The 57671-nt window shown below is 33.1% G+C and carries 55 protein-coding genes and 1 tRNA gene (2 of these 56 running past the window's edge); 44 read left to right on the top strand and 12 right to left on the bottom strand.

Annotation, left to right across the window (positions count from 1 at the left end; genetic code table 11):
* The 8 genes from AC37UB_RS03740 to AC37UB_RS03705 form a co-directional block, all read left to right on the top strand.
* Window positions 1–79, top strand: partial view of a response regulator transcription factor gene (locus AC37UB_RS03740; RefSeq protein WP_490685377.1) — the final stretch only. 1391 nt of this gene lie to the left of the window's left edge; 79 of the gene's 1470 nt are visible here — the last part of the coding sequence; its start codon lies off the left edge, out of view; its stop codon occupies window positions 77–79.
* Between the two features lie 51 nt (window positions 80–130).
* Window positions 131–1639: an AcpB/EbpR/MafR family transcriptional regulator gene (locus tag AC37UB_RS03735; protein WP_117973084.1), complete on the top strand. Its 1509-nt coding sequence runs from the start codon at window positions 131–133 to the stop codon at window positions 1637–1639.
* Between the two features lie 209 nt (window positions 1640–1848).
* Window positions 1849–3690, top strand: coding sequence for an asparagine synthase (glutamine-hydrolyzing) (asnB, locus tag AC37UB_RS03730; RefSeq protein WP_117973083.1), 1842 nt, complete (start codon window positions 1849–1851; stop codon window positions 3688–3690).
* Window positions 3691–3710: 20 nt separating this feature from the next.
* Complete coding sequence (locus AC37UB_RS03725) at window positions 3711–4952, top strand: carboxylate--amine ligase (protein ID WP_370448235.1); 1242 nt, start codon at window positions 3711–3713, stop codon at window positions 4950–4952.
* Between the two features lie 11 nt (window positions 4953–4963).
* Window positions 4964–5674, top strand: coding sequence for an aspartate/glutamate racemase family protein (locus AC37UB_RS03720; RefSeq protein WP_117973081.1), 711 nt, complete (start codon window positions 4964–4966; stop codon window positions 5672–5674).
* A gap of 106 nt (window positions 5675–5780) precedes the next feature.
* On the top strand, window positions 5781–7739 hold the full coding sequence (locus AC37UB_RS03715) for an alpha/beta hydrolase family protein (RefSeq protein ID WP_490685342.1): 1959 nt from the start codon (window positions 5781–5783) through the stop codon (window positions 7737–7739).
* Window positions 7736–8707 carry a biotin--[acetyl-CoA-carboxylase] ligase gene (locus AC37UB_RS03710; RefSeq protein WP_241699177.1) on the top strand — a complete coding sequence of 324 codons (972 nt, stop codon included), beginning with the start codon at window positions 7736–7738 and terminating at the stop codon, window positions 8705–8707. Before AC37UB_RS03715 ends, AC37UB_RS03710 begins: the two co-directional genes overlap by 4 nt.
* Before the next feature lie 76 nt (window positions 8708–8783).
* Window positions 8784–9320 carry a biotin transporter BioY gene (locus AC37UB_RS03705; RefSeq protein WP_241699176.1) on the top strand — a complete coding sequence of 179 codons (537 nt, stop codon included), beginning with the start codon at window positions 8784–8786 and terminating at the stop codon, window positions 9318–9320.
* 140 nt (window positions 9321–9460) lie between these two features.
* Here AC37UB_RS03705 and AC37UB_RS03700 read toward each other — a convergent pair whose 3' ends face one another.
* Entirely contained in the window at window positions 9461–10348 is an 888-nt protein-coding gene (locus AC37UB_RS03700) for a polysaccharide deacetylase family protein (RefSeq protein ID WP_117973077.1), read from the bottom strand.
* Window positions 10349–10486: 138 nt separating this feature from the next.
* Between AC37UB_RS03700 and recJ the strand changes: the two genes are divergently transcribed.
* Complete coding sequence (gene recJ, locus AC37UB_RS03695) at window positions 10487–12796, top strand: single-stranded-DNA-specific exonuclease RecJ (RefSeq protein WP_147340779.1); 2310 nt, start codon at window positions 10487–10489, stop codon at window positions 12794–12796.
* A complete protein-coding gene (locus AC37UB_RS03690; RefSeq protein WP_117973076.1) occupies window positions 12793–13305 on the top strand; it encodes an adenine phosphoribosyltransferase in 513 nt (170 codons plus the stop codon). Before recJ ends, AC37UB_RS03690 begins: the two co-directional genes overlap by 4 nt.
* A 24-nt stretch (window positions 13306–13329) precedes the next feature.
* On the opposite strand, the gene AC37UB_RS03685 is transcribed toward AC37UB_RS03690, so the two are convergent.
* Window positions 13330–13857, bottom strand: coding sequence for a P-loop NTPase family protein (locus tag AC37UB_RS03685; protein ID WP_490685341.1), 528 nt, complete (start codon window positions 13855–13857; stop codon window positions 13330–13332).
* A gap of 171 nt (window positions 13858–14028) precedes the next feature.
* Between AC37UB_RS03685 and AC37UB_RS03680 the strand changes: the two genes are divergently transcribed.
* Window positions 14029–14101: transfer RNA gene (locus tag AC37UB_RS03680), tRNA-Thr, on the top strand.
* Between the two features lie 44 nt (window positions 14102–14145).
* On the opposite strand, the gene AC37UB_RS03675 is transcribed toward AC37UB_RS03680, so the two are convergent.
* The gene (locus tag AC37UB_RS03675) at window positions 14146–14478 is read right to left on the bottom strand and encodes a zinc ribbon domain-containing protein YjdM (RefSeq protein ID WP_117973074.1); all 333 of its coding nucleotides are present in this window, start codon (window positions 14476–14478) and stop codon (window positions 14146–14148) included.
* A 251-nt stretch (window positions 14479–14729) separates the two neighbouring features.
* Here AC37UB_RS03675 and mltG point away from each other — a divergent pair, with 251 nt between their 5' ends.
* The 8 genes from mltG (at window position 14730) to relB (ending at window position 20539) form a co-directional block, all read left to right on the top strand.
* A complete protein-coding gene (gene mltG / locus AC37UB_RS03670; protein ID WP_490685376.1) occupies window positions 14730–15935 on the top strand; it encodes an endolytic transglycosylase MltG in 1206 nt (401 codons plus the stop codon).
* A gap of 171 nt (window positions 15936–16106) precedes the next feature.
* Window positions 16107–16580, top strand: a complete 474-nt coding sequence (gene greA / locus AC37UB_RS03665; RefSeq protein WP_117973073.1) for a transcription elongation factor GreA — start codon at window positions 16107–16109, stop codon at window positions 16578–16580.
* A gap of 137 nt (window positions 16581–16717) precedes the next feature.
* The gene (gene liaF, locus AC37UB_RS03660) at window positions 16718–17449 is read left to right on the top strand and encodes a cell wall-active antibiotics response protein LiaF (RefSeq protein ID WP_117973072.1); all 732 of its coding nucleotides are present in this window, start codon (window positions 16718–16720) and stop codon (window positions 17447–17449) included.
* Complete coding sequence (locus AC37UB_RS03655) at window positions 17446–18522, top strand: sensor histidine kinase (RefSeq protein WP_117973071.1); 1077 nt, start codon at window positions 17446–17448, stop codon at window positions 18520–18522. The genes liaF and AC37UB_RS03655 overlap by 4 nt, the downstream gene beginning before the upstream one ends.
* A complete protein-coding gene (locus AC37UB_RS03650; RefSeq protein ID WP_117973070.1) occupies window positions 18515–19147 on the top strand; it encodes a response regulator transcription factor in 633 nt (210 codons plus the stop codon). The genes AC37UB_RS03655 and AC37UB_RS03650 overlap by 8 nt, the downstream gene beginning before the upstream one ends.
* Window positions 19148–19172: 25 nt before the next feature.
* The gene (locus AC37UB_RS03645; RefSeq protein ID WP_117973069.1) at window positions 19173–19835 is read left to right on the top strand and encodes a potassium channel family protein; all 663 of its coding nucleotides are present in this window, start codon (window positions 19173–19175) and stop codon (window positions 19833–19835) included.
* 78 nt (window positions 19836–19913) lie between these two features.
* A complete protein-coding gene (locus AC37UB_RS03640) occupies window positions 19914–20201 on the top strand; it encodes a HesB/YadR/YfhF family protein (RefSeq protein WP_117973068.1) in 288 nt (95 codons plus the stop codon).
* 113 nt (window positions 20202–20314) lie between these two features.
* Window positions 20315–20539, top strand: a complete 225-nt coding sequence (gene relB, locus AC37UB_RS03635) for a type II toxin-antitoxin system RelB family antitoxin (protein WP_117973067.1) — start codon at window positions 20315–20317, stop codon at window positions 20537–20539.
* 98 nt (window positions 20540–20637) lie between these two features.
* On the opposite strand, the gene AC37UB_RS03630 is transcribed toward relB, so the two are convergent.
* Window positions 20638–21435 (bottom strand): DUF1189 domain-containing protein, encoded by a 798-nt coding sequence (locus tag AC37UB_RS03630; protein WP_117973066.1) that lies wholly within the window; start codon window positions 21433–21435, stop codon window positions 20638–20640.
* 172 nt (window positions 21436–21607) lie between these two features.
* On the opposite strand from AC37UB_RS03630, the gene AC37UB_RS03625 reads away from it, so the two are divergent.
* From AC37UB_RS03625 to holA, 14 genes are all read left to right on the top strand, one after another.
* A complete protein-coding gene (locus AC37UB_RS03625; protein ID WP_241699175.1) occupies window positions 21608–22219 on the top strand; it encodes a superoxide dismutase in 612 nt (203 codons plus the stop codon).
* A 130-nt stretch (window positions 22220–22349) separates the two neighbouring features.
* Window positions 22350–22637 (top strand): DUF1507 family protein, encoded by a 288-nt coding sequence (locus AC37UB_RS03620; protein ID WP_125956165.1) that lies wholly within the window; start codon window positions 22350–22352, stop codon window positions 22635–22637.
* A 23-nt stretch (window positions 22638–22660) separates the two neighbouring features.
* Window positions 22661–23860 (top strand): FtsW/RodA/SpoVE family cell cycle protein, encoded by a 1200-nt coding sequence (locus AC37UB_RS03615; protein ID WP_241699174.1) that lies wholly within the window; start codon window positions 22661–22663, stop codon window positions 23858–23860.
* Window positions 23861–23883: 23 nt separating this feature from the next.
* Window positions 23884–27312 carry a pyruvate carboxylase gene (locus tag AC37UB_RS03610; RefSeq protein ID WP_490685340.1) on the top strand — a complete coding sequence of 1143 codons (3429 nt, stop codon included), beginning with the start codon at window positions 23884–23886 and terminating at the stop codon, window positions 27310–27312.
* 25 nt (window positions 27313–27337) lie between these two features.
* Window positions 27338–28483 (top strand): CAP-associated domain-containing protein, encoded by a 1146-nt coding sequence (locus AC37UB_RS03605; protein WP_490685339.1) that lies wholly within the window; start codon window positions 27338–27340, stop codon window positions 28481–28483.
* Entirely contained in the window at window positions 28480–28911 is a 432-nt protein-coding gene (locus AC37UB_RS03600; RefSeq protein ID WP_490685338.1) for a YlbF/YmcA family competence regulator, read from the top strand. The genes AC37UB_RS03605 and AC37UB_RS03600 overlap by 4 nt, the downstream gene beginning before the upstream one ends.
* Window positions 28898–29230 carry a YlbG family protein gene (locus AC37UB_RS03595; RefSeq protein WP_117973059.1) on the top strand — a complete coding sequence of 111 codons (333 nt, stop codon included), beginning with the start codon at window positions 28898–28900 and terminating at the stop codon, window positions 29228–29230. Before AC37UB_RS03600 ends, AC37UB_RS03595 begins: the two co-directional genes overlap by 14 nt.
* 67 nt (window positions 29231–29297) lie before the next feature.
* On the top strand, window positions 29298–29864 hold the full coding sequence (gene rsmD / locus AC37UB_RS03590) for a 16S rRNA (guanine(966)-N(2))-methyltransferase RsmD (protein ID WP_117973058.1): 567 nt from the start codon (window positions 29298–29300) through the stop codon (window positions 29862–29864).
* Window positions 29857–30345: a pantetheine-phosphate adenylyltransferase gene (gene coaD / locus AC37UB_RS03585; protein ID WP_490685337.1), complete on the top strand. Its 489-nt coding sequence runs from the start codon at window positions 29857–29859 to the stop codon at window positions 30343–30345. The genes rsmD and coaD overlap by 8 nt, the downstream gene beginning before the upstream one ends.
* 16 nt (window positions 30346–30361) lie before the next feature.
* Window positions 30362–31387 (top strand): SepM family pheromone-processing serine protease, encoded by a 1026-nt coding sequence (locus AC37UB_RS03580; protein WP_117973056.1) that lies wholly within the window; start codon window positions 30362–30364, stop codon window positions 31385–31387.
* 48 nt (window positions 31388–31435) lie between these two features.
* The gene (locus AC37UB_RS03575; RefSeq protein ID WP_117973055.1) at window positions 31436–32065 is read left to right on the top strand and encodes a helix-hairpin-helix domain-containing protein; all 630 of its coding nucleotides are present in this window, start codon (window positions 31436–31438) and stop codon (window positions 32063–32065) included.
* A 106-nt stretch (window positions 32066–32171) separates the two neighbouring features.
* Complete coding sequence (locus AC37UB_RS03570; protein WP_117973054.1) at window positions 32172–32648, top strand: ComE operon protein 2; 477 nt, start codon at window positions 32172–32174, stop codon at window positions 32646–32648.
* A gap of 49 nt (window positions 32649–32697) precedes the next feature.
* Complete coding sequence (locus AC37UB_RS03565; protein ID WP_490685336.1) at window positions 32698–34944, top strand: DNA internalization-related competence protein ComEC/Rec2; 2247 nt, start codon at window positions 32698–32700, stop codon at window positions 34942–34944.
* 49 nt (window positions 34945–34993) lie between these two features.
* Window positions 34994–36013, top strand: coding sequence for a DNA polymerase III subunit delta (holA, locus tag AC37UB_RS03560; RefSeq protein ID WP_117973052.1), 1020 nt, complete (start codon window positions 34994–34996; stop codon window positions 36011–36013).
* A 51-nt stretch (window positions 36014–36064) separates the two neighbouring features.
* Here the strand turns inward: holA and rpsT are convergent, their stop codons facing one another.
* The 6 genes from rpsT to AC37UB_RS03530 form a co-directional block, all read right to left on the bottom strand.
* Entirely contained in the window at window positions 36065–36319 is a 255-nt protein-coding gene (gene rpsT / locus AC37UB_RS03555; protein ID WP_117973051.1) for a 30S ribosomal protein S20, read from the bottom strand.
* Between the two features lie 107 nt (window positions 36320–36426).
* Window positions 36427–37281: a DegV family protein gene (locus tag AC37UB_RS03550; RefSeq protein ID WP_117973050.1), complete on the bottom strand. Its 855-nt coding sequence runs from the start codon at window positions 37279–37281 to the stop codon at window positions 36427–36429.
* Window positions 37274–37816, bottom strand: coding sequence for a DUF1836 domain-containing protein (locus AC37UB_RS03545; protein WP_117973049.1), 543 nt, complete (start codon window positions 37814–37816; stop codon window positions 37274–37276). The genes AC37UB_RS03550 and AC37UB_RS03545 overlap by 8 nt, the downstream gene beginning before the upstream one ends.
* Before the next feature lie 90 nt (window positions 37817–37906).
* A complete protein-coding gene (locus AC37UB_RS03540) occupies window positions 37907–39820 on the bottom strand; it encodes a heavy metal translocating P-type ATPase (RefSeq protein WP_490685335.1) in 1914 nt (637 codons plus the stop codon).
* 146 nt (window positions 39821–39966) lie between these two features.
* Window positions 39967–40800 (bottom strand): undecaprenyl-diphosphate phosphatase, encoded by an 834-nt coding sequence (locus tag AC37UB_RS03535; protein WP_117973047.1) that lies wholly within the window; start codon window positions 40798–40800, stop codon window positions 39967–39969.
* 124 nt (window positions 40801–40924) lie between these two features.
* The gene (locus AC37UB_RS03530; protein ID WP_490685334.1) at window positions 40925–41554 is read right to left on the bottom strand and encodes an MBL fold metallo-hydrolase; all 630 of its coding nucleotides are present in this window, start codon (window positions 41552–41554) and stop codon (window positions 40925–40927) included.
* A gap of 130 nt (window positions 41555–41684) precedes the next feature.
* Between AC37UB_RS03530 and AC37UB_RS03525 the strand changes: the two genes are divergently transcribed.
* A complete protein-coding gene (locus AC37UB_RS03525) occupies window positions 41685–43019 on the top strand; it encodes a hypothetical protein (protein WP_490685333.1) in 1335 nt (444 codons plus the stop codon).
* 4 nt (window positions 43020–43023) lie between these two features.
* On the opposite strand, the gene AC37UB_RS03520 is transcribed toward AC37UB_RS03525, so the two are convergent.
* Window positions 43024–43593 (bottom strand): DUF308 domain-containing protein, encoded by a 570-nt coding sequence (locus tag AC37UB_RS03520; RefSeq protein WP_117973044.1) that lies wholly within the window; start codon window positions 43591–43593, stop codon window positions 43024–43026.
* A 74-nt stretch (window positions 43594–43667) separates the two neighbouring features.
* Window positions 43668–44288, bottom strand: coding sequence for a histidine phosphatase family protein (locus AC37UB_RS03515; protein ID WP_117973043.1), 621 nt, complete (start codon window positions 44286–44288; stop codon window positions 43668–43670).
* Between the two features lie 275 nt (window positions 44289–44563).
* On the opposite strand from AC37UB_RS03515, the gene rpsB reads away from it, so the two are divergent.
* The 10 genes from rpsB to galE form a co-directional block, all read left to right on the top strand.
* Complete coding sequence (rpsB, locus tag AC37UB_RS03510; RefSeq protein WP_117973042.1) at window positions 44564–45349, top strand: 30S ribosomal protein S2; 786 nt, start codon at window positions 44564–44566, stop codon at window positions 45347–45349.
* A 123-nt stretch (window positions 45350–45472) separates the two neighbouring features.
* Window positions 45473–46354: a translation elongation factor Ts gene (gene tsf / locus AC37UB_RS03505; RefSeq protein ID WP_117973041.1), complete on the top strand. Its 882-nt coding sequence runs from the start codon at window positions 45473–45475 to the stop codon at window positions 46352–46354.
* Window positions 46355–46472: 118 nt separating this feature from the next.
* The gene (pyrH, locus tag AC37UB_RS03500) at window positions 46473–47195 is read left to right on the top strand and encodes a UMP kinase (protein ID WP_117973040.1); all 723 of its coding nucleotides are present in this window, start codon (window positions 46473–46475) and stop codon (window positions 47193–47195) included.
* Between the two features lie 3 nt (window positions 47196–47198).
* Entirely contained in the window at window positions 47199–47756 is a 558-nt protein-coding gene (frr, locus tag AC37UB_RS03495) for a ribosome recycling factor (RefSeq protein ID WP_117973039.1), read from the top strand.
* 158 nt (window positions 47757–47914) lie between these two features.
* A complete protein-coding gene (gene uppS, locus AC37UB_RS03490; protein WP_242093657.1) occupies window positions 47915–48718 on the top strand; it encodes an undecaprenyl pyrophosphate synthase in 804 nt (267 codons plus the stop codon).
* Window positions 48715–49503 carry a phosphatidate cytidylyltransferase gene (locus AC37UB_RS03485; protein WP_242093655.1) on the top strand — a complete coding sequence of 263 codons (789 nt, stop codon included), beginning with the start codon at window positions 48715–48717 and terminating at the stop codon, window positions 49501–49503. The genes uppS and AC37UB_RS03485 overlap by 4 nt, the downstream gene beginning before the upstream one ends.
* Window positions 49504–49537: 34 nt before the next feature.
* Window positions 49538–50818: an RIP metalloprotease RseP gene (rseP, locus tag AC37UB_RS03480; RefSeq protein WP_117973036.1), complete on the top strand. Its 1281-nt coding sequence runs from the start codon at window positions 49538–49540 to the stop codon at window positions 50816–50818.
* 24 nt (window positions 50819–50842) lie between these two features.
* Entirely contained in the window at window positions 50843–52543 is a 1701-nt protein-coding gene (locus AC37UB_RS03475; protein ID WP_490685332.1) for a proline--tRNA ligase, read from the top strand.
* Window positions 52544–52621: 78 nt separating this feature from the next.
* Complete coding sequence (locus AC37UB_RS03470) at window positions 52622–56953, top strand: PolC-type DNA polymerase III (RefSeq protein WP_490685331.1); 4332 nt, start codon at window positions 52622–52624, stop codon at window positions 56951–56953.
* 23 nt (window positions 56954–56976) lie between these two features.
* Window positions 56977–57671: the 5' portion of a UDP-glucose 4-epimerase GalE gene (galE, locus tag AC37UB_RS03465; RefSeq protein ID WP_241699161.1), read on the top strand. Its footprint extends 298 nt past the window's final position; the window shows 695 of its 993 coding nt (coding positions 1–695); it begins with the start codon at window positions 56977–56979; its stop codon lies off the right edge, out of view.

Here is a 57671-nt window from a genome sequence, read left to right as displayed (position 1 = left end):
TATGACGTATTTTTTAAAAATGTTTCGTAAATTAAATGGTATGACGCCAAAAGAATTTAGAGAAAAATATAAAAAATAACACATAATAAAAGTAGAATTAAGAAAATAGTACACGAAAAGTGGTGAGCTGATGGAAAAGCAAATGTTTCGATTACTAAATTCGACAAACCAACAATTATTAACTATATTGGAACTGATTTCTGAAAATAAACGATGGTATACAACAAAAGAGATTGGATTACATATCAATGTTACTGAAAGAACAGCTCAAAGGTATATACACCAAATACGTGAATTGACGGTAGCATTTAATGATTACTCAACAAAAAATGTTATGATTTATTTTGAAAAATATCGTGGCATTTATCTAGAGAGTGAGTCTGGATACATTGAATTAAAGAATTATATTTTTGAGCAGGACGAGACCATTCAACTTTTAAAGCACCTTATTGTAGAAGATGGTGTAATCATTGATCAATACGTAGTAGACCATTATATTAGCGTTAATTCTGTTAAATCATCGCTTAAAAAAATTAAAGTTTTGTTTGAATTGTATGACTTGACTCTGTCTAGACAAACATACGCTATTATTGGCAATGAAAAACAAATCAGATTAATTATTTATATTATGATGTGGACATTATATAAAGGAATGAAGTGGCCATTTGAAACAATTAATGAGCATATTATGTATCAAACGGTTGATTTGTTTTCTGAAACGAATCACTTAACTTTTTCTGTTATTCAGAGAAAACAATTAGCTTACGTGCTATCAACAAATTTAATTCGTCTTAGAAAAAAACATTTTATAGAGATGGAAGAAGATTGGCGAAATTATGTTAATATGGATGTTTTACTTGAAAAATTATCCTTTTTGAAAAATTTAATGCAAGAATTTAATATTTATTCTGAGTCAGAAGTTTATTTTTATGCTGTTGTCTCACAAATTAAAACCAAATTTTACGAGTCTTCCATTTTTAAAGAGGAAATATTGTCTTATCATAAACGTCAACAATCAGACGTTTATTTGGCTACACAACAATTTATGGAATTGTTTCAAAAAACGTTTAGTAAGATACCAACTGATTTACTAGATCGTTTTTTTATTACCAGTTTTTGTGCACACATGTTTTCACGGTTATTTAAACGAGTTCATGTTGACGTGGATGGTCATTATGTTATTAATGAAATAAATGATCGGTATCCAGTTTTAAAACGTAAGATGTTAGAGATGATTCATCAGTTATATAAAGACACAGGAAATGATTTATTTCTGATGAAAGACTTTTTGTTACAAAAATATATTTTACTTTTTTCATCAGTTAAGCCATTAACATATTATGAATCAGAAATTACAATTTATCTCGATACAGATTTGCCCTATTTTGTAATACGAGATATAGAAGAAAGAATTATGCATCGTTATAAGTATGATTATCATATAGTATTCAAGACACTTAATGAAACAAAACGAATAGATTTGGTTTTAACTAATATTCCAAATACTTTAGAAGAAATGAATCGCTATTCTCCACATGTCCAATTATTTGATTATCCAATTAAAGAACGTGATTTAATAGACATTGGAAAAAAATTACAACTTTTGGTACAAGAGAAAAGTGACATGATTCGGCTTTAAGAAATATACGTTTCTTAAAGCCTTTTTTATCGCTTTGTTGTTGTATTCTTAATAAAATATTAAGAGATTTGTAGGGTTATCTTATTTTAATTTGAAACTATCTATTATATACTTTAATTTACAGGTGATTTGAAGTATACTTGATAGTTGAAGAATCATGAGTTACTTGTGATTAAAAGTTTTATTTATAAAAATTGGAGGACGAAAACATGTGTGGATTTGTCGGATATATGAACCAACCAGGTATTGATCCAACAGTCATCAAAAAAATGGCGGATCGTATTGTACATAGAGGACCAGATGATGAAGGATTTTACCAAGATGACGTTATCTCAATGGGATTTAGACGCCTATCAATTATTGATTTAAATCATGGACAACAACCAATGACTAACCAAACCAATACAAAAGTATTAACGTTTAATGGTGAAATATATAATTACGTAGAATTAAGAGAAGAATTACAAGAATTAGGTTACGAATTTAAAACAGAAGTGGATTCTGAAGTATTGATTCATGGCTATGATGCTTGGCAAGAGGGATTATTAGACCGTATTCGTGGAATGTACGCGTTTGTTATTTATGATTCTGAAAACGGTGAAGTCTTTGGAGCACGTGATCACTTTGGTATTAAACCTCTTTACTACTTTAAAAATGAGGATACCTTTATGTGGGGATCAGAAATAAAAGCCTTTTTAGATCACCCATCATTCGTTAAAGAATTAAATGAGGAATTATTACCAATTCATCTAAGTTTTGAATACATTCCAAGTGACGAAACATTATTCAAAAATGTTTATAAAGTTAATCCAGGTCATTATTTCAAATTTAAAAATAACGATTTAGAAGTGAATGAATACTATCACTTCACATTTGAAGAAGAACAAAAAATGACCATGGATGAAGCAAAACGTGACATTATCGATACAGTAGACGAATCAGTGAAAAAACACATGATTGCAGACGTTGAAGTGGGAAGTTTCTTATCAAGTGGGATTGATTCAAGCTACATTTTAAATGAAGCATCACAAGATAGAGATATCCAATCATTTTCATTAGGATTTGACGATAAAAACATCAGTGAATTAGAATGGGCACAAGAATTTGCAAAAGAAATTGACCAAAAAAATACAGCTATCATGATTAATGATGAAGATTTCTTTGGTATTATTCCTAAGGCAATGTATCACATGGATGAGCCTTTATCTAACCCTTCTGCGATTCAATTGTATTTCTTATCAAAAGAAACAAGTAAGCATGTAAAAGTGGCTTTGTCTGGAGAAGGAGCCGATGAATTTTTCGGTGGCTATAATACCTATTTAGAAGCAGGAACATTTAAAAAATATGAAAAGTTTACGACACGAAATATGCGTCAATTGTTCGCTCAAACAGCGAAACGTTTGCCACATTTTCATGGTCGCCGTTTCTTAATTCGTGGGGCACAAGATATCAGTGAACGTTATTATCGTGTGAATTATGTGTTTAACGAAGCAGAAAGAAATGACTTGCTAAAAGATACGCGTTTTAACAAATCTTCATCGTTATATGTAAAAGATTTATTTGATGAAGCAAAAAGCAAAGATGATGTCACTAAAATGCAACATTTTGATATTCATGGATGGTTAGCTTATGATATTTTACATAAAGCAGACCGTATGAGTATGGCTAATTCATTAGAGGTTAGAACACCTTTAGTGGATAAAGAAGTGGCTGAAATTGCAAAGCGTATGCCAACTGATACGCGTGTTGACATGAAAAACGGTGTGACAAAAATTGCTTGGCGCGAAGCTTCTGAAGCTAAATTACCCGATCGCATTGTAAATCGTGAAAAATTAGGATTCCCGTCACCACTTGCTTCATGGTTAAAAGAAGATAAATACCAAGAGATGTTAAAAGACGCATTTAATTCTGATATTGCAAAAGAATTCTTTAATGTCGATTACTTAAATCGTTTATTAGAAGAACAAAAACAAGGAATAGCAAATATGCAAAAAATATTTACTATTTACACATTTATTGTTTGGTACCGAGTTTATTTTATTGAAAATTAATTAGAAGAAGGGAACCGATTATATTGACTCAAAAACAAGATTTTATCCCAGTGTTGTTAGGGGGAGATTTGAATCTGTATGGGATGGCCCGCTCATTTTATGACATTACAAATAAACCAGTCCGGACAATCGCCAGCGCCTCTATTGCACCAACAAAACATACGAAAATATTAGCTATCGAAGTTGTACCAAGTTTTGATACAGATCCAACGTTTATCGAAACCATGAGAGAAGTCGCAAAAGAGTATAAAGATTCTGATGTGCCAGTTATTTTGATGGGAATGGGAGATTGGTATACAGAACTTATCTCAAAACATTTAGAGGAATTATCTGAAACGTTTGTTTGCCCATACATCAATAAAGAGTTAGAAAAACAATTAGTTAATAAGCAAGATTTTTATGATATTTGCGAAAAGTATGATTTACCCTATCCAAAAACGAAAATTATCACTCGTCGTATGGTGGAAAATTCTGAAGCTACACAGCCTTTTGATTTTCCGATTGCGTTAAAACCAGCAAACAGTGTGTCATGGAATGATTTTACCGATCCGATTAAGGAAAAAGTTTATATTATTGACAATATGACAGAATATAATCGTGTTATTCATGGCATCTATGGAGCTGGATACAAAGACAATTTAATCTTACAAGAATTTGTGGAGGGCAATGAAAGTCCAATGCGTGTGTTAAATTGTTATGTTGACAAAAATCATCAAGTAAAAATGATGTGTTTAGGTCATCCATTACTTGAAGACCCGACACCACTTGGTATTGGCAATTACTTAGCTATTATGCCTGATTATAATGAAGCGATTTATAAACAAGTAAAAGACTTTTTAGAAGATATTAAATACACAGGTTTTGCAAACTTTGATTTGAAATATGACATTAAAGACAATACCTTTAAATTCTTTGAAATTAATTTAAGACAAGGAAGAAGTAGTTTCTTTGTAACGCTTAATGGATTAAACCTAGCTGAGTGGGTTGTGAGAGATTATATTTATGATGATTTAAAAGATAGTGATACAGTTTATGCCAACATCCCAGATGATAAGGGGCAACTATGGCTAAATGTACCAATCGATATTTTTGATAAATATGTTCCTGAAACACAATATAAAGATATTGCTAGAGAGATGATAGCCGATAAACGCTATGGTTATACTTTCTATTATGATGGAGATCGTAGTTTAGGTCGTTATTTATTGCTTCAGCGTATGTTTAGGTATTATCGAAAAGCGTTTAAAAAATATGGTAAGTAAGGTGGGATGATATGGAACATTTCTTTACCGTCATTGGAGGTATGGGAACTAAAGCAACAGAATTATATGTCAAGATGGTGAATGATAAAACACCAGCCGAAAAAGACCAAGATTATTTAAATTATGTTTTAGTTAATTATGCCACTATTCCTGATAGAAGTTCTTATATAATGGATAAAGAAAATAATGAAAATCCATTACCATACTTACTTGATGTGATTAAAACATATGATAAGTTATCGCCAGATTTCTTTGTTTTAACCTGTAATACAGCGCATTATTTTTTTGATGAGTTAGAAAAAGCAACAGACAAACCACTTCTTCATATGCCAAAATTGGCTATTTCAAGAGTCAGTGATGCGTATGCAAAAAATGCACGTGTCGGGATTATTGGGACAGAAGGAACGATAAAAAATAAGATTTATGATCCTTTTATTGAAGAAGCTGGTTTCAACGTCGTTCATCCAACAAAAGATATCCAAGATAAAGTGAGTACGTTAATTTTTGATAAAATTAAACACTTAGATCAATTAGATCATGACTTATATCATGAAATACTTGATGATATGTTTAATGAACTAAACTGTGATGTCATAGTGTTAGGTTGTACAGAATTATCTATGATGGAAGACGCTGAAAATCAGATGAATGAGCATGTCATTGATCCACAAAATGTCTTAGCAGAAGAAACAGTGGCACTAGCTTTACAAAATAGAAAATAATAAAAAGATGACCTTATCTGCGGATGATGTCATCTTTTTTTGTGTAAAACTAGTATATTTTTAAGGGTTGATTTACAATGAGACTAATAAAGAAAGGAATGAGTCTATGAAAACAATAACGAAAGAAAGTTTATTTGAACTAAATAGTTTATCCCAACCTATTTCAGTGAGAAATATCATCTTTTTTATGGAGCATTCGATTAATAAAGAGAGTAATCAATACGAATCTCGTATTTATAGTGTAGATAAACAGACAAAAGAGCGTCGATTATGGAGTGGTGAGGAGACTTCAATTAGTCAGTTGAAAATATCACCAAATAAAAAATGGCTAAGCTATGTGAGTAAAGTTGGCAAAAAACTTTATTTAAAAATCCAATCACTAGATGGAGGTAGTGCCTATAGTTTGATGCAGAAAGATTCTTTTTCGGATTACATTTGGAATGAATCAAGTAGTGCGATTTATTTTGTCCAAACGAAATCAATTGGTGAAAAGAAAGAAGAAAAGATTTTAGAGCAACCAAAAAGATGGAATAAATTGATTTATAAACTAGATGGAGCTGGATTATTAGACTTGAACGCGACGTATCAATTAAGTAAGATAATGCTAGCAACGAAAGAAGAAAGCATCCTATTTGAAACTACTGATGAAATCAATTTAACCTATGTTTCTAAAGATGAAAGCTATGTGTTACTTGGACGAGATAAAGAACCACAAGATGAGTGGGATTATGGTAGTACATTGTATAAATATGATTTATCAACAAAATCTCTGATGAATTTAACAGAGTCATTGCCTAAAGGAAGTTTTTATTATGGTAAAATGAATCCTACTGAAGAAGATTTATTATTAGTTGGAAATACCTTTGAATATGGTTTTGTTACCCAAAATAAATTGTATCACTATGACATGAAAAGTGGTTTCTTAACCTGTTTAACTGAAAGCTTAGATGAAGAAGTAGGTGACGCTATTGTTGGAGATTTCCAACAACAAGTAAGAGGAGTCGATATTGACTTTTTAACTTCTGATACTTTTATTTTCCCCGTGACTCATCATGGTAAAATTGTGTTATACAAGGGTGATTTTGATGGTAATTTAAAAAAAATATATGATGAAAAAAATCATCTAACAGATGCGTATTTAACAGGTAGTGAACTGATTGTGACGTATTCAACATTAATAGAGCCATCAGTTTTAGCGACTTTATCTTTAGAAGATGTCACATTAAAAACAGTATACAATCCAAATGAGTTAATTTTAAAAGATATGATATTATCAACACCACAAGAGTTTTGGTACGAATCTGAGGAGGATGTATCCGTTCAGGGATGGTATGTGCCACCTGTATTAAGTGAAAAACAGCATCCAGCCGTTCTATATATTCATGGTGGGCCTCAAGTATGTTATGGTGAAACGTTCTTCCATGAAATGCAATACCATGCGGCAAATGGTTATGGCGTGATTATGTTAAATCCAAGAGGTGGACAAGGTTACGGCCAGGAATTTGTTAGTGCGATATTAGGAGATTATGGCAATAAAGACTATACGGATTTGATGGTAGGGTTAGATGCTGTGTTAACAGAACATCCTGAAATTGATGAGAAAAAATTAGTGGTTGCTGGTGGAAGTTATGGAGGCTTTATGACAAACTGGATTGTTGGCCATTCTAAACGATTTCAAGCGGCAGTGACACAACGTTCTATTTCTAACTGGATTAGTTTTTATGGGACAAGTGATATTGGGGCATTCTTCGTAAAATATCAGTTATTAACTGATTTCCCAAATATTTCAGATATGTGGAAGTTATCACCATTAGCTTACGTAGAACATGCGCAAACACCTTTACTTGTTTTACATGGAGAAGACGATTTACGTTGTCCAAAAGAGCAAGGTGAGCAGATGTATACAGCGATGAAACGCTTTAACGTGCCTACTGAAATGGTTGTGTATCCGAAATCGAGTCATGGCTTATCAAGAGGAGGATTACCTCGTTTACGTTTAGCTCGTCTGACAGATATTTCATCATGGTTTGATAAGCATTTAAACAATGGAGAGACAATAAAATGAGTGTAAAAGACAAAACATTAGCAATGTTAGAAAATCATCGGGGAGAGTTTTTCTCCGGTGAAAAACTAGCTGAAACATTAGGTGTTTCAAGAAATGCTGTTTGGAAGGCGGTTAAACAATTAGAAACAGAAGGCTATCCAATTAAAGCCGTAAAAAGTAAAGGGTATTCACTAGAAGAAACAAGTGATAAGTTGTCTCTGCAGGGAATGTTACCATTTTTGGATAAGTCGATTGATTCAAGTTTAATTCAAGTTTATGAGTCGATTGATTCAACCAATAATTTAGCAAAAGAGTTAGCTGTGTCAGGAGCTGCAAATGGGACAGTGATTATTGCAAACGAACAAACAAAGGGGCGTGGAAGATATGGGAAAACATTTGAATCGCCAAAAGATTCAGGTATTTATATGAGTATCATACTAAGACCTGAAGAGATGCCGCAAATTGATCCATCTCTTATGACAGCCTATTCAGCGGTTGTTGTCTCAGAAGTGTTAGAACAATTATCCGGTGAAATAATAGGTATAAAATGGGTTAATGATTTGTTTTTAAATGGAAAAAAAGTATGTGGTATCTTAACAGAGGCGGTTAGTAATTTAGAAACTGGACGTTTAGATTGGATTGTAGTCGGTATTGGTATTAATGTATCAACTAAATCTGAGCTATTTTCAAAAAACGTTCAATCTGTTGCAACAGCATTGTTTAACAATAAAAATACGATAAGAAATAAAATTGCTGCTAACGTTATCAATCAATTTTTCTTACAAGCTTCTAACATGATGCAAAAAAGTATGATGCAACAGTATCGTGAAAAATCTATCGTAGTTGGTCAACTGGTTTCCATTGTGTCAGGAGCAGATTCTTATGTTGCTCAAGTGGAAGATATTAAAGATAATGGCTCTTTGATGATTAAATTGTCTAATGGGGAAACAAGAGAGTTGAGATTTGGTGAAGTGTCGTTAAAACTATAATAGTCACCTTTTTTTATTTTTTTAGTTGACTAACCTTTTCTTTTTGTTATAATAAAAAATGAAAAGGGGAGAAATAATGACAAAATTTAAAACATTTGATTTAACAAAAATTGCTTTATTTACTGCTGTGATAGTTGTCTTATCACAAATTAGTATTCCAATGCCATATGGTGTCCCAATGACGTTACAAACATTTATTATTCCATTGGCAGGCGTATTACTTGGAAAAAGATCAGGCACTATGTCCACAATATTATATGTTTTGTTAGGATTAATTGGTTTGCCTGTTTTTGCAGGATTTTCTGGAGGAGCTGCTATTGTATTTGGTCCAACAGGAGGTTTTATTTTAAGTTTTCCCATTATGGCATATATTGCAGGTTGGTTTGCAGAACGTGAGAATATTGTGTTCCTATATATAGGATTATTTTTAGGAGCGATGATTAATTTTTTAGTAGGCTTTATTGTGTTTCATCTTGTAACGGGAAGTAGCTTATCTGTGGCTTTTGCAGCAACAGTGTTACCATTTATTCCAACAACAATTATAAAAGTTATTGTCATTGGATTGGTATCACAAAAATTAAGACCGTTAGTAAAAAATAAAGTATTAGTATAGAAAAAAAGTTGACTAGAAAGCCTTAAAATAGAAAAAAAACCATGAAATCCGTTAATTCCAACGTTGATTTCATGGGTTTTTTATTTTGTTAGTTGAGTGTTTTTATTTAAAAAATCATTTTCTAGTCAGTCTTTTTTGTGTTATTGAGCTGATAGTAGGTAGTTTCCAAAGGCTTCTTTGTCATATCCGGGAGAAATTCTAACACGTTTTAAAGCAAATAAGCCATCATTCTTACTAGCATATCCAGGTTCGGTAGTCAGTGCTAATTTATACCCCACATTTTCTGCTTCTTTTTCAACTCGTTCATCATATCGACCAGCTGGATAACAAACGACTGATGTATTCTGATTTAGAGTAGTATCCATCCAAGTTTTAGAATCTGCTAGCTCTGTATGAATTTGTTCATCACTTAATGTGTTTAAATCCAAATGGCTTACAGTATGACTTTCGATTGAAATAAAGCCACTGTCAATCATTTTTTTCATATCGTCTTCATGAAAATAATATTGATTATCTAGTTTTGAGGTAATGTAATTAATAGTCGCATTCATTTTTAAATCTTCTAATATTGGAAAGCCTTCAGTAAAATTATTTAAGTAACCGTCATCTAAAGTAACCCAAACGATATTTTCTTTTGGTTTTTTATTTTCTGTTAATACAACGTAGGCCTCTTCAGGAGTTAACGTATAATAATCATGTTCTTTCAACCATTCCATATGTTGTTTAAATTCTTCAGGTGGGAGTTTCAAGGTGTTACCATCATCACTTTTAGTTAAACTATGATACATTAAAATTGGAAAAGAAATAGTTGTATCGCTGGTTATCCAATTAGACGTATCAATGTCACCAGAATGTTTTTTCTTTTCAGATGTCTGAGTTGTTTCTTGGTTTGCTACATCAACTAAACTAGATGATGCGGTTGTTTTAGCAGTCTTTAGTTGATTATGTGGTTGAAATAATTTTACACCCAAAATAATAAGTTCAACAGATAATAGGATAACTAAAAACCATAGTATTTTTTTCTTCATTTGTTGCCTCCTTGTCTTGTCTATAGTATCAAAGCACTCTTTAGATTGGCAAGTATTTGTTGAAAGAATTGAGCTATGTTAAACTGTTTAAGGTGAGTTAAGCAGAATTAATAGATAAAATAGAATGGAAGTGTTTGGGTGAAACAATCTCAATTTAAATGGGAAGAGCAATCATTATCTGAAGAACAACAACAACTTATTGAAGTGTTTAAAGAAAATAAATTTTCTCCAATTATGAGTGAATTATTAGTAAAACGTGGTGTATCAACTTTAGAAGAAGCACAATCTTTTTTGACCCCTACATTAGCAGCTACACATGACCCTTTTTTGTTATACGATATGGACAAAGCCGTTAGTCGTATTCAACAAGCTATCGAACAAGGCGAAAAAATCTTAATATATGGTGATTATGATGCAGATGGTATTACCAGCACAACTGTGTTAAAAGAAGCAATTGAATTGATTGGTGGAGAAGTAGAGTATTATTTACCAGATCGATTTGTTGATGGGTATGGACCTAATATAGAAGTCTATCAATATTATATTAATCAAGGAATTAATTTAATTGTGACAGTCGATAATGGTGTGAGTGGTCATGAAGCGTTAATGTTTGCAAAAGAGCAAGGAGTAGATGTGATTGTCACAGATCATCATGAGTTGCCAGCTGAATTACCTGAAGCGTATGCAATTATTCACCCAAGACATCCGTTGGGAGAGTATCCATTTAAAGATTTAGCAGGAGTTGGTGTAGCATTTAAAGTTGCCACTGCCCTTTTAGGTGAAATTCCTATGGAAAGCTTAGATTTAGTGGCAATTGGAACAGTAGCTGATTTAGTTTCTTTAACTGGAGAAAATAGAATATTAGTTAGTTCCGGATTGAAAATATTAAAACAAACTGAGCGAGTTGGCTTGCATGCTTTAGCAGAAATTGGGAACTTAGATTTAGCCAATGCAAATGAAGAAGCGATTGGATTTGGCATTGCCCCTAGATTAAATGCAATGGGACGATTAAAAAGTGCTATGCCAGCTGTAGAGTTAATGACAACATTTGATGATGAAGAGGCAATGAGTATTGCAACAGATATTCAAGAAACCAATGCTGAACGTCAAGCTTTAGTTAAAGATATTACAAAAGATGCTTTAGAAATGGTTGATGCTATGGGAGAGTTGCCTATCTATGTTTTGTATAAAGAAGAGTGGCATGAAGGGGTATTAGGTATTGTTGCAAGCCACATTGTCAGACAAACACAACGACCAACCATTGTTTTAACGAAAAACAATGATACACAATTATTAAAAGGATCTGGAAGAAGTATTGCTAACATTGATTTATTTCAAGTTTTATCACAAATAAAAGAGCAATTTGTGTCTTTTGGTGGACATCATATGGCAGCAGGGCTATCATTTGAGTCGGGTAAATTAGATGAAATTAAGAATGATTTGATTAAGATTGTGTCTCCTTTAATAACGGATGAAACCAAAGAAATTTTAACAATTGATGCGAGACTTGAACTCTCAGATATTTCAGTTGAACTAATTGAGGAATTAACTCAGTTATCTCCTTTTGGAACAGGTAACCCATCACCACATTTTTTATTTGAAAAAAATCAAGTGAATGGAATGAAAAAAATTGGGACAGATAACAATCATCTAAAGGGACAATTAGTTCAGACTACTAGTCAAATTGATTGTATTGCATTTGGAAAAGGGGATGCAATAGATGAACTAGTGACAGGGGAATCGGTTGATGTAGTAGGAAAGTTATCCATTAATGAGTGGAATGGGTTTAGGAAAGCTCAATTAATGATGGAAGATTATCAGGTATCTGGCATTCAAATTTTTGATATGCGTGGTGGCAAAACCAATGATTTTGATCAGCTATCAATTAATCCTGCTTATGTCATTTTTAATGATGAAACGCCCGTAGATAATATACCGACAGATCGTTTGTATCATGTTAAAACTAAAAAAGATATTGAGATTTTAAAACAATTTAAAGAGATGGTGTTTGTTGATTGCCCATATGATTTAGAAGTAGTTTCATCTTTAGTGTCATTGTGTGATATTCATCGTTTGTACTTGTGGATAAACGTCTCGACAGAACATTATTTATCAGGCGTTCCAACACGAGAACAGTTTAGTAAAGTGTTTAAATTGGTTCAAACGCAAGAAAGTCTAGATGTGCGTTATAAATTAATAGAGCTATCCAATTATCTACAAATATCTAAAAATCATTTAATTTTTATCATAAAAGTGTTTTTTGATTTAGGATTTGTTACAATAGAAGATGGTTTGATGAGTAAAGTTGCCAATCCTAGTGCTAAAGCTTTAGAAGAAAGTGACGTTTATCAAGCCTACCTACATAAAATTGACATGGAAAAACTATTTTTATATAGTAATGTAGCAGATATTCGTCATTGGATATCGCAACAGGAGGAAGACAGATGAATTTAAAAGATTATATTGCTAGTATCCCTAATTACCCTCAAGAAGGTGTTGTCTTTAGAGATATTTCGCCGTTAATGGGAGACGGAGCAGCCTATCAAGAAGCCACAAACCAAATTGTAACATATGCTAAAGAACGTGGAGCTGAAATGGTTGTTGGACCAGAAGCTCGTGGTTTTATTATTGGTTGTCCAGTTGCTTATGAACTAGGTATAGGGTTTGCACCAGCTCGTAAAAAAGGAAAATTACCTCGTGAAACGATTGAAGTAGACTATGGTTTAGAATATGGTGAAGCAACATTAACACTTCATAAAGATGCGATTAAACCCGGTCAAAAAGTGATTATTTGTGATGATTTATTGGCAACAGGCGGTACAATTGCAGCCACAATTGAATTAGTGGAGCAATTAGGTGGGGAAGTAGTTGGATGTGCTTTCTTAGTGGAATTAAATGAGTTAAATGGTAGAAAAAAAATTGAAGATTATGATATTCTAGCATTAATGGATTTCTAGATATAGAAAAAAACGATAAGGAAGCTATTTCTTATCGTTTTTTTTGTTTGTAGAGTAAAAATATTGTCGTAATTCTCTGTGGACGCGTTTTATATCTTCAGGGGACTCTAAAATTAACAATTTACCGTGGTCAGTAGTTAAATTTTTTTTAATATCTGGTAGACGTTTTTTGAAACGGTTGTTCCATTTATAAAGTTTGAACATACGTTTAATGGTTTTTTTTCGTTGAGTCAATGTTTTATTTTTAGTAAAACATTGAGTAAAAGCTCTCTTGGTAACACGATACTGTGTCAGATAGATAGGATAATCAAGAATGATAATTAAATCTGCTTCTTTTGTCGCTTTGTCTGTCCAATGACTAACTTGAACGCCTTCTACAATCCAATTAGGTAGTTCAGAAAGACGGGTATTAAGTTGATGGTAACGCTTGTTTTTATCTTTTATTTTTAAGTAGTCATCTAAAGAGATTCCTTGTATGTGATACTTTTCTTGAAGCTTAATAGCTAAAGATGTTTTACCGCTACCTGCATACCCAATAATTCGTATTTTCATTCTAATTTGATTCTCCAGTCAATCTTTCTGTACATATCGTACAATAAATGCGGGTCTTTTTCAATAAAATACACTAATAAAAAAATTAATGATAAAAGAAGTGGTGATATTATTAAATTGTTTGTTGACAATTTTTAGTATCATGGGTATGATATGGAGTGTAATTTAATTGCCGCCTTAGCTCAGCTGGTAGAGCACCACCATGGTAAGGTGGGGGTCGTCGGTTCAAGTCCGACAGGTGGCTTACAAAGAAGAAATATCACTAGGATGATTTCCTAGTGATATTTTTTATAGTTTTTTAACAAATTCAGATTTTAATTTCATTGGTCCAAATCCATCAACTTTACAGTCAATGTCATGATCGCCTTCTACTAAGCGAATATTTTTAACTTTAGTTCCTTGTTTGATTGGTTGACTAGCGCCTTTTACTTTTAAGTCTTTGATAACTGTGACTGAGTCACCATCTACTAACGGATTTCCAAACGCATCTTTTTTTACAATCTCTGTTATTTTTTCTTCTTCTTTAGACCATTCATGTGCACATTCAGGACATACATACATTAGTCCATCCTCGTATGTGTAAGTTGATTGGCATTCTGGGCAATTTGGTAATGTTTCCACTGTCTTACCCTCCTTTCGACCATTTATTTTATTGTATCTTATTTGTTATAAAAAAGAAAGTTGCATTTAAAAAGTTAAAGATTCATGTTTAAATATAATAAGGTATTTGGATTTTTATTATAATCATGTATAATGATAGAAGCAAATTTAAATAAAAGGAGGCCCCTTTTTTGACTGATAAAAATGATGACTTTAATCGTGAAGATGAACATAAGACGGGAAAAGAGTTGAAGGATTATGTTCTTGACTCAATGCAGTCAGAGGATGCAGAAAAAGAAGAACCAACCAATCATACAACAAATGATACCTATAAACGTAGTAGAGAAAGAATTTCTAGTAGAAGGCAAGAACAAAGCTATAAGGGACGTAAAAAAGAAAATAACATGGTAAAAAAAATTGTACTAATTATTGTAGCCGTTCTTATTTTGACATTATCTATTGCTGGATTTTATGCGTATCAATATTTTACATCTAGCCTAAAGCCGTTAGATAGTAGTAATCAAAAATTAGTCCAAGTGGAGATTCCTCAAGGGAGTAGTAGCAAGCAAATTGGTCAAATATTAGAAAAAAATAAAATCATTAAAAGTGGTTTGGTTTTCTCATATTATGTCAAGATGAATAATAAAGCAAACTTCCAAGCAGGTTATTATCAAATGTCTCCAAGTATGACATTAGAAGCAATTACCAATAGTCTAGAAGAAGGTGGAACGGATGAGCCAGTATCGTTAGCAGATGCTAAAATCACAGTTCCTGAAGGATATTCTGTTGATCAAATTGCTGAATTATTTAGTAAAGAAACGAAATTGCCTAAAGATGATTTCCTAAATGTCATGAAAGATGAGGATTTCTTTAATGAATTAGTCAAAAAATACCCTGATCTCCTAACTAGTGCAAAAGAAGCTAAAGATGTCAGGTATCGTTTGGAAGGGTATCTATATCCTGCTACCTATTACTACTATAAAGATGTCCCAATTAAAGATATGATAACGCAAATGGTTGATAAAACGAATCAAGTATTAGCTCCATATTATGACCAAATTAAAGAGAAAAAAATGACAGTACAAGAAGTATTAACACTTGCTTCTTTAGTTGAAAAAGAAGGTGTAACGCCTGATGACCGACGTAAAATTGCTCAAGTCTTTTTAAATCGATTGGCAATCGATATGCCGATTCAATCTGATATATCGATTCTTTATGCGATGGATGAGCATAAAGTTCATCTATCTGAAAAAGATACACAAGTTGATTCACCATATAACTTGTATACTAATAAAGGGACTGGACCAGGGCCATTTAATAACCCTAGTCAACAAGCTATTGAATCTGTTCTAAATCCAGAAGCAACGGATGCTCTATATTTTTTAGCTGATGTATCAACGGGTAAAGTGTACTACGCTAAAACATATGATGAACATTTAGCGAATAAAAAAGAGTATATTGATGACAAAAATAATTAATTTTTATGATATTAAACGTTTCATAAAATAAAGAGTTTACATTTTTCAAACAACGTGGTATTGTGTTTTGTATATTAAATAGGGTAAGCTTTTCTGATACGAATTTATCAGGAAAGCTATTCCTTTATTAGAAAATAAGCTAATATAAATTAGTTAAGGAGAAGTGAGAGTATTATGGAAAAAGTCTATCCTGTGACTTTAGAAGGTAAATTAAAATTAGAAGAAGAATTAGAAATGCTAAAAACAGTCAAACGTAAAGAGATTGTTGAACGCATCAAGATTGCAAGAAGTTTTGGTGATTTATCTGAAAACTCTGAATATGAATCAGCTAAAGATGAACAAGCCTTTGTAGAAGGTCGTATTACAACGTTGGAAAACATGATTCGCTTTGCACAAATTATTGATAGCAACAGTGCTGATAAAGATACGGTATCTTTGGGTAGAACTATAACGTTTGTTGAATTACCTGATGGTGAAGAAGAAGAATACACAATTGTTGGTAGTGCAGAAGCAGATCCATTTGAAGGGAAAATTTCAAATGACTCTCCAATTGCTAAAGCGTTATTAGGGCATAAGTTAAATGATATTGTTAAAATTGAAACACCAGGTGGAAGCATGGATGTTAAAATACAAAAAATTTCTTAAAAGTTATGCTATAGCATAACTTTTTCTTTTGAATTTAAGACTTAAGTCTGATGGAAGATTCAATCTTTTGAAGTTGTGTGATCTATTTAAGAAACGTTATAATAAATGAAAAGAAAAATAAAAGGAGCCGATTTATTGTGCGTAGCTCATGGAGAGTATTTATTGTGATTGAGTCATTATTATTATTATGGGCTTTTTATCAGATGCTTGGAAACGTTCCAGCTATTATTTTTTTAACATTTGCGTTAATTAATTTATTTTATGTAGTAAAGAAAAATAGAAAAACCTCTTTTAATCAATTTCAACTGATAGCTTCTATTATTATTATCGTGTTGTCCTTACTTAGTAGTCCAGCTATTTGGTTAGCTCTAGCATTGGCTATTATTTATTTTGGTCTTATAATGGGAGAGATATCAGAAGTTAGATTATTTAATTTTGCTCCTTGGAAGAAAAAGCAAATTAAAATGATTCAAACAACTAGTCATAATGTTAGATCAGGTAAACGATTTAAACGACCTTGGATTGGTAGTCAACGTCTCGGAAATGATGCTTATGAGTGGGATGATATTAATTTTTCAGTCGTTATTGGGGATACGATTATTGATTTGGGAAATACATTATTACCTAAAGAAGACAATGTAGTTATTATCAGAAAAGGTTTTGGTCGTACTCGTATTTTAGTTCCAACTGGGATAGGTGTGATGTTAGAACATTCAAGTATGCGTGGGGCAGTTCATTTTGATCAAGAAGTCTATCATTTAAATAATGAATCCCTCAAGTTATATAGTGAAGACTATGATGAGTCTACACGACGTTTAAAAATAATTACCAATACACTATTTGGAGATTTAGAGGTGATTCGTGTATGATGTCTAAAAAGAGTCGTCCTCTTATCTTTTTTTATTCGTTTTTATTAACGTTCATTGTATTAATAGTGACGCTTTACACATATTTTTATGCGAATAATCAACGTAAATGGATGCTTGAATTAATCACGACTCGTCTATTTAAAGTGCCTATTATTGTATATATTGTATTGATAGCCATTGCAGTTAGCGGGATTGTATTCTCAATTTTATATTTATTTAATCGACATACATATGGTAAAATTGAGGAACAATTACACTTTTTAAGTGTTGGTAATTATGATCATAGTATTTTTTCAAATAAGGGGAAACAATATCAAGAAGATAGTTTGATTGATGAATTGGAGCAAGATGTTCAAAATATCCGTTCAAAAATGTTATCTATGTCAAAAGAACTACAAGAGATGAGTGCCATTCCTAAACAGGTAAATGGTGAGTCGAAAGAAGATATTATTAAATCTGAAAGACAACGAATTGCAAGAGAATTGCATGATTCTGTCAGTCAACAGTTATTTGCAGCAACGATGATGTTGTCAACTTTAAATGAAGTGGTTGAAGAAATGGATATTCCAGACATTGTTGAATCTCAATTACAAGTTGTTGCTTCAATTATTAATACATCTCAATCAGAAATGCGCGCGCTATTATTACATTTAAGGCCAATTAATTTAGAAGAGAAAACATTGCAACAAGGAATCGAAATGTTATTGAAAGAATTACAAACAAAGATTAATATAGAGCTAAAGTGGCAAATAGAAAATGTATTCTTACCTAGTTCAATAGAAGATAATTTATTTAGAATCACACAAGAGCTTTTATCCAACACCTTGCGTCATGCTAAAGCTAATTTATTAGAGGTTTACTTGAAAAAAATTGATCAAACGGTTTTATTGCGGTTGGTAGATGATGGCGTTGGATTTGATGTGAAAAAAGAAAAAGTAGGCAGCTATGGTTTACGAAATATTCGTGAGCGCGTTCAAGGAATGGGAGGGATGTGTCGGATAGTTAGTTTTAAAGGACAAGGAACAAGTATTGAAATTAAAGTCCCGATTCTAAAGGAGGAACGTGATGATTAGAGTTCTGTTAGTAGATGATCATGAGATGGTTCGTTTAGGTGTGTCATCTTATTTATCCATTCAATCGGATATTGAGGTGGTAGGAGAAGCTGAGAATGGTTTGATAGGTTATGAAAAAGCATTAGAAAAAAGGCCAGATGTAATTTTAATGGATTTAGTGATGGAAGTAATGGATGGGATTGAAGCTACAAAAAAAATTTTATCAGAGTGGCCAGAAGCAAAAGTGATTATTGTGACGAGCTTCATTGATGATGAGAAGGTTTATCCAGCGATTGAAGCAGGTGCTGCTGGTTATTTATTAAAAACATCTTCAGCTAAAGATATAGCCAATGCCATTAGATCAGCGCATAACGGTGAAAAAGTACTAGAACCTGAAGTAACTAGTAAAATGATGGAGCGGTTATCTAAGCCAAAAGCTCATGTTTTACATGAGGATTTAACTAATAGGGAGAAAGAAATATTACTATTAATCTCTGAAGGGAAAAGTAACCAAGAAATAGCAGATGAGTTATTTATCACATTAAAGACAGTGAAAACACATGTATCGAATATCTTATCAAAACTAGATGTAGATGATAGAACACAGGCAGCTATTTATGCGTTTAAACATGGCATTGTAAAATAATTAAGTCATTAAGGAGACAAAACACATGAGAAAAACATTTGCAGTTATCGGATTAGGGCGTTTTGGTGGTAGTGTGTGTAGAGAATTAGTAGAATCAAACCAAGAAGTATTAGCAATTGATAATTGCGAAGATCGTGTTAACGAATACATGAATATTGCCACTCATACCGTTTTGGCTAATGCTCAAGATGAAGCAACGTTACGTTCATTAGGTTTGAGAAATTTTGACCATGTGATTGTGACAATTGGGGAAGATATTCAAGCAAGTATCTTAGTGACATTGATGGCAAAAGAAATGGGTGTCCCACATATTACTGCTAAAGCTCAAAATGAGTATCATGGACGAGTATTAGAAAAAGTTGGGGCAGACTTAGTTGTTCATCCCGAACGAGATATGGGTTTCCGATTGGGGCATAAATTAACGTCAAATAATATGATTGATTTCATTGAGTTATCCGATGACTATTCTTTAGCTGAAATTCGTGTTAATTATAAACAATTCTTTAATAAAACAATCGAAAAAATTAATTTCAGAAAGCATTACAATGTCACTATTGTAGCAATTCGTCGGGGAAAAAATGATTTGATTGTTTCACCTCCTGCTGAACAAGTTATTTTAGAAGGAGATGTTTTACTTGTCGTTGGGCATAATGATGATGTCGACTATCTAGACGCAAAAATGAAATAGAGATAAGCATGAAGTTAAAAGGTTCTCAATGTTTATGTTACAATAAGTGCGACATCCGAATAGTTAGGGGAAGATAAAATGAAACTTATAGTAACTGATGATGCACACAAATGGTTTGTAGAAGAATTAGGAATCGAATCCGGGGATTTTGTCCGCCTTTTTGGTAAATATGGTGGTAGCACCAATGTTCATGTTGGATTTTCAACTGGTATTCAATTAGTTGAGCCAGAAAATCCATTAATAACGACGGTAATTGATGGTATCACTTATTTTGTAGAACAAGCAGATGATTGGTTTTTCACTGATTATACACTGACTGTGGGTATGGATAATACACTAAATGAGCCTAACTTTACATATGCCTAGATAAAACATTTAGGAACAATATTGTTCTAAAAGAGAGTGAAAGTTTATTTCTCTCTTTTTTATTATAGACATAATGTGTTATATCACTTTGTTAATCAAAAGGAGAGTAAAAGATGCCTGGTTTTTTTATTAACGTATCAAAAGAAGAAGCTCAGCTTATTCGTTCATTTTCAATACGTCATGACATTAATATAGAAGATTTATTTAAAGAATCAGTTTTAGAGAAGATAGAAGATGAATTAGACTGTCAAATGTACAATAAAGCAATGGAAGAATATCGTAACCATTCTGTTAGCTATACATTTGATGAAGTAAAAAAAGAATTAGGTTTTGATTGATAGAACAAAGCGTGTCATCTATTATAAAAATAAAAGAAAAAGCCATCAATCTTCTGATGGCTAAATGTCATAAATAGAAAGATTAGACAATCATCTTTCTATTTTTTTATTCGTTTTGGTAAAGCATTGAAATAGATTAGTAAAGTTAGTGCCACACCAACGGAACCAAATGAAACACTTGGCCAAATGAATTGAAGAACAGCTGTTAAAACACTCGGTAAGGTGGCAGCATATACAATGATTTTGAAAACATCCTTATATCTAAATCCAATCAGCCTAAATTTAGTAAATAAATTGGCAAAAAAGGAAAGAATTACGATATCGACAAACAGATTAAAAAACACCATAAACCAAGTTACTAGGAAAATAACACTAAACCACATTGATTGACTACTATTACTAGTAAAAAGTTGCTCTAGTATTTGTTTGTTTAATCCATTTGCTTGATACATTGAATATGGAATACTAAGAACGTTATTATCCATAATATCTGTTGTTGTACTGACTCTAGGTAAAATCATGATAACTTCTTTTTTTAATAATCCAACAACGAGTACGTTTCCGGTTGCATCTGATTCAATTTCTTTTTTTGTTCGCTTATCTGTGGGATCAAATGTGAAAATAATAGAGTCTGTTTGGTAGATAAAGCCATCTGTTTTTTCTTTTGTCACTAATGTGTTATCTTCAATAGAAAAATCAGGTAGTTTTTGAATGATTTTTTCTCCATCATCTTGAATAGTCTTTGTGATTAAGCTTGCCTGGTAAATAACAGGAAGTGACAGTACAATCGCTAGTAATAATAGATATAAAAAAACGTGAAATCCTTTTTTATTTCGACCTTCTAATAACAAAGTAGGTTGTTTAAAACTAGCCTTAATTAAGTCAAATGTTCGCATAATTACTCCTTTGCAATATAAATTAATTACTATTCATTGTAACGCTTTTATCTACTGAATACAAGAAAGCAAAAATTATGAGTTTTCGGTTTTATTTTTTGCTTTTTCTATTGTTTCAATGGTATATTGAAATTGTTCATAATTATCAAAAAATTTAGGGGGCTTTATTATTATGACTTATACTTTACCAGACTTACCATATGCATATGATGCGTTAGAACCACATATTGATGAATTAACAATGACATTACATCATGACAAACATCACAATACATATGTGACTAATTTAAATGCAGCAATTGAAAAACATCCAGAATTGGGTGAGCAATCAATTGAAGAATTAATTACTAATTTAAACGATGTCCCTGAAGATATCCGTATGGCTGTTAGAAACAATGGTGGCGGACACGCAAATCATGCATTCTTCTGGGAAATTATGGGACCTAATGGTGGTGGAGAACCTACTGGAGCAATTAAAGGTGCAATCGAAAGTGCATTTGGTAGCTATGATAACTTTAAAGATCAATTTTTAGCAGCTGCCACTGGTCGTTTTGGTTCAGGTTGGGCTTGGTTAGTTGATAACAATGGGAAATTAGAAATTATGTCAACTCCAAACCAAGATTCTCCATTAACTGAAGGAAAGACTCCTTTATTAGGGATAGATGTTTGGGAACATGCTTACTATAAAAAATATAGCAATGTTAGACCTGACTATGTGAAAGCATTTTTCAATGTGATTAACTGGGATGAAGTAAACAACCGTTATAAAGCAGTTCAAAAATAATTAGTTTAGGGGGGAGCAAAACGCTTTCCCTTTTTTTTTGTGAAAATTTGCATGTATCCTGTAAAAGTTAAACATATGAAGGAAAAGAATATGGTATAATGAACGAAAATAAAAGGGAGGGCAAGTCCGTATGTTAGAACTATCTAAAGAATCGGTATTAAGTGCATTAAAACATGAAGCTGATAAAATTAAACACTTGCTAACGAATCAAAGAAATCATCAATGTATTGCCCAGTGTAAAGCCTTTGAAGAAGTCGTTGATACACAAATGTTTGGTTTTTCAAAACAGGTAGAATTCGCTCAATCCATTGGTTTAATTGACAGACAAGAAGGGCTTGATATGGTTATCGAATTAGAAAAAGAGTTAAATAGAGTCTATAACACGGTATATCAAGAAGTAAAAGAGTCAGAGAGTTAAAGGATTTGGGGGTTGTTTAATCGGTGCATAAAAAAATAAATAAAAAATTTTTTCTAGACTATCTCATTTTAGTTCCTTATTTGATATTATCAGTTGTTGGAATATTAATGGTATATAGTGCAAGCTCTGTTAATTCACAAGGTTTAGCTTTAGAAGCAATTAAACAAGGTGGATTTTTTATAGTGGGATTAATTGCTATTTTCTTTATTTATAAAATGAAAACACAAGTATTTCAGAATAAACAGTTTATTATGACTGCCATTATAACAATAGGAGCTTTACTTATTTTGACGAAATTCACTAGTTTAGGTGTTAAAGGAGGAGGCGCTGATGGCTGGTTGAAGATTGGCGCTATCACATTACAACCTGTTGAATTTTTAAAAATTATTGTCATATGGTATTTAGCTTATATTTTGTCGCGTAGACAAGATACAATTTTATCTCATTTTAAAGATGCCTTACTAAAACCTATGATGTTAATTGGTTTATTAATTTTTCTAGTATTAATTCAACCAGATACTGGAGGAGCAGCTATTTTAATTTTGATTACATTAATTATGGTTTTAGCTAGCGGGATACCGTATTTATATAGTCTAGTAGCGATTGGTGGAGGGGTAGTTGTATCTACTTTTTTAATTCAATTTATAGCGTTATTTGGAGGGGCATTATTTCCAAAACGTATGATGTACGTATATAAACGATTTAAAACATTTACTAATCCATTTGAAGACCCATTAGGCGATGGACATCAGATGATTAATTCATATTTTGCTCTGAATAATGGTGGTTGGTTTGGTTTAGGTCTTGGTAAGAGTATTCAAAAAAAAGGTTTTTTAACGAATGCTCAGACAGATTTTATGTTTTCAATTGTGGTTGAAGAATTAGGGTTAATTCTGTCATTGATTTTACTTGTGTTATTATTCTTTTTGATTTTAAGAATATTTGCCATTGGCATTCGTTCAACGGATAGCTTTAATTCGTTAATGTGTATAGGAGTTGCTGGCATGATACTAATACAAGTATTTGTTAATTTAGGAGGTGTCACTGGGTTGATTCCATTAACGGGTGTGACGTTTCCTTTTTTAAGTCAAGGAGGATCGAGTTTAGTTACTTTATCAATCGGTGTTGGCTTTGCATTAAATATTAGTGCAGATGAAAAACGTAAAAAATATGAAAGCAACGAGTATGAAGAGACTCGTTTGCTATTAATGTTAAATGATTAATAAAAAATGTGGGGGATATAAATATGAAGAAAGTATTAGTAGCTAACCGCGGGGAAATAGCTATCAGAGTGTTTCGAGCGTGTACTGAGTTAAATTTACAAACAGTAGCAGTATATGCAACTGAAGATGATCGTTCGATTCATCGTTTTAAAGCAGATGAGGCTTACTTAGTTGGAAAAGGAAAAAAACCAATTGATGCTTATTTAGATACAGAAGATATCATTCGTATCGCAAAAAAATGTGGAGCAGACGCCATCCATCCGGGATATGGCTTTCTATCTGAAAATATTCATTTTGCTAGACGTTGTGACGAAGAAGGAATCAAATTTATTGGACCAAGTTTACATCACTTAGATATTTTTGGAGATAAAATTAAAGCAAAATTAGCAGCTCAAGAAGCAGGGATTTCTTCTATTCCAGGAACAGATGGCCCTGTCAGCGGAGTGGATGATGTTGTCGCATTTGGGGAAGAATTCGGATACCCAATTATGATTAAAGCCGCTTTAGGTGGAGGTGGACGTGGTATGCGTGTGGCTCATAATAATGAAGAGGCACGCGATGGGTATGAACGGGCTAAAAGTGAAGCTAAAGCTGCATTTGGTAGTGATGAAATTTATGTTGAAAAATACATTGTGAATCCAAAACATATTGAAGTACAGATTTTAGGGGATGAACATGGCAATGTTATCCATCTTTTTGAACGTGACTGCTCTGTTCAACGACGTCATCAAAAAGTAGTTGAAGTTGCACCTTGTGTGTCTATGTCGGATGAAAAACGTGAAGAAATTTGTCAATCAGCAGTAAAATTAATGTCACACGTTGGTTATATTAATGCTGGGACAGTAGAATTTTTAGTTGATAAAGATAGCTTCTATTTTATTGAAGTGAACCCACGTGTCCAAGTAGAACATACGATAACAGAATTAATTACTGATGTTGATATTGTGACTAGTCAATTACAAATTGCGATGGGAAAAGATTTACATAAAGAAATTGGATTACCAGAGCAAAAAGATATTCATATTCACGGATATGCGATTCAATGTCGAATTACAACAGAAGACCCATTGAATAACTTTTTACCTGATATTGGTAAAATTGATACATACCGTTCCCCAGGTGGTTATGGTATTCGTTTAGACGTAGGGAATGCTTTTGCAGGAGCAATGGTAACGCCATTTTTTGATTCATTATTAGTTAAAGTCTGTACACATGGTATTACATTTGAGCAAACTGTCCAAAAAATGTTACGTGCACTAAAAGAATTTAGAATTCGTGGTGTTAAAACCAATATTCCGTTTCTTTATAATGTACTATCTCACGAAGTTTTTACGAGCGGAGAAGCAACGACAACGTTTATTGATACAACAGACGAATTATTTAATTTCCCTAAAATGCGTGACCGTGGAAATAAAACAATGAAATATATTGGAGAAGTCACAGTCAATGGTTTCCCTGGAATTGGAAAACATGAGAAAAAATACCATTCTTCTCCTAGAATTCCTGAAATTATTACAACAACAGATAAACGAATTGAAACACCAAAAATGATTTTAGATGCCAAAGGACCTGATGCTGTCGTCGATTGGGTAAAAAATCAGTCGTCTGTTTTAGTGACAGACACCACTTTTAGAGATGCTCATCAGAGTTTACTTGCAACACGTGTCAGAACAAATGATTTAAAACGAATTGCAAAAGAAACAGGTGAACTTATACCAGAATTATTTTCACTTGAAATGTGGGGTGGGGCAACGTTTGACGTAGCGTATCGCTTCTTAAATGAAGACCCTTGGGTGAGATTGAAGAAATTACGTAAGTTAATGCCAAATACTTTGTTCCAAATGTTATTTAGAGGATCAAATGCTGTGGGTTATCAAAATTATCCAGACAATGTGATTGAAGAATTTATTACGGTTGCAGCTAGAGAAGGCATTGATGTATTCCGTATCTTTGATAGTCTAAACTGGTTGCCACAGATGGAAAAAAGTATTCAGTATGTAAGAGATGCCGATAAAATTGCTGAAGCGACTATTTGTTATACTGGAGATGTATTAGATCCTCGTCGTCCAAAATACAATATGGCTTATTACAAACAAATGGCACGTGATTTAGAAAATATGGGAGCTCATATTATTGCGATTAAAGACATGGCTGGTTTATTACAACCGCAAGCGGCGTATCATTTGATTTCTGAATTAAAAGCAACCGTTGATGTGCCAATTCATTTACATACACATGATACAGCAGGTAATGGAATCATTACTTATTCTGCAGCCGCTAAAGCAGGCGTTGATATTGTTGATGTGGCGATGAGTGCTATGAGTGGTTCAACAAGTCAACCAAGTATGAGTAGTTTATATTATGCGTTAGAAAATGGTGACCGTGATTTAGATATTAATATTGAATCTGTTCAAAAAATTAATCACTACTGGGAAGATGTGCGAGCTTTCTATGCCCCATTTGGCAATGGTATTAATGCGCCTCAAACAGAAGTTTACCAACATGAAATGCCAGGTGGACAATATTCTAACTTACAACAACAAGCCAAAGCAGTTGGGCTTGGCGATCGTTGGGAAGACATCAAAAAAATGTATGAACGTGTGAACTATTTATTTGGCGATATTGTTAAAGTAACCCCATCTTCAAAAGTAGTGGGAGATATGGCACTATTTATGGTTCAAAATAATTTGACTGAAGAAGATGTGGAAGAAAGAGGTAGTGAGTTAAACTTCCCAGAGTCAGTGATTAGTTTCTTCCAAGGTGATTTGGGTCAACCAACTGGCGGTTTCCCTAAAAAGTTAAAAGAAACCATTTTAAATGGTCGTCCGTCAATCGAAGTTCGTCCTGGTAGTTTAGCAGAACCCGTTGATTTTGATAAAATAAAAACAGAATTAGCAACTAAAATTGACCGTGAACCGACAGATAAAGAAGTAATCAGCTATATCATGTACCCACAAGTATTTCTAGATTATATGACAATGTATAATACTTATGGCGATGTGGAATTACTTGATACACCAACTTTCTTCCAAGGAATGCGTGTGGGAGAAACAGTTGAAGTGCGTATTGAAAAAGGAAAAACATTGATTATCACATTAGATGAAATCGGTGAGCCTAACCTTGAAGGAAATCGCGTCTTATTCTTTAATTTAAATGGTCAACGCCGTGAAATTGTGATTAAAGATAGTAATATCAAATCAACTGTTATGGCAAAAGAAAAGGCTGAGCCAACAAATGGTGCACACGTTGCCGCAACAATGCCAGGTTCTGTCTTAAAGGTATTAGTAACACCAGGAGATTCTTTGCAAAAAGGTGATCCTATTATGATTACTGAAGCTATGAAGATGGAAACAACTATTTATGCAAAACGCAATGGGATTGTAAAACGTGTCCTGGTGTCAGATGAGGAAGCCATTCAAGCGGGTGATTTATTAGTTGAATTAACGATTTAATAATACTTTTAGGAGAGGTGACAAGATGCGACGTATAGGAGAATTTATTTTAGTGTTTTTAATAGTGCTGGCATTTTTTTATATGAAACCAGTCGTCTTGTCACAAAGATCTCCAAATTCAGTAGAGGAATTGGTTGTTAATGAGGTAAAACCTCAAACAAAATCTAATCAACAAAATGAACTAAATGCTACGGGATTAGCAACAATTATCGGGTTATCAGAAAAGCAACTAAAAGAAAAGATGCCTAATCCTAAAAATGAATGGGTTGTGGGTATTGATAAAAAATGGTTGGTTTATGGAGATAAGAACACCGATTATTATCAAGTTGAGTTGACAGATGATAAAGTATCAAGTGTGTTTGTTTTAGGGACAAAAGTTGACGTTTCTCCTTTTAGTATGGATATGACATTAGGTGATATATCAGAAATCACAACAATTTATCCTAATTTCGAGTTTGACTATCGTGATAAAAAATATGAAATAGAGCTCACAGAAGACGATATGAATTATCGACCACTCATAGCTTTTGATAACGGGACGTTTGCTTTATTACATTTTAATTATGATACAGGAAAACTATTAGGAGTTCGCTATGTTAGTAAGAGCACTTTGGTGGAAATGATTCCCTATCAATTAAACGAAGAAGTCTTTCTTCAACCAGTTGAGTTAACAGATGAGCAGTGGAATCAATTTAATCAAGCAAATACAGAACAAATGTTTACGATTTTAAATATTATGCGTGAAAGGGTCAATCGTAAACCTTATAAGTTAGATGCTGAATTAGCTTTAGAAAGCAAAAAAGCTCTAGAAGAGTTTAATGCAGATCCCAAACTAGTTATAAAAAAAGAAGAAAGATTAGACCAATGGCAAGAAAAAGTGGATTCAAGTAATCCCAGTGATAGTTTTATTTTAGTTGATGAAGAGTTAGAACGTCTATTAAAACTAGGAAAGCCTATTGACAAAGGAACACATGGTTTATTCGTCCAAAGTATGGGTGATGTGCCATTTATTGTGTCAAACTGGTTTGTTAATCGATTTGACCAACAAGAAATTAATGATGCGAAGGATGAGTATATAGGAATTGCCTTTAATAAAAATCAAGTATTGGTCTTATTTAATCAAAAGACAGTAAATACTTCACTAACCACTGAAAGTAGTGATAAAAAATGATTTATAATGATGAATTATTTGATTTAGAAGATAAAGTTAATCAATTAGCTAGAGATGTATTAAACAGTCAAACTGTGATAGATTATCTCCGTGCCTATCAAACGATTGAGAAAAGTAGCGAGGTATCTGATTTAGTGTCAGATTTTTTAACTAAAAAAGAAGCATTTGAAAAAATTGAACCTTATGGTAAATACGCTCCTAATTTTAAAGAGATAAGACGTGCACTAAGAAAATCCAAACGGGCACTAGATACGAATGAATTAGTTGCAACGTTTAAAATAAGTGAAACAACTGTTCAAAATGTGTTAGACTATATTAGTCTAGATATTGCTCAAACCATATCTGATACGATAAAAGTTGATGCAGGAAATCCCTTTTTTGAATTTGCTAAAAAAGGATGTGGAGGGACATGTCATGTTAACAAATGAATTGGAATTAATGCCAAGACGTGGTTTAATCGTTTGGGTGTATAGTTTAAAACAATTAAGAAATCTAAAACGATTTGGCTATGTTTATTATGTATCAAAAAAAATGAAATATGTGGTTTTATATGTAGATGAAGAGTCTGTTGAAGAAACAATTGAAAAATTAAATAAACAGTTTTTTGTTAGAAGTGTAGACAAGTCTTTTAGACCAGATATTAATATGAATTTTACTAATAGATTAGGAAATCAAGATTGTCATGATGAACCGTTAGATTTTGAAGAGCAAAAAACAGAAATTCGCTTAGCAGAATTTGATGATTAAAGTATTTGTCTGACATAAGACAAATACTTTTTTTATCGCCAGTTTTATATAGAGAGGAAGAAATATCATGCGAGTGATTGCAGGTGAATTTAAGGGAAGAAAATTACAATCATTAAAAGGGGATAATACTAGGCCCACATCTGATAAAATAAAAGGATCAATTTTCAACATGATTGGACCTTATTTTGATGGTGGTGTGTGTTTAGATTTATATAGTGGCAGTGGTAACCTAGCAGTAGAAAGTGTTTCACGCGGTATGGACAAAGCGTATTGTTTTGATATTTTTTTCCCCGCTGTAAAAGTTATAGAAGAGAACGTAGCAATGACAAAACAACCAGATTCTTTTATTGTAAAAAAATTAGATGCATCTAAAGCACTTCATTTTTTATCTAAACAAGGCGTGCTGTGTGACTATGTATTTTTAGACCCACCTTATGCTAAAGAAGAGTTAGAAAAAAATATGATGGATTTACAATCATTAAATTTATTAAAAAAACAGGCAAAAATCATTTGTGAGATGGATAAACATGTTATATTACCAGATATAATTGGTCAATTAGTCTTACAACGAGAACAGCAATATGGTGTGACAAAAGTCAGAATTTATCAGTTGAAGGAGGGAAAAGATGATTAAAAAAAGAATTGCTCTTTTTCCGGGGAGTTTTGATCCAGTAACCAATGGGCATTTAAATACTATTAAAAAAGCCAGTAGATTATTTGATGAGTTAGTTGTAGGAGTCTTTACTAATACGACCAAAAAAACGTTATTTACTCCAATTGAAAGGCAAAACTTTATTGCTGAAGAAGTAAAAGAGTTAGAAAATGTTTCAGTTAGATTATGTGATAATGACTTAACTATTCGAATTGCTGAGGAGTTAGGAGCAGATTATTTAGTACGTGGTATTCGTAATCAATTAGATTATGAATATGAAAAAAGTATTGCCGTTTTAAATAAACATCTTTCTTCTCACATTGAAACCATTTTTTTGATTTCTGATGAAGAATATAATCATATCAGTTCTAGTATGGTGAAAGAAATTGCTAAATTTCAAGGAAATATCACCGATTTTGTTCCAGAAAAGGTCAATGACGCACTCAAATTAAAATTTAAATAATAAGAAGGTTATAGTCATGAACAAGGAGCTTTTTAAAAAGAAATCATTTTATCTAAAAGTGTTAGGTGTTTTAGTGATTTTATTTGTTTTAATTTTTCCATTACCCTATTATATTGAATCGCCAGGTAGTGCTGATAAATTAAATCAAATTATTACTGTAGATGGTAAAAAGGATACGCAAGAAGGCTCGTTTATGATGACGACAGTTCAAGTCCAAAAAGCCAATGTTTTAACGGTTTTATTAAGTAAATTGGATCGTAATGCAGAGCTAATTCCCCAACAAGACATATTAGGTGACTCCAATTCAGCTGAGTATGAACGTATTCAAGAATATAATATGGAAGACTCAAAAAATGAAGCCATCCAGATTGCATTGGAATTAGCTGATATTCCTTATAGGCGTGTATATAAAGGGATTTATGTATTATCTGTTGCAGACTATTCTAGTTTTTATAAAAAATTAGAAGTGGGTGATTTAATTCAAAAATTAAATGGAAAGACAATGCTACAATCGAATGATTTTATTCAAACTTTACAAAAGATGCCAATTGATGAATCTCTTTCTATTGGTTATGAGCGAAATGGGCACGAAGAAGTGGCTGATGGAAAAATTATTAAGTTACCAAAATTAAATCGACCGGGAATTGGTGTGACTGTTGTGGATCAAACATCTATTGATACTAAGAAAGACATTCAATTTAATACACAAGGTGTAAGTGGTCCTTCAGCGGGATTAATGTTTAGTTTGGAACTTTATAGCATGTTAAGTCAGAAAGATTTAAAACAAGGACGAAATATTGCAGGGACAGGAACGATTAACGATAAAGGAAAAGTAGGAGATATTGGCGGAATCGAGAAAAAGGTAGTGGCAGCTGAAAAAGCTGGAGCAACGATATTTTTCGCCCCGAATAATGAAACAGAAGGAAAAACGAATTATGAATTAGCCAAGGAATCAGCGGATAAAAATCATCTTTCACTAAAAGTGGTACCTGTTAAAACGATTCAAGATGCGATAAATTACTTAGAAAAACACACGCCTTAGGAATAAGACGTGTGTTTTTTCGTATCTATTAATGAAAGGAGAGGTAAGATGAATCGTTTTAAAAAATTAGAAGATAAAAAATGGCTTGTACTTGGCGTTGTAAGTATGATTATAGTGAGTGCTTTTGTGCTGATAAGAATGTTTTCTGCAAATAAGATAATAGTTGAGGAGTCCACCACTATCACAACGAATAGTACACTAAGAGAAAATATTGAAAAAAATGTTATATCAACTGATGAGATGTATGTAGATATTAAGGGTGCGGTTATCAATCCAGGTATTTATCAAGTAACTGGTAATATGAGAGTATTGAATGTCGTGGAATTAGCAGGCGGATTTTTATCTAATGCTGATGATAAACGGGTGAATCTATCTGAGCGTGTAAGTGATCAAATGGTTATTTACATCCCAAAAGAGGGCGAAGTACTAGATGACATACCAATGCTACAAAGTAATGGAAAAGACAAGCAAGACTCAAGTAAGTCAGATTTAATTAATCTTAATACAGCAACCATAGATGAGTTAAAAACATTAAATGGTATTGGTGAGAAAAAAGCAGAAAGTATTATTAAATACCGTGAAGAAAAAGGGTTATTTAAAACAATAGAAGATTTAACAAATGTTGATGGTATTGGTGAAAAAACTTTTGAAAGTTTAAAATCATCCATCATAGTGTAGAAGAATAGAAAAGTGGAAGATGTTATAGTTGAATAAATAAAATAACTAGTTAAAACATTAAAAATCAATTACAATAAACTTAAGTTAAAGAAAAAGAGGTTTAAAGATGAGAAGAGAAAGAATTCCTTGGGATCAATACTTTATGGCTCAAAGTCTATTGTTATCTTTACGTAGCACATGTACAAGATTATCAGTTGGAGCAACAATTGTCCGAGATAGACGAATAATAGCTGGAGGATATAATGGATCTGTAACGGGAGATGTTCATTGCATAGATGAAGGATGTTACCTTGTTGATGGACATTGTGTACGAACCATCCATGCAGAGATGAATGCTATTTTACAATGCGCAAAATTTGGCGTTGAAACAGATGGGGCAGAAATTTATGTGACACACTTTCCCTGTTTACAATGCACTAAAATGATTTTACAAGCGGGGATTAAAATGATTCACTATTTGAAAGATTATCGAAATGATGATTATGCAATGAAATTGATTAAACAAGCGGGCGCAACAATTGATAAAGTCACGTTATCTCAAGAATATTTTGACACACTTGCTTTTGGTGAAGACAATGATTAAAGAAAATACCTCTGTAAAGGGGTATTTTTTTTATCCTTTGATGATATTTGTGATATGGCTATTATGTTTATTAAATCAATCGTGGATAGGGCTTTTTTTAGTATTATTTTGTACGGTTCATGTATGGCGTTTAAACAATTCTAGGCTATTCATGCTGAGTATTGTTTGCTTTATTTTATCAAATGGTTATTTTTTTCTAACAGTCCCTTATAGACACGATGTATTTATTAATGAAGATAAAGAAACATGGACAGTACTGCCTGACACATTACAAGTAGACGGTGATTTTGTTAAAGCTAAAGCGAAGAAGAATCATCGTCGCTATTTTTTACGATATAAACTGACTTCTAAAGAAGAAAAAGAGGCTTTGTTATCAGTTAATCACCCATTGGTTATAACGAGCAGTCAAGAAAAAGTTTCAGCACAATCAAAACGCAATTTAAATGGTTTTGATTATAGCAACTATTTATTTTCTCAACAAGTCGTTGGAATTTATCAGCTAAAAGATATTGTGGAAGTTAAAGAAAAATCACTATCTATTATTCATCCAATTGAGTTGATATCAAGTTTTCGAGCATCTTCTTATCAGTCAATTAATCAAACTTTTTTACCTTATACGTCGTTTTACATGACTAGTTTACTATTAGGAATCAATGACGGAGAAAATAGAGAGGTATGGAATAAATTAAGTTTGTCGCACTTATTTGCTTTGTCTGGTCTACATGTTACTTTTTTAGTGATGATGATACGATCAGTATTACTAAGAGCAGGCATTACAAAAGAAGCCACGTCAATCATAGAATGTTTATTTTTATTGCTATTCGTTGGTCTCTCAGGTTATAGTGTTGGAGTGATTCGAGCAAGTTTGCAACATATTATAAAAAAGAGTTCAACTCATTATCAGTGGTATTTGAGTTCACTGGATTGTTGGAGTGTGACATTATTTATCCATACGTTTTTATTTCCAACCGTTTTACTGACTATTGGAGGAAAGCTTAGCTATTATTTAAGTTTTTTAATTATATTTATCCAACCAATTATATCCATCTATAAAAAATATCAACAGACAATATTTTTTCAATTATTGTTAACGTTTTTTTCTCTTCCATTAATTTGCTATTACTTTTTTGAGTTCAATATTTTATCTGGTTTATTTAGTTTATTATTCACACCTATTTTATTCCAAGTATTACTACCACTATTAGTCATTAGTTTCATAATGTTAGCATTCTTACCCAACTTTATTATCATTTCGATAGAAAGTATTGTGAGAATGATTCATTTATTTGCTATATGGTGTCAAAAGTGGACGATGTTTCAAGTCACAACTGGAACATTTTCTAAAGTATTACTTATTCTTATCATTATTGGCCAATTTGGTTGTTTAATTTACTGGGAGAAAGTAAAAAAAATATCAGCAAAACAGGTATCCTTTATTTTGCTAAGTCCGTTTATGATACTGAGTATTAAATACATCAATCCTTTTGGTATAATTGCTTTTGTTGATGTAGGACAAGGAGATGCGATTTTTATTCAGCTTCCATTTTATCAAGGGAATTATTTAATTGATACAGGCGGAAGTTTATCTTTTGAGCAAGAGGCTTGGAAGCAAAAAATAAACAGTAAGCGAAATGCTGATTACACTTTACTGCCATTTTTAAAAAGTAAGGGGATATCAAAACTAGATGCTCTTTTTATTACACATGCTCATGAAGATCATTTTGGTGATATGGACCGATTAAGTGAAGAGGTAACGATTAAACAGATTATTACCACACCAGGGGCATATGAACAAGAGAATTTCCAACGAAAATTAGAGAAAATGAATGTATCATCTGTTCATCCAGTAACTCAGAAAAATCAATTAACGCTATCTAATTTACAATTTGATGTATTATCTCCTTTAGGTGTAGGCGATGGTCAAAATAATGATTCGCTTGTATTAAAGGTTACGATTCATCAAAAAGCATTTTTATTAATGGGTGACTTAGAAAAAGAAGGAGAATTGCGTTTAATGGATCAATACAAACAAGATGACCTAAAGGCAGACTGTATTAAAGTTGGGCATCATGGTAGTAAAACATCTAGTTATCATGACTTCATAGAAAAAGTAGATCCCAACCAAGCTATAATACTTGTCGGAGAAAATAATCGATTTAAACATCCTTCACCAGAAACACTGGATACCTTAACCAATCATCATATTACTATTTTTAGGACAGATGAAGATGGGATGATTTATCAAAAATGGTTACCTTTTAAAAAAGAGATGTTGAAAATGAAGTCAATAAAATAAAAATCTGTTAGAATAGTGAAGAGAAGACAAGAAGGATGTGTCGTAATAAGTGAGTTTTCAAAAAGAAATCGCAAAAATTAAAGAAAAAAAATTTGATTCTGTTTATGTCCTATTGGGAAAAGAGCGGTATCTTACTAATCAATTTAAACAACAATTAATCGCATCTGGCATGGAAGAAGAAGAGCAATCTTTTAACTTGATGACTTTTGATATGAAGCAAGACTTGTTAGATAACGTTATGATAGAAGCACAAACGATTCCTTTTTTTGGAGAAAGAAAGATTATCTTCATTCAAGAACCATACTTTTTGACAGGTGAAAAGAAAAAGACAGATGTTGAACATAATTTAAATACATTATTAGACTATCTTGATGAGCCTTCCCCATCAACGATATTAGTGTTTTTAGCACCTTATGATAAGTTAGACGAACGTAAGAAAATAGTAAAAAAATTAAAAAAAGAAGCAACACTGATTGATGTTTCGGATATGACGAATCGTTTGGCACAACAATATGTTTCAGATACGATAAAAAATGAAGGCTACGAGATAAGCAAAGAGGCGTTTGAAGAATTTATTTATTTGACGAATGCTAATCTTAGCCAAATGATGAATGAATTAGATAAATTGTTTTTGGTAGCAACTGAATCAAAAAAAATAACCAAAGAGATGGTTAAACAACTCATCCCAAGGTCACTAGAACATAGTATTTTTGACTTACTGAAGTATATTTTAGCTAATCAAAAAGAGCAATCATTGGCTTTATATAATGAATTATTACTACAAGGAGAAGACCCTATTAAAATTAACGCTATTTTAATTAGTCAGTTTCGTTTGTTGTTACAAGTGAAAATAATGGCAGAAAGGCATTATCAACAAAGTAATATGATTGATGTGTTGAAAATCCATCCCTATAGAATAAAACTATCACTACAAGAAGCAAAAAAATTTGATTTAAAAACACTAGGTGCTATTTTTGATTATTTAGTCGAAAATGATTATAAGATGAAATCAGGTTATATGGATGCTAATTTGTTGTTTGAACTCTTTTTAATGAAACAATTTAAATAAAAGAAAAAACTTGATGACTAGAAATCAAAAGATTCAGTCAATCAAGTTTTTTTATTTTGCGATTTTTTTAGCTAAACGTGATTTTTCACGGTTTGCTTTGTTTTGATGGATTAATCCTTTTGCACTAACCATATCAATTTCGCGTGTAGCAGCAACTAATAATTCTTGTTGATTATCAGCATTTTCTTCTACAGCTTTTTCAAATTTCTTCATAGCAGTACGCATTTTGCTTAATTTTGCAGAGTTAGACTCGTTTGCAATCTTGCTAGTGCGAGCACGTTTGATAGCAGATTCGATATTTGGCATTTATTTTCACCTCCGACATAGAGTTTACATTGATAAATCATATGTAATCAACATTCTCATTATACAGAAACCATAATCAGTTTGCAATAAATTAATTGCAATGTTTCTTAATTTAAATCTAAAATAGTGACACCAATGACGTCTGGACCAGTGTGAACCCCTAATACAGGACTGACGTCATTAAAATAAATAACTGTAGCATGTGGTAATTTTTCCTCAATTGTTTTTTTGACAAGTTCAGCTTCCTCTTGACAGGTTCCATATGCAATGCCTATGCGGTAGTCTGTACTATTTTCACCAAAAGCGACTAATTGGTCAATCATTTTTTGTAAACTTTTTTTTCTACCACGAGCTTTTGTCACCGTATAGTAAATCCCTTCATCATTACATGAAATCACTGGGTTAAGGTTTAAAGCTGTCCCTAAAATAGAAGTAACTAAACCAATTCTTCCACCTTTTTTTAAATATTCAAGAGTCGGAATACTAAAAAAGATCCGACCTTTTTTAGGTAACAATTCTCCAATTTCAACAAGAGAATCAAATGAATAGTGTTTGTCAATTAATTCTTTTAAGTAAGCAGCTTGTATCCCACCACCAATACCAATACTTTTCGTATCAATAATGTGAGAGGTGATATCTTCATGACCATTTAATAATAATCTTAATGCATTGTGAGTCCCACTTAAGCCACTAGAAATAGATACAGCTAAGATGTGTGTGTATCCTTCATTTTTTATTTGCTGAATAGTATTTTCAATAATTTCAAGTGAGGGAAGAGACGTTGTGGGGATTTCTTGATCTAATCGGTCATAAATTTCAGCGGCTGTGATATCGATTTTATCCAAGAAGCTCCCATTTGAATAATTAATACTTAAAGGAACAATAAATACACCATCTAGTGCTGCGATTTCTGGTGGTAAGTCCATTCCGGAATCAACAAATAATGCCATTTTTTCAGTCATGTTGTGATACCATCTCCTTATTGTTTATCATATTTAGCGTAGATGTGAGGGCGCATTCTGTAAATAATTTACTCACAATTGTAATACATGCCCAACGTATAGGGGCGATATCTGTTTCGGGATTATTAAATACAATTGTTTCTCCCTGTGTTGAAAAAGCATGAAGTGATTCATGAAGATACTGACAAAATAAATTGTAAGCATCTTTTGAATTAGTATTTTCAGTTTGTAAATCAATGCTTTGTTGAATAGAAGGAATATCAAATACTTGTTTTAAAATAGTAATTACAATAATCCTTGCAATATGTTTTCGACTATATCTTTTTTTGATTGGTTTAGGGATTAACTTTAATTTAACGTAATTATTTACCATTGAGGGGGTTAATGGCTTAAAAGGTATGCCATTTTCAGATAAAGGTTGTAAATATCGATCAATAATAGTAACTAATTGGTCCATATAAACATCAATATCTGGTAATTCATCCCATACAGGTAGAGAAAAATCTGTTAAATCATCCGTAATAGAATTAATCAATATTAAAAACTCCTTTATCTAGTTTTTAAAACTATATCATAAAGTTTTCTAAATGACAATGAAAAAATCTTGGACAATTTGTCCAAGATTTTAGTTAGCTGTCTTTGTTTTGGGTTGAGTATAGAAAGGTTTTTTTTCTTTTTTGATTGGTTTTAACAGTCTCAAACCATTTAATATGACTAAAATGGTACTCCCTTCATGTCCAATAACACCTAATGGAAGGTTAATGACTTGTAAGAAATTTGAGATAATCAATAAAACAATCATAGAAATAGAAAAGATGATATTTTCAGTCACAATTTTTTTTAGTTTTAGAGACATTTCGTGACTCATCGCCAATTTATTTAAATCATTTTGCATTAATACAATATCAGCAACATCAATAGCAATGTCAGTTCCTTGCCCCATAGCAACACCAATCGTTGCATTTGCCAATGCTGGAGCATCATTTATTCCATCACCAATCATAGCGTTGGTTCCAACTTTATCTTTTTGTTCTTTAATAAAAATCGTTTTATCTTCGGGTAGACAGTCAGCTATTACATGATCCACGCCAACTATTTGAGCGACAGCATTGGCTGTTTGGTGATGATCACCTGTTAACATAGTAGTTGTAATACCAACTTTTTTAAAATAGTTAACACATTCAATCGCTTCAGGTTTTGGTACGTCAAGTAATCCAAAGAACGCCACTACTTGATTATTTTTAGATAGATAAATGACTGTCTTTCCTTCTTGCTGTAATTGCAATGTTTTTTCCAGCGTTTTATTATCAAGGTGTTTATTTGTCACAAAATCACTGTTTCCAACTTTCCATAAAGTGTCTTCTTCAGTTGCTTGCATACCTGATCCTGTAATTTCTTCTACAATAAGTGTATCGTTAATAGATACTTTTGAATCTTGATAGAATCTCACAATAGCATTGGCTAAAGGATGAGTAGAATTTTTTTCAATGGTCACTAAAGCTGAAATGGCTTTATCGCATTGGGTTTCAATAAATATTTCATCTGTTACAACAGGAATTCCTTTTGTAAGAGTTCCTGTTTTATCAAAGGTAATAGCTTTTAAATCAGAGAGTGATTCTAAAAAGACGCCACCTTTAAAAAGAACGCCATTTTTTGCCCCGTTAGAAATAGCAGCTAGAGTAGCAGGTGTAGCTGAGGCAACAAGAGCGCAAGGAGAGGCGACAACTAATAGAACCATCCCACGATAGAAACTCTCATTCCAAGTCCAACCTAAAACGAAATAAGGAAGGAAAATCATTAGTGGGACAATAACCAATACAACTTTAACATAGGTATTTTCAAATCGATCTAAGAAACTCGCTGTTTTTGAAGGCGTGTTTTGTGCCTCATCAACTAATTGAATGATTTTACTAAACAAGGTATCTTTAGCTTCTTTGGTTACTATCATCGAGATAGCATTTCCTACATTAATTGTCCCAGCAAATAAAGCATCATGATGTAATTTTTCGACTGGAATAGATTCGCCTGTAATGGCGGCTTCATCAACGGAAGAGTGATCACTTAATAATTCTCCATCAATTGGGACACTTGATCCTTTAGGAACAAGCAATGTATCACCAATTTTTAGCTCTGCAACAGGAACTTCTTTTGTTGTATTATCAGCTAATAATAAAAAGGCATTTTCCGGCTGAATAGCCATTAGGTTTTCAATTTCTTTTTTACTTTTACTTGTTGTGTATTCTTCTAATGAACCACTTAATGAAAAAATAAATGTTAACATAATTCCTTCAAAATAAAATTGAATTGTGCAGGCACCAATAGCAGCTAGAGCCATTAATAAATCGACACTTAAATGTTTATTCTCAATTGTGTCCTCGATTCCTTCTTTTGTCTGTGAAAATCCACCGATAATCATTCCGATAATATAAATAATAGGAGCAAAATTCATGTGATTTTTGTCTACAATAAAACCTAATAACATAAGGGTACCACAGACGATTGTGGCAAGCATTTGTTTGTTTTCTTTAATATAAGTCATTTGTATTACCTCCTTATGAACTAAGTGTAACACAAAAAAATCTAGATTAGAATAGTTATAATCTAGATGGGATTGATAGTCGTTATCAATGAGAATGATTATAAAAAAAAGAAGCGATGAATCGCTTCTTAAACGGTTTTTATTGATTATAATGTTGTTAACCAGTAAATGAGAATGATGGTTCCCAAAATAATTCGATACCAACCAAAAACTTTGAAATCATGTTTTTTGATGTAACCCATCAAGAACTTGATCGCTAATATTGAAACGACAAATGAAACAATTGTGCCAATTGATAATAAGATGATTTCAGGAGAACCAAACGAATTTCCTTTTAATAAGAACTTCAAAATCTTAACCCCACTAGCTCCAAACATGACAGGAATTCCTAAAAAGAAAGTAAATTCTGCTGCTACATAACGTGAACAGCCAATAATTATTGCCCCAATAATAGTAGCACCTGAACGAGATGTTCCAGGTATTAATGACAGCACTTGGAATAAACCAATAATGAAGGCAGTTTTATAAGTTAGTTGATTAAGCGTTGTTGTGGTTGGTTTAATGGTTTTATTTCTATTTTCAACAATAATAAATAGTACACCATAAAGAATTAACATCATCGCAACAGGGACAAACTTATGAAAATGTTCCTCTAAAAAATCATCAAACAAAATTCCTAAGACACCTGCTGGAATACATGCAACCACTACTTTGAACCATAAAGACCAAGTATCTTTTTTTTCAATATCAGATTTATTTCTAGCAAATGGGTTTAATTTATTGAAATAAAGAACCACTACGGCGAGAATTGCTCCTAGTTGAATGACGACATTAAACATTTCTTTAAAGTCATTTGAAGCATCAAGCTTTAAAAATTGGTCTACTAAAATCAAATGACCAGTGCTACTGATTGGCAGCCATTCTGTAATCCCCTCAACAATCCCTAAAAAGATCACTTTTAATATATTATAAAAATCCATTCTTAATAGTCTCCTTTTTCCTTTTTATCACAATTAAGTATACATTATCTTTTTTTAAAACCAAATCTTTTTTCGAAAAAAAACCCCTTAGAAAAATTTAATTATCTAAGGAGTTAAAAGCTCTTTAATTAAAAAATGGATTTTCGCGTTTTTCACGACCAATACTTGTTACGGGGCCATGACCTGAATAGGCTTTGAATTCATCTGGCAGAGTAAATAATTCAGCTTTTATACCAGAAAGCAAGGTTTGTGAATCGCCAAAAGGTAAGTCAGTTCGTCCGACACTACCTCTAAATAGAGCATCACCACAAACAACAAAATCATCAAAAATAAAGCTAACACTACCTGGTGAGTGTCCAGGTGTTGGAACGACTTTAAATGTCATGTCACCAATAGTGTATGTATCATAGTTTTTAAATTCAAATTCAGCTTCTCTAGCAGTTACATCAGCCATATCATCATGACGAGCTAGACCTGATAAGTTTAATTGTGGATCAGTCAGCCATGATTGTTCAATTGGACTAATATATACAGGAATATTGTATCTATCTCTGATTTCATCTACCGCACCAATGTGATCATAGTGAGCATGTGTAATAAGAATAGCTTCAGGGTTTACATTGAGTTCATCTATGGCAGATTCGATTTTTTTTGCATCGTCACCTGGATCGACTATCAGTAATGATTGATTATTATAAATTAAGTAGCAATTTTCTTGGATTGCACCTGTTGGAATTTGTTTAATTGTTAGCACTTGAATTCCTCCTTTGAGTATAAATGTATTATAACGAAAAAAAGGATATTTCTAAAGTATAAAGAATTTTGTTAAGAAGAAAAAAATATTGTAAACTAAGTAGGGAAAGAGAGGTGCTGTGGTGGAGACCGTGAAAAAGAAGTTTGAATCATTACAGTTTATTCCTTTTGTATTGGTTAACGGAATGAACTTATTTCCAATATTTATTTTGGTCCATATTTTTTTACAAAATAATCATGAATTTCGTTATTTATTACCCTTACTATTCTTTTATTGCTTTAAATCAACTATTTTGTTTTTAATTCGTTTAAAAACATTGCCTATGCGACGCTTATTATTTGTAGCAATTGGACTAGGTATTTTAGGTTGTGGGTTTGGGTTATTGCTGAATCAATCGATTGCGTTTGGTTGGATTGCTGGAGGGTTATTGGGTATTTGTTCAGGTTTAATGTTTCCAAGCTATATGACAGTTATGTTTCATGAGAGAACACTGAATGATTTTAATAATAAAGAAAGCAACCAATTATATTCATTAGGTTTTGCCATTATTTTTTCAACTATATTGTTTAAGTTGATTGATGCATCAATAGTAGGAACCTTTTTATTTTTAGGATTAAGTTTATTGTTGTTAGCTAGTGTTTTATCAACTTATCCAACCTATACAATAGATGAAACGATTCCTTATCCAAATTATTCAACTATTGAAACACTTGTTTTATTTTTTGTTGGATTTTTTAGTGTGTTTATCATAAAAGGGGATAAAAAATTAGGTGTGAGTCATTTTTTATTAACACTGATGATTATAATGGCTATACTGTTGGTTATTTACTTTATTTACTATAAAAAAATTACGCGTCAACGTCAATTTAGACCGCTAGAGAGTGCTATGATGTTATATAAAGGTATGTTGACTAATTTTATTTTAGTGTTTTGCACATTGTATCAAATGATTAATCATGGAAAATCTTCATTAATGATAATATATAGTTTGTATTTAACTTCCATTATTATCTCTCCAATGATGGCAAAAAAAATACAGAATAAAGAGAAAATTATTTTTTATGGCTTGATGTTCGGCTTTTTATTATTGATAACGCACGAATTATTTTATGTAGGAGTGTTTACTTTAAGTGTGATTACCTCTATTTATAATCAGCAATTAAATCAAGCGGTTTATCATTATCCAGTTTTGCCAAGAGATTTTCGGTTAATTGCCAAATATCGCTTAGGAAATATTGGGAGCATTTTACATCAATTACTTATGATGTCAACGTTATTTATCGTAACAAAGTATGCACATAATGTATCGTTAGATAATATTCTTCGAAGCTATACTTTTAAACAAATTGATACAAATGCTATATCAGTATTAGATATGAGTAAATATGCCTTATTAGGCTGTTTTGCCATTATTTTGATAATATTGAAAAATAGACAAAAAAAAGAAGCTGTCTTTTCAAAATAAAAGATTAGCTTCTTTTTTTTATAATTTGATAATTTTCCCAAAGAAGAATTCCCCCAGAGAGAAAATAATAGACGATGGCAAACATTAAAGGATTAATGAATGGAATAAACGATTGGAATATTAATATAACACCGCATAAGACGGAGATCCCTTGTATGATCCTGAAAGTGATAAGAAGTTGTGATTCATTGATAAATTCCAATTCACTCAAAATAATTTGTGGGATATAATCCCAAATAAACCAAAGACCACAAATGACACAAAGTGCATTATTTGTTGCTGAAAAATTAAAGATAATAGAAAGACCAACAATGACACTGACAATTCCTGAGATGAGATAAATAATATGCCATGTTTCTTTTGGCTCCAATCGAATGTTTGTCGAATAATAATTGAAGTTTAAAAAACCTTTTAAAATAGCGACAAGTCCCATGATAATACTAAACTGTTTGATTTGTGAATCAAGATGGAAAACCATAATAAATCCAAAAATCATCATCAATCCACCCATTAAAAATGAATGCCACTCTATTTTCTTTGCATACTTTAAAAGTGTGTTGCTAAATTGCTTCATTTTTATAACACTCCTTAATTTAATCGAACTTTTTCATTTTAACATGAAATAAAGGAGCTGAGTAGATAAAAAGATTAAAGAGTATGAGTTAAATCATTATAGCGTGTCACGGAAAATTCTTCAGCATTTTTTGCTTCAATAATAGAAATACTTGTATTTCCTAAAAGTTCACCGTTTCTAATGTCACTAATGGGTAACCCTTGAAAATGCTTAAGTAATGTTTGAAGTGTTAATCCATGAGAAACAACTAAAATAGTGTCATTGGGATATTTAGTAGCATATTCTTTAAAAACAGATTTTGTTCGATTTAATAGTGTCTCAAAATCTTCTCCACCAAATTCACTTGGATCATAAAGATGAGGGCGATATTTTAAATGCTCAAATTGAGTCTGACCTTCATAGCTTTTTTCAAGGGTACCATCCCAAGTACCAAATTTCATTTCCCGTATATCTTCAACCGTTTCTTTTATTGGATTAGAGGAGTGAGTAGATAAAAAGGCTCTCGCGGTATCTTGTGCACGTTTTTGAGGAGAGATAATCACACGATCAAAAGACACATCTTGCAAATAGTTTCCAGCTTTTTTGGCTGTTTCAATCCCTTCATCAAGCAGTGGTGAATCAACCAGCCCCCCTTGAAAAATACCTGCTTGATTAAATTCAGTTTTCCCATGTCTCATGCAGTAAAAAGTTGTCATGTAGTAAATTGCCTCCTATATAATAGTAATTTAAGTATACAAGAAAAGTAGAGTATAGTAAAAAAGAAAAATAAAAAGTCTCTGATATAAAAAATTAGTGAAAAATGTTTGATTTTCTTATATGGCTGTTATATACTAACAAAGGTGCTACTGTAAGGTAGGATCAAATCCACATTTTCAGCTGATTTTTTGTGAGGTGCTTAAATACTTTAAGTCCACAAAAAAAGTGAGGCTGTTAAGAGGGAAAATAAAAACCACATTGGAGGAAACAAAAAATGGCAGTAATTAGCATGAAACAGTTACTTGAAGCTGGTGTACATTTTGGGCACCAAACTCGTCGCTGGAACCCAAAAATGAAGAAATATATCTTCACAGAAAGAAATGGTATTTATATCATTGATTTACAAAAAACAGTTCGCTTAGTAGATGATGCTTATAACTATATGAGAAACATCGCTGAAGAAGGCGGAATTGCTTTATTTGTAGGAACTAAAAAACAAGCTCAAGAAGCGATTAAAGACGAAGCAATTCGTTCAGGTCAATTCTACGTTAACCATCGTTGGTTAGGTGGAACATTGACTAACTGGGATACAATCCAAAAACGTATTGCACGTTTGAAACAAATCACAACTATGGAAGAAGACGGTGTTTTTGAAGTCTTACCTAAAAAAGAAGTTGCTGGTTTAATGAAAGAACGTGAAAGATTAGAAAAATTCTTAGGTGGTATCGCTGATATGCCAAGAATTCCTGATGTTATGTTTATCGTTGACCCACGTAAAGAACGTATTGCCGTTCAAGAAGCTCATAAATTAAATATTCCAATCGTTGCTATGGTTGATACTAACTGTGATCCAGATGAGATCGATGTTGTTATCCCATCAAACGATGATGCAATTCGTGCGGTTAAATTAATTTCTGGAAAAATGGCTGATGCATTCATCGAAGGTCGCCAAGGCGAAGATGAAATTGTAGAAGAAGTCTTTACAGAAGAAGTTGTTTCTGAGGAAGCTCCATCAATCGAAGAAATCGTTGAAGTGGTTGAAGGAAGTAACGCTGAATAATAAATAAATTAAAGCTGTCTAGGGCTGCTGGCAAAGGTGAACAAAGTAGCCAATGGTTTTGTCAATTGTCTTAGATGGCTTTTTCATTAAAATAATACACAAACACTTGGGAGGAAACAATAAATGGGTAAAATTAGTGCTTCTATGGTAAAAGAATTACGCGAACGTACTGGTGTCGGTATGATGGACGCTAAACGTGCGTTAGTTGAAGTTGAAGGTAAAATGGAAGAAGCAATCGATTTGTTAAGAGAAAAAGGAATGGCAAAAGCTGGTAAGAAAAATGATCGTATCGCTGCTGAAGGTTTAGCAAATGTATACGTTAATGGAAATACAGCTGCTATCGTTGAAGTTAACTCTGAAACAGATTTCGTTGCTAAAAACGAAAAATTCCAAGACTTAGTAAAAAATATTGCTAAATTAGTTGCTGAAAACAAACCAGCTAACATGGAAGAAGCTTTAAAAATTAAAACAGAAACAGGTACAATTGAGTCTGACGTGATTGAAGCAACTCAAGTTATTGGAGAAAAAATCAGCTTCCGTCGTTTTGAAATCTTAGAAAAAGACGATAACGCTGCATTTGGTGGATACTTACACATGGGTGGACGTATTGCCGTATTAACAGTTATTAATGGAACAACAGATGAAGTCGTAGCGAAAGATGTTGCAATGCATGTTGCAGCTATTAATCCTCGTTACGTATCTCAAGACCAAGTATCTCAAGATGAACTAGATCATGAGAAAAAAGTATTAACAGAGCAAGCTTTAAATGAAGGTAAACCAGAAAAAATCGTTGAAAAAATGGTTATTGGTCGTATGAATAAATTCTTAGCTGAAATTTGTTTAGTAGACCAACCATTCGTTAAAGATCCAGATATGACTGTTGAAAAATTTGTTGCATCTAAAGGTGGAACAGTGAAAGAATTCGTACGTTTTGAAGTTGGAGAAGGTATGGAAAAACGTGAAGAAAACTTTGCTGATGAAGTTGCAAGTCAAATGGGTAAATAGTTAATCATCGGGAACGCATTTATTGTTGTTATGATATATGCGCTCCTTTTTTTTGAAAAAATTACTGTATAAAGTGGTTTGTATAGTAAGACTAAAGGATAAAAGCGGAGGCATAAAAATGGTAGAACCCACATATCGTAGAGTATTATTAAAAGTTAGTGGCGAAGCATTAGCTGGAGAAAAAGGATTTGGCATTAATCCAAGTGTTGTCAATGGCTTAGTGAAAGAAATTAAAGAAATTCACGATCTTGGAATAGAAGTGGCTATAGTTGTTGGTGGTGGAAATATTTGGCGCGGTAATATTGGTGCTGAAATGGGAATGGAACGTTCTCAAGCAGATTACATGGGAATGCTTGCTACTGTAATGAATGGACTAGCACTACAAGATACACTTGAAAACTTGGGTGTACCAACCCGCGTCCAAACATCAATTGAAATGAGACAAATTGCTGAGCCGTATATCAGACGTCGTGCTATTCGTCATTTAGAAAAACGCCGTGTTGTTATTTTTGCTGGTGGAACCGGTAATCCATATTTCACTACAGATACTACAGCAGCACTTAGAGCAGTTGAAATTGGTGCAGATGTTATTTTAATGGCTAAAAATAACGTGGATGGAGTATACTCTGCAGATCCTAAGTTAGATATGAATGCCACAAAATTTGAAGAATTAACTCATATGGAAGTTATTTCAAAAGGCTTATCAGTAATGGATTCAACAGCAAGTAGTTTAAGTATGGATAATGATATACCTTTAGTAGTTTTCAATATGAATGAACCAGGAAATATTAAACGAGTTTGTTTAGGTGAACAAATCGGAACAACTGTAAGGGGGAAATAAATTATGAGTCAAACGATTTTAAATGATGCAAAAGAAAAGATGAAAAAATCTGAGGAAAGTTTACGTCGTGAATTAGGGCAAATTAGAGCAGGTCGTGCTAACGCTAGTTTGTTAGAACGTATTACAGTAGACTACTACGGAGTACCAACACCACTAAATCAGTTGTCTTCTATTACCATTCCAGAAGCGCGTGTATTAATGATTACGCCTTTCGATAAATCTGCAATGGAAAACATTGAAAAAGCTATTCTAGCAAGTGATATTGGTATTTCACCAACTAATGATGGAACAGTTATTCGTTTGGTTATCCCTCAATTAACAGAAGAACGTCGTAAAGATATTGCGAAAGAAGTGGGCAAACAAGGTGAAAATGCTAAGATTGCTATTCGTAATATCCGTCGTGATGCGATTGATGAATTGAAAAAATTAGAAAAAAACAAAGAAATTTCTGAAGATGAGTTACGTGGATTTGAAAAAGATGTTCAATCATTGACTGATGCTAGTGCAAAAAATATTGAAGCCATTGTTAGTGAAAAAGAAAAAGAAATTTTAGATGTTTAACGAATAAAATAAAGCCACGAAGAGATTCGTGGCTTGTTTTTTTATAATTTCTTTTAAAAAAAGTAGGATTATCCTTTTTTTTATAGGTTTTTCTAGTCCCATTTGCTACAATAAGGTGAGTGCATGTTTATGCTCAAGTCTTTTGAGGGGGCTTTTTTATGTTTAATATATTTACAAAGCAAACGAAGAAAAAATTAGGAGAAGAAAAAACGATAAACTTTTCCAAAGATGGAGATATTCCCAAGCATATAGCAATTATAATGGACGGTAATGGACGGTGGGCGCAAAAAAGACGTCTTCCACGTATTGCTGGACATAAGGAAGGGATGAATAATGTTAAAAAAATAACGACTTATGCAAGCAAATTAGGAGTTAAAGTATTAACATTATACGCTTTCTCGACGGAAAATTGGAAGCGTCCATCAAATGAAGTCGATTTTTTAATGAAATTACCAGTTGATTTCTTTGATGTCTTTGTACCAGAGTTGATTAAAGAAAATGTCAAGGTCAATGTGATGGGCTTTACAGAACATTTACCAAAACACACGCAAAAAGCAGTAGAAAATGCTATTAAGGAAACAAAAAATAACACAGGCATGATATTAAACTTTGCGTTAAACTATGGTAGTCGGGCAGAAATCTTAACAGCAGTAAACGACTTGTTAAATGAAGTAAAACAAGGAAACTTCACAGAAGAAGTTGATGAGGATATGTTTTCTAATTATTTAATGACAGCAAGTTTGGGAAACGAGTTACAAGACCCAGATTTATTGATTCGAACAAGTGGGGAAGAGAGAATCAGTAATTTTTTATTATGGCAAATTGCTTATAGTGAATTATATTTTACAGAGACCTATTGGCCAGAGTTTAGTTTGGTCCACTTAGAAGAGGCCATTGGGTCTTACCAAAAACGTCAACGTCGTTTTGGGGGATTGAAAATAGAAGGAGAGGCAAGTAAATGAGACAAAGAGTGATTACAGCAGTTGTTGCATTAATTTTATTTATTCCACTAATAGTTATTGGACAAATGCCACTGCAAGTCGTGATGGCTATGTTAGGTGGGATTGCGGTTTATGAGTTATTTAGGATGAAAGGGTTAGACATTAAAACACCAGAGGGGATTTTAGCAATAGTTGGTTCCGTTGTGTTGATTTTACCACGCTCAACGTGGTATGATTTTTTACCTAAAACAGTGAATGGTAACACCTTGTTTTATTTAGTCGTGATGGCATTATTAGTTCTACCTGTTTTTCTTAAAAATGCGTTAACTTTTGATACTATTGGTTTTCCAGTATTAGTGAGTTTATATGTGGGGACTGGTTTTCAAAACTTTATTTCTGCTAGAGAAACGGGATTACATGTCTTGATGTATGCATTATTTATTGTTTGGTCTACAGATATTGGGGCTTACATGATTGGTAGAAAATATGGTAAAAGAAAATTAGCACCAGATATTTCCCCAAATAAAACCGTTGAAGGCTCTCTTGGTGGTATGTTATGTGCAGTGGTTGTGTCACTTGTTTTTACTTTAATATGGCCATTAACTTATAATGTGTTTGTGATGTTATTACTAGCTATCATTTTTTCAGTTGTCGGACAATTGGGTGATTTGGTTGAATCAGCTTATAAACGTTACTATGGTGTGAAAGACTCTGGAAATATTTTACCAGGACATGGTGGCATATTAGATCGGTTTGATAGCTTATTATTTGTCTTTCCATTGATGCATTTAGTCGGATTGTTTTAAATAGATTGATACAATAAGTAGAAGGGATGTTCTGATGAAAACATTTTTAACATTTATTTTTGTGTTTGGTTTGATTGTTCTAGTTCACGAGTTTGGTCATTTTATTTTTGCTAAACGTGGCGGCATATTGGTTCGTGAGTTTTCAATTGGCATGGGACCAAAATTATTTTATCATCGTCATAACGGAACAACGTATACTATCCGTTTACTACCAATTGGTGGGTATGTTCGAATGGCGGGTGAAGGTGAAGAGGAGGGAGAACTATCTCCTGGAATGCACTTGTCACTTGTTATAGATGAAAATGGTATTGTAACGAAAATCAACCCAACAAAAAAAGTACAATTACCTAATAGTATACCAATTGAATTGATTGCATATGATTTAGAAGATAAATTATTTATTAAAGGATATGAAAATGGGGATGAATCTGAAGAAAAGATTTTTCCAGTATCTCATGACGCAACGATTATTGAAGAAGATGGTATTGAAACACAAATTGCACCACGTGATGTTCAATTTCAATCAGCTTCTTTAGGTCGTCGAATGATGACAAATTTTGCAGGACCCATGAATAATTTCATCTTAGCTGCAGTTCTGTTTATCCTTGTAGCTTTTATGCAAGGTGGAAAATATGTTGAAGATCCATCAAATGCGATTGGTGGAGTTATCCAAAATAGTGTAGCGGATAAAGCAGGCATTAAACCGGGTGATAAAATTATTCAAGTAAATAGTAATGACACACCAAAATTTACGGATATTTCAGCAGAAATTTCTTCTAATGCTGGAAAAAAAGTGTCTTTAGTTTTAGAAAATGATAAAAATGAAAAAAGAACGGTTGAAGTCGTACCAGAAAAAAGTGAACAAAATCCTAGTGTTGGAATGATTGGGATTCAGATGAGCAATAAGTTCATGCCATTATCATTTTTTGGTAAGATCCAATATGGAGTGACACAAATGATTGCTAATTCATTAACTATTTTTAAAGCATTGGGTGATTTGATTACTGGATTTAGTATTAATAAATTAGGTGGTCCTGTCATGATTTTTAAACTATCTGAATCTGTGTCAAAAAGTGGCATCATCGCTATCTTATCCTTTACCGCGATGTTATCAGTCAATTTAGGAATTATGAACCTAATTCCATTACCAGGTCTTGATGGTGGAAAGTTAATGCTGAATTTATATGAAGGTGTTCGCGGTAAACCATTAAGTCAAGAAAAAGAAGTGATGATTACTATGGCTGGAGTGGTGATTCTAGTTGTATTAATGGTTGCTGTTACTTGGAATGATATTCAACGATTTTTTATTCAATAATATGATTAGGGGAGTTTAATAATAATGAAACAATCAAAATTTTTTATGCCAACTTTGCGTGAGGTACCAAGTGAAGCCGAGGCAATGAGTCATAAAGTGTTACTTCGTGGTGGATACATTAGACAGGTGTCAAGTGGTTATTATATTTATTTACCACTTGCTTATAAAGTGATTCAAAAAATTGAAAACATCATGCGAGAAGAATTTGCTAAAATTAATGCTAATGAGATGCTTTTACCAGCCGTTATACCAGCTGATTTATGGCGAGAAAGTGGTCGTTATGCAACATATGGCGATGCCTTGATGACGTTTACTGCAGATGGTGATAAAGAGTATCTTTTAGGACCAACACATGAAGAAACATTTACAGATTTAATTCGTAAAGATGTGAATTCTTATAAAAAATTACCACTTTATCTATACCAAATTCAATCAAAATACCGTGGGGAAAAACGTCCACGTTTTGGTCTACTACGTGGACGCGAATTTATTATGAAAGATGCGTATTCTTTCCATGCCTCAACAGAGAGTTTAGATGAAGGCTTTAATGACTTTGAAGAAGCCTATAAAAAAATATTTGACCGTTGTGGCTTAAACTACCGCATTATCATTGGTGATGGCGGTGCAATGGGAAGTAATGATTCAAAAGAATTTATGGCCATTGCTGAGATTGGTGAAGATACGATTGTTTATTCAAATGAAAGTGATTATGCGGCTAATTTAGAGATGGCGACTAGTTTTTATGCCTCTAAAAAATCTCATGAAACACCACTTGAAATGGAAAAAATTGAAACCCCAGGTGTTGGAACGATTGCAGAATTATCTGACTTTCTATCTATTTCAGAAGATAAAACAGTGAAATCTTTGTTTTATATGGCTGATGAAAACCCTGTGATGATTTTACTTCGCGGTGATCACGAATTAAATGACGTAAAATTAAAAAATTATTTAAACGCTGTTAATTTAGAACCAGCAACAGATGATGAGGTAAAAGAAGTCTTAGGAGTAGAATTTGGTTCTTTAGGTCCTGTAGGATTACCTGATACGGTTGAATTACTAGCTGATTTATATGTACAAGATTTATCTAATACAGTAGTTGGAGCAAATGAAACAGGGTATCATATCAAAAATGTGAATCCAGGTCGTGACTTTGAACCGAAAGAATACCTAGATTTACGATTAGTCAAAGAAGGAGAAATTTCTCCTGATGGTCGTGGGAAATTACAATTTACACGAGGTATTGAGCTAGGACATATCTTTAAACTTGGTACATTTTATTCTGAAAAAATGAAAGCAGAAGTGTTAGATGAAAATGGAAAAGCTATTCCCGTTCAAATGGGGTGTTATGGTATTGGTGTGAGTCGTTTACTTTCAGCTATTACCGAACAAATGTCTGACGAGGATGGCATCAACTGGCCAGCTGAAATTGCGCCATTTGATGTACATATCATCCCAATTAATCCAAAAGATGAGCATCAATGGAACTTAGCCTTAGATATTGAAAAAGAATTAGAAAACTATGGCTTAGATGTGTTACTAGATGATAGAAAAGAACGTCCAGGAGTGAAATTTAAAGATGCTGACTTAGTTGGTGCCCCATTTAGAATCACTGTTGGTAAAAAAGCAGAAGAAGAAATTATTGAAGTGAAAATCAAGAAAACACAAGACGAGTTAGAAATTCGTCGCGACGAGTTATATGCAACGTTAAATATCTTGAATAAGTAACAATACCTTTAAGGTTCTTAGTCTTATTTACTAAGAACCTTTTTCATGTATAATGTAAAAAGGAAAGTAGGGATGACCATGAGCTTATCACCAGTAGAATTATATGCTCAATTAATAAAACAAATTGCTTTAGATGACCAATTATCCAACTATCCTCTTTTAGAAACAGGTGAAGTGAAAAAAGTCACTGTACATAAAAAAAGTCGACTATGGGAGTTTAATTTAGGGTTTCATCATATTTTACCAATGTCACATTATCAGTTGTTATCTACTCATTTAGAGACTGCTTTTAATGATATTGCGCGTACTTCATTGGTTGTATCGAGTCAAAATAAAGACTTAAATGATGATTTATTAGCAGATTATTGGTATCACGTATTAAAAGCCAATGAAGAGATGACAAATGTTGTGAAAAATTCATTGTTGCAAACACCACCATTTGTTGAAGACCAACAGGTTATTTTATTGGTTGAAAATGAAGGGGTCGAAAAATATTTAAGTCAAAAACATTTAGGACGCCTTAGTGAGCTATATAAACGCTACGGATTTCCTGAGTTTAAATTTGTTGTTCGAATTGATGACACAAAAGAGTCAGATATTCAAAAGGCGTTTGAACAACGGCAACAAGAGCAAGCAGAAGAATTAATGAAACAAACAGCTGCAGCCATTGAAAAAAATCAACAACAAAAGAAAAAACAAGAAACGCTTGAACATGAAGGCCCAATTCAACTTGGAAGAACGATTCCAAGTGATGAGGTGATCACACGTATGGAAGACATCATTGAAGAAGAACGTCGTGTGACTATCGAAGGGTTTGTGTTTGATAAAGAAATTAGAGAATTACGTTCAGGCAGAAAGTTATTAATTGTCAAAATCACAGATTATTCATCGTCATTTGCTGTGAAGAAATTTTCTAATAATGAAAAAGACGTCGCTTTATTTGAAGCAATTAAAACCGGAAGTTGGTTAAGAGCACGAGGTAGTATCCAGGAAGACACGTTTATGCGTGATTTAGTGATGAATTGTCAAGACTTAGTTGAGGTAAAAAAAGAATTAAGAAAAGATACAGCCCCTGAAGAGGAAAAACGTGTTGAGCTTCATCTTCATACAAATATGAGTACCATGGATGCGACCAATAGTGCCACAGATTTAGTGGCTCAAGCTGGAAAATGGGGGATGCCAGGAATTGCGATTACCGACCATAGTGGCGCACAAGCGTATCCAGATGCTTATTTTGCTGGGAAAAAACATGGTGTAAAAGTGTTGTTTGGTGTGGAAGCAAACATCGTCGATGATGGTGTCCCGATTGCGTATAATCCAAAACATATTAGTTTAACAGATGCGACTTATGTTGTCTTTGACGTGGAAACAACGGGACTATCAGCGGTTTATGACACGATTATCGAGTTAGCTGCTGTGAAAATGCATAAGGGAAACATTATTGATACCTTTGAACAATTTATCGATCCAGGTCATCCATTATCTCAAACAACCATTCATCTGACGGGAATTACAGATGATATGGTAAAGGGGTCAAAATCTGAAAAAGAAGTCTTAACGCTATTTGAAGAGTTCTGCCGTGATAGTATTTTAGTTGCCCACAATGCTAGTTTTGATATGGGATTCTTGAATACTAGTTATGAAAAATACGATATGCCAGAAGCTCCTAATCCAGTCATTGATACCCTGGAACTATCACGACTACTTCATCCTGAATTAAAGTCACATCGTTTAAACCGTTTGACCAAAAAATATAACATCAACTTGGAGCAACATCACCGTGCGATTTATGACTCGGAAGCAACAGGTCATTTGTGTTGGATATTTGTCAAAAAAGCACAAGAAGAATTTGGCGTGCATTTCCATGATGAGTTTAATCAACATATTGGTGAGGGAGATGCGTATAAGCGAGCACGACCGTTCCATGCGACGATTCTCGCTCAAACACAAGCAGGGTTGAAAAATTTATTTAAATTAATCTCGATGTCAAATGTTAATTATTTTTACCGTGTACCACGTATTCCACGCTCGAAGTTATCTGAGTTTCGAGAAGGATTGTTAGTGGGTTCAGCATGTAGTAATGGTGAAATTTTTGAAGCGATGATGCAAAAAGGTGTCGAAGAAGCCAAAAAGCGTGCCAAGTTTTATGACTATATCGAAGTCATGCCAAAACAAGTTTACGCTCCATTGATTGAAGCAGAACTCGTTAAAAATGATGAAGATTTAGAAGACATCATGACTAATCTGGTGTCGATTGGGGACGATTTAGGTAAGATAGTGGTGGCAACAGGAAATGTTCACTATTTAAATAAAGAAGACGCTATTTATCGTAAAATTTTAATTAATTCGATGGGAGGAGCGAATCCTCTAAATCGCTATGAATTACCGGACGTACACTTTTTAACAACGAATGAAATGTTGGATGCGTTTAGTTTTTTAGGTGAAGAAAAAGCCAAAGAAATTGTGGTAGACAACACACGAAAAATTATGGATATGTGTGAAGACGTTGTACCTGTCAAACAAGAGTTATATACCCCAAAAATTGAAGGGTCAGAAGATGAGATTACGAAATTAAGTTATGATGAAGCACATCGACTTTACGGTGAGGAGTTGCCAGAAATCGTTGAGAAACGAATTGAAAAAGAGCTAAAAAGTATAAACGGGAATGGGTTCTCCGTTATTTATTTAATCTCTCAAAAGCTGGTTCATAAGAGTTTAGAAGATGGTTACTTAGTTGGGTCTCGTGGATCAGTTGGGTCAAGTTTTGTCGCAACCATGACAGGTATTACAGAAGTAAATCCACTTCCACCACATTATTTGTGTCCTGAATGTCAGTATTCAGAGTTTTTTGAAGATGGTAGTTATGGTTCAGGCTTTGACTTACCAGAAAAAGACTGTCCTAAATGTGGGGCTAAACTGTCAAAAGACGGACACGATATTCCATTTGAGACGTTCTTAGGATTCCACGGTGATAAAGTACCCGATATTGATTTGAACTTCTCAGGGACATACCAACCAGAAGCACATAATTATACGAAAGTGTTGTTTGGGGAAGATTATGTTTTCCGTGCCGGAACAATCGGTACAGTAGCTGATAAAACGGCTTATGGGTTTGTAAAAGGCTACGAACGAGACAATGATTTGAGTTTTCGTGGCGCTGAAATTGACCGTCTAGCAAAAGGATCAACAGGTGTGAAACGAACCACTGGACAGCATCCAGGGGGAATTATTGTGATTCCTGATTATATGGATGTGTATGACTTTACCCCAATCCAATACCCAGCTGATGACCAAGATTCTGAGTGGCGTACGACTCACTTTGATTTCCATTCGATCCATGATAACGTGTTGAAACTTGATATACTGGGACACGATGATCCAACTGTCATTCGTATGTTACAGGATTTATCAGGGATTGATCCAAAAACCATCCCAGCTGATGATCCAGAAGTCATGAAGATTTTCTCTGGACCACAAGTTTTAGGTGTAGAGCCTGATCAAATTTATTCTAAAACAGGTACACTTGGTATTCCTGAGTTTGGGACAAAATTTGTTCGTGGTATGTTAGAACAAACAAAACCAACTACTTTTGCCGAGTTACTACAAATATCTGGCCTCTCACATGGTACAGACGTTTGGTTAGGTAATGCGGAAGAATTAATTCGCCAAGGAACGACCACACTGGCTGATGTGATTGGGTGTCGTGATGATATCATGGTGTATCTAATGCATGCTGGGTTAGAAGATGGCTTAGCGTTTAAGATAATGGAAAGTGTCCGTAAAGGAAAAGGAATACCTGACGACTGGCAAGCAGAGATGCGTGCGAATAATGTGCCAGAGTGGTACATTGAATCGTGTTTGAAAATCAAGTATATGTTCCCTAAAGCTCATGCCGCAGCATATGTGTTGATGGCGCTACGTGTTGCTTACTTTAAAGTGCATCATCCCATTTTTTATTATGCAGCGTATTTCTCAGTTCGTGCTAATGACTTTGATATTGTGGCAATGTCAAAAGGAAAAGACGCGGTCAAAGCACGCATGAAAGAAATCACTGATAAGGGAATGGATGCCTCAACTAAAGAGAAAAACTTATTAACCGTGTTGGAGATTGCTAACGAAATGTTAGAGCGTGGCTTTAAATTCCAAATGATTGATTTGTATAAATCAGATGCAGAAAACTTTGTAATTGATGGTGACACATTGATTGCGCCATTTCGTTCTGTTCCAAGTTTAGGATTAAACGTGGCAAAACAAATTGTGGCCGCTCGTGAAGAACAAGATTTTTTATCTAAGGAAGATTTATCTAATAGAGGAAAAGTATCTAAAACATTGATCGAATACATGACAGACAATGGTGTATTGAAAGATTTACCAGATGAGAATCAATTATCCTTGTTTGATATGTTATAAGAAAAAATTTAGGAGGAAGACAAATGTCAAAAGTGTTAGTTTTAGGTGGAGCAGGTTACATTGGCTCTCATGCAGTAAAACGGTTATTGGATAGTGGCAAAGAAGTGGTTGTGGTGGATAATTTATTGACTGGACATAAAGAAGCAGTGGACGAACGTGCCACGTTTTATGAAGGAGATATTCGTGATAAAGATTTTTTAACAGGTGTTTTTGAGAAAGAAGATATTTCGCAAGTCGTTCATTTTGCTGCAAGTTCACTTGTTGGCGAATCAGTTGAAAACCCACTAAAATATTTTAATAATAATGTTTACGGCATGCAAACCTTACTTGAGGTGATGAATGAATTTGGCGTAAAAGAAATTGTCTTTTCTTCAACCGCTGCGACTTATGGCGAACCTGATGTAACGCCTATTACGGAAGACACACCAACGAATCCAACGAATCCATATGGTGAAAGTAAACTCATGATGGAAAAAATGATGAAATGGTGTGATAACGCATATGGGATTAAATATGTATCATTGCGTTATTTCAATGTGGCAGGTGCGATGCTTGATGCGTCAATCGGTGAAGATCACACACCTGAAACCCATTTACTCCCAATCATTTTACAAGTGGCACTAAATCAACGTGAAAAGTTAATGATTTTTGGTGATGATTATCCAACGCCAGATGGCACATGCATTCGTGATTATGTGCATGTCGTAGATTTAGTTGA

This window comes from Vagococcus changpingensis, assembly GCF_058211775.1.
The sequence above is the reverse complement of the archived record's forward strand: the minus strand, read 5'-3'. Positions and strand labels throughout refer to the sequence as shown.

What these genes read in the sequence shown, in the direction of transcription:
- AC37UB_RS03705 (WP_241699176.1), top strand. Translation starts at nt 8,784, where the DNA reads ATGACAAAATTTAAAACATTTGATTTAACAAAAATTGCTTTATTTACT.
- uppS (WP_242093657.1), top strand. Translation starts at nt 47,915, where the DNA reads ATGTTTAATATATTTACAAAGCAAACGAAGAAAAAATTAGGAGAAGAA.
- AC37UB_RS03485 (WP_242093655.1), top strand. Translation starts at nt 48,715, where the DNA reads ATGAGACAAAGAGTGATTACAGCAGTTGTTGCATTAATTTTATTTATT.
- AC37UB_RS03610 (WP_490685340.1), top strand. Translation starts at nt 23,884, where the DNA reads ATGAAGAAAGTATTAGTAGCTAACCGCGGGGAAATAGCTATCAGAGTG.
- AC37UB_RS03570 (WP_117973054.1), top strand. Translation starts at nt 32,172, where the DNA reads ATGAGAAGAGAAAGAATTCCTTGGGATCAATACTTTATGGCTCAAAGT.
- AC37UB_RS03640 (WP_117973068.1), top strand. Translation starts at nt 19,914, where the DNA reads ATGAAACTTATAGTAACTGATGATGCACACAAATGGTTTGTAGAAGAA.
- AC37UB_RS03720 (WP_117973081.1), top strand. Translation starts at nt 4,964, where the DNA reads ATGGAACATTTCTTTACCGTCATTGGAGGTATGGGAACTAAAGCAACA.
- AC37UB_RS03625 (WP_241699175.1), top strand. Translation starts at nt 21,608, where the DNA reads ATGACTTATACTTTACCAGACTTACCATATGCATATGATGCGTTAGAA.
- AC37UB_RS03690 (WP_117973076.1), top strand. Translation starts at nt 12,793, where the DNA reads ATGAATTTAAAAGATTATATTGCTAGTATCCCTAATTACCCTCAAGAA.
- AC37UB_RS03475 (WP_490685332.1), top strand. Translation starts at nt 50,843, where the DNA reads ATGAAACAATCAAAATTTTTTATGCCAACTTTGCGTGAGGTACCAAGT.
- pyrH (WP_117973040.1), top strand. Translation starts at nt 46,473, where the DNA reads ATGGTAGAACCCACATATCGTAGAGTATTATTAAAAGTTAGTGGCGAA.
- AC37UB_RS03630 (WP_117973066.1), bottom strand. Translation starts at nt 21,435, where the DNA reads ATGCGAACATTTGACTTAATTAAGGCTAGTTTTAAACAACCTACTTTG.
- AC37UB_RS03595 (WP_117973059.1), top strand. Translation starts at nt 28,898, where the DNA reads ATGTTAACAAATGAATTGGAATTAATGCCAAGACGTGGTTTAATCGTT.
- tsf (WP_117973041.1), top strand. Translation starts at nt 45,473, where the DNA reads ATGGGTAAAATTAGTGCTTCTATGGTAAAAGAATTACGCGAACGTACT.
- AC37UB_RS03535 (WP_117973047.1), bottom strand. Translation starts at nt 40,800, where the DNA reads ATGGATTTTTATAATATATTAAAAGTGATCTTTTTAGGGATTGTTGAG.
- AC37UB_RS03470 (WP_490685331.1), top strand. Translation starts at nt 52,622, where the DNA reads ATGAGCTTATCACCAGTAGAATTATATGCTCAATTAATAAAACAAATT.
- AC37UB_RS03655 (WP_117973071.1), top strand. Translation starts at nt 17,446, where the DNA reads ATGATGTCTAAAAAGAGTCGTCCTCTTATCTTTTTTTATTCGTTTTTA.
- rsmD (WP_117973058.1), top strand. Translation starts at nt 29,298, where the DNA reads ATGCGAGTGATTGCAGGTGAATTTAAGGGAAGAAAATTACAATCATTA.
- AC37UB_RS03700 (WP_117973077.1), bottom strand. Translation starts at nt 10,348, where the DNA reads ATGAAGAAAAAAATACTATGGTTTTTAGTTATCCTATTATCTGTTGAA.
- relB (WP_117973067.1), top strand. Translation starts at nt 20,315, where the DNA reads ATGCCTGGTTTTTTTATTAACGTATCAAAAGAAGAAGCTCAGCTTATT.
- AC37UB_RS03650 (WP_117973070.1), top strand. Translation starts at nt 18,515, where the DNA reads ATGATTAGAGTTCTGTTAGTAGATGATCATGAGATGGTTCGTTTAGGT.
- AC37UB_RS03620 (WP_125956165.1), top strand. Translation starts at nt 22,350, where the DNA reads ATGTTAGAACTATCTAAAGAATCGGTATTAAGTGCATTAAAACATGAA.
- AC37UB_RS03685 (WP_490685341.1), bottom strand. Translation starts at nt 13,857, where the DNA reads ATGAAAATACGAATTATTGGGTATGCAGGTAGCGGTAAAACATCTTTA.
- rpsT (WP_117973051.1), bottom strand. Translation starts at nt 36,319, where the DNA reads ATGCCAAATATCGAATCTGCTATCAAACGTGCTCGCACTAGCAAGATT.
- AC37UB_RS03515 (WP_117973043.1), bottom strand. Translation starts at nt 44,288, where the DNA reads ATGACAACTTTTTACTGCATGAGACATGGGAAAACTGAATTTAATCAA.
- frr (WP_117973039.1), top strand. Translation starts at nt 47,199, where the DNA reads ATGAGTCAAACGATTTTAAATGATGCAAAAGAAAAGATGAAAAAATCT.
- coaD (WP_490685337.1), top strand. Translation starts at nt 29,857, where the DNA reads ATGATTAAAAAAAGAATTGCTCTTTTTCCGGGGAGTTTTGATCCAGTA.
- asnB (WP_117973083.1), top strand. Translation starts at nt 1,849, where the DNA reads ATGTGTGGATTTGTCGGATATATGAACCAACCAGGTATTGATCCAACA.
- AC37UB_RS03710 (WP_241699177.1), top strand. Translation starts at nt 7,736, where the DNA reads ATGAGTGTAAAAGACAAAACATTAGCAATGTTAGAAAATCATCGGGGA.
- AC37UB_RS03580 (WP_117973056.1), top strand. Translation starts at nt 30,362, where the DNA reads ATGAACAAGGAGCTTTTTAAAAAGAAATCATTTTATCTAAAAGTGTTA.
- AC37UB_RS03575 (WP_117973055.1), top strand. Translation starts at nt 31,436, where the DNA reads ATGAATCGTTTTAAAAAATTAGAAGATAAAAAATGGCTTGTACTTGGC.
- mltG (WP_490685376.1), top strand. Translation starts at nt 14,730, where the DNA reads ATGCAGTCAGAGGATGCAGAAAAAGAAGAACCAACCAATCATACAACA.
- AC37UB_RS03520 (WP_117973044.1), bottom strand. Translation starts at nt 43,593, where the DNA reads ATGAAGCAATTTAGCAACACACTTTTAAAGTATGCAAAGAAAATAGAG.
- AC37UB_RS03645 (WP_117973069.1), top strand. Translation starts at nt 19,173, where the DNA reads ATGAGAAAAACATTTGCAGTTATCGGATTAGGGCGTTTTGGTGGTAGT.
- AC37UB_RS03540 (WP_490685335.1), bottom strand. Translation starts at nt 39,820, where the DNA reads ATGACTTATATTAAAGAAAACAAACAAATGCTTGCCACAATCGTCTGT.
- AC37UB_RS03715 (WP_490685342.1), top strand. Translation starts at nt 5,781, where the DNA reads ATGAAAACAATAACGAAAGAAAGTTTATTTGAACTAAATAGTTTATCC.
- rseP (WP_117973036.1), top strand. Translation starts at nt 49,538, where the DNA reads ATGAAAACATTTTTAACATTTATTTTTGTGTTTGGTTTGATTGTTCTA.
- AC37UB_RS03550 (WP_117973050.1), bottom strand. Translation starts at nt 37,281, where the DNA reads ATGACTGAAAAAATGGCATTATTTGTTGATTCCGGAATGGACTTACCA.
- AC37UB_RS03600 (WP_490685338.1), top strand. Translation starts at nt 28,480, where the DNA reads ATGATTTATAATGATGAATTATTTGATTTAGAAGATAAAGTTAATCAA.
- AC37UB_RS03735 (WP_117973084.1), top strand. Translation starts at nt 131, where the DNA reads ATGGAAAAGCAAATGTTTCGATTACTAAATTCGACAAACCAACAATTA.
- AC37UB_RS03605 (WP_490685339.1), top strand. Translation starts at nt 27,338, where the DNA reads ATGCGACGTATAGGAGAATTTATTTTAGTGTTTTTAATAGTGCTGGCA.
- rpsB (WP_117973042.1), top strand. Translation starts at nt 44,564, where the DNA reads ATGGCAGTAATTAGCATGAAACAGTTACTTGAAGCTGGTGTACATTTT.